Raw genomic sequence first — 54,139 nt, forward strand, 5'->3', positions numbered from 1 at the left:
CCAGCGCGGTCATCGACCTCCTCGCCGACCGTGCACCGGGCCTGCTGAAGGTCCTACGCGAGCAGAATCCGGACTTCGTCCTCCTGGACGGCACGCTCGCCTGGCTTCGACACTTTTCGATGGCCCCGGACGACAGCTTGGGTTCTAGAGGTGGTCGCAGCACCAGACCCTGAGGGGTGTTGCATTGACCAAGCCGCGGCGGACCAGCGGATTCTGGCGATCATCGCAACACGCGATCACTCAAGTGTTGCGACGAGCCTAGCGAAGGGCTCGGCGGGTGTCCGCCAGCCGAGGGTCTCCGCCGCGAGGACGCAGACGGCTCGCGGTGGGGTGCGGTAGCGGGCAAGGATGGGCGGTCCGAGCCCGCCGTAAGCCGGCTGGTGCGGCTCGACGTCCTCCGGGTGGGCGACCCCTTTCCCGGTCAGGGCCAGGACATAGGACAGTCCTCGCCCGTCAGACCGAGCCGGAACGGGGTGCTGACGCCGTAGCCGGCGTCGGCGACCACGACCGGCGCCTTCAACTGCCACTCGGCGAGTGTGTCCAGGAGACCGAGTGCAAGACGCCACTTCTCCTGGTGCACCACGTCGCCGGGGACTCCTGCCCTGCGGCATCGGTCCGGTTCGTCCGTCCACTCACGCGGCAGATACCACTGCCAGTCCAACGTGCACGAGGCAGTGTCGGTGGCAGCATGGACACTGACCGCGACCTGGCAGTTCGCCCGTTGGCCGACCGCTCCCAGTACTGGCGGGCCACCCCCACCGACGCCTTGCCGCACTTGGGGAACGACACATCGTCGATGACCCACACCTCGGGCCTGACGACTTCGGACAGCCGCTCGGCGATCCGCTGCCTGACCGGCAGCGGATCCCACGGCGACTGGTTCACGAACTGCTGCAGGGCTTGCATGTTCCCGTCCGGCAGCCGCCCGGCCATCGGCTGGATCGACTTGCGCCGGCCATCCAGCATCAGGCCCCGCAGGTAACACTCGCCCCACCGCCGCTGATCCCGACGCGGAAACGACCCGAACACATCGGCAACGAACTCCGCCAACTCGCCCCGGAGCCGTTCCACTTCCCCCAACCTCACTCCGGGAATCTGCCCACGATCAGCCGAGATCACTCAACGTAACGAAGCGCTACTAGAGACATACAAGTCGATCGTCCAGGCGCGCCCACCCTCACCTGTTTACGCCGCAGAGTGAAGTGCAGAGAAACTACGTCCTGTTCGACCGCACCGCGACCTGGGAACACCCCGGCATGCCCGAGGTGCTCGCCGTGCATCTGCAACGGGACTACGAGAAGCGGACGTTCAGCTTCGAGAAGGCCCCGCTGCCGCTGCCCGCGATGGCGCAGTCCTGGCTCATCCACCGCGGCTGCCCGCACGATGCCATCGGCCTCGACCCCGAGCTGGGCCCGCCGCCGGCTGACGAGGCCACGCGAGCACTGGAGCGACGCCTCGCCGGCGACGGCGACCACTACGCCATGGGCTACTCCCACACCAGCGACGACCCGGACGACATGGTCGTCGTCGTGGCCCTGCGCGTCCTGGACGAACGCGCCCCGTCGCCGTTCCGCGTTGTGGTCGAAGAGGTCGACACCGACACCTGGACGCACACCCTGCGCGAGGGCGGCTTCGACACGGTCGACGAGGCCCTGCAGTGGTGCGACGACCGGCTCACCAGCGAGGCCGGCCCTCTCCCGCCGGTCCGCCCGGCAGCCGCCGCCAGCCGCCCGGCCGGTGTGGCGAAGGCCCCTGCCCCGCGCCCGCCAGGCCGTTCGCGCTGAGCGCTCAGCCCGACGCGGGCGGCGCAACATAGCCGACGATCGCCGGTTAGCCAAACCGGCGATTCTCCGGACTCTTATACAGGCGCCGGGACACCCCCCCGCGGCGCCCTTCCACACATTCCCCACGCCTTCACGGAGGCTTCTTCCGCATGCGCTCCACCCGAATTGCCATATCCGCGGCGATGCTCGGCGCACTCGCGCTGCCGGTGCTGTCCGCCACCACCGCCAGCGCCGCGACCGTACCCACCGCAGCAACCGCCGCCAGCTGCCACAACCTGCCGCCGCTCCCGTACACGGTGCACGCCAAGGCCGCGACCATCCGGTCCAAGGCCAGCTCGAAGTCCACGGCGCTCGGCGTGCTCCACAAGAGCCACAAGTTCACCGCTCACAAGAAGAGCGGCAACTGGGTCTACATCACGGACAAGACGACCGGCGTCAAGGGCTGGGTCTCTGGTACGTACGTCTACCGCGACGTCCGCATGTGCCTGGACTAAACGCACTTCAGCACGTCCCGGCAAGCGGCTCATCGCCGAGCACAGGACCCCTCATATTCCCTACGCATCGGCCTATCCAGAACAGGAGGTCCCCATTGTCCGACGGCATGTCCGAGGATTCTGCGGATGCCGTGGGCGTGCTCACCGAACGGATCGAAGCGCGCTTCGGCATGGGCATGGACCAGTTGAAGGCCGCGGTCGCCGCCGCGCCGACCGCGAATCCCGACGCCACCGACGTCGTCAAGTGGCACAACCTTCTCGTCGAGGCTCAGTCCGTGCTGGAGCGCGCGGAGGACGACCTCCTCGCCGCACTGCAGACCCAGCCCAGCGAGGTCGACGACCCGACGATGGGCCTCGCCCACAGGGTGAACGCGGCCGTCACTGCCCGCGACGGCCGGGCCATGGTGGTGCGATGGCTCCTCGACCCGAACGCCCCGGGGAAGAAGGACCTCGCCGCAGAGCGCCTCGCCCGCCTTCGGCCCCGCACCGGGCCTGCGGTGCAGACCAGCGCCCCCAACCGGCCCGCGGGTTCAACCGCACCGGCGACGGCGTGGCGGTCGGCAAGGGCCGCCCGATGAGCCGGAACAAGGCCACCACCATGGACGCCGACCTGCAGAAGGTCTTCGGTAAGCCGGTCCTCGAGCTGTACGAGGCGGCTGTCGGCCACGATGCCTCGCCCGCGCTCGCCCGGGCCCTGGAACTGCGGTCCTTCCTGGCGCTCACCGAGGAGCAGGTCGCCCGGGTCCGCGACCGCGTCCACGCCGACATGGATCCGGACCGCAACCTGGGCGAACTGTCGGCGGACCAGCTCCGCTTCGACGCGCAGTGGCTGGACGCGGCACTGGAGGCCCGCGACGCCTACCGCGCCGCCCTCGGCGAGCTGCTGCGCACCATGCCCCCGCCCGCACAGCAGGCCCGGCCCGTACGAACGGCTCAGCTCAGGGCCACCGCAACCCTGCCCCCGTCTGCCACCCCGGCACCCCAGCGTGCCGGGGCGGCCCGGGCCCGCCGACCGTGAAAGCCCCCGATTGCCCCACCCCACGTCCACCGACATAGCTGGACGGGTCGAGGACCTGTACGGCGCACCGTTCGCCGACCTCGAAGCCCACGCCCAGGACCATCCGCGCGGCATGCTCTGCGCCCTGCTCGGCATGCACGACGACCTTGCCCTCGCCGAGCGCAGCATCGACTTCCACCGCGACCACCTCGCCCGGCTCATTCACCCCGAACGGCAGGTCGGCCCGCACGAGGTCTCCCACCTTCTCGACGGCACCCGCCGGCTCGTCGAAGCCGTGGCCGTCCGCGAGGTCCAGGCCAAATCGGTCGCCGCCGTCCTGCAGAGCCTGGCCCGCGTCCCGGCCCCGACGCCTGTCCCGCCAGCTCCCTCGCAGCCTGCTCCGGCTCCGCCTCTTGCGGCGCCGAGTCCGGCGCACAGCCGCTGACCCGCAGGCGATCCCCCCTCATTCACCCAGGAGTTTCTCCCTTGGCCATCACCGCTCTGCCCCCTGACGCCGACGCCGACATCGCCCGGGTCACCGAGTCCCTCGCCATGATCACCCCGCGCTGGAACGTCAGGATCATGCTGGCCCTCTCCGGCCCGCCGCTGCGCTACAGCGAGCTGGCGGCCAAGGTGTCCTGGCTGCAGAACGGCCAGCTCCACCCCAAACTCAAGGCGCTGTGCGACGCCGGACTCGTCGAACGCACCGAACACACCGCACGGCACGTGACCTACGGCCACACCGAACGTGGCGTTGCCCTGCTGCCGGTCCTACCGATGATTGTTACCTGGGCCGAGGAACACCTGGAGAAGACGGACCGCCCGCTGGCCGCGATCGAGCAGATCGAGGACAGCCTCACCCTGCTCACCCGGCGCCATGCCGCCGCCATCCTGTGGGTGCTGAAGTCCCGTGAGGAAGTCAGCGGCCGGGCTCTGGCCCGAATCGTGATGCCCAGCAGCGACTGGACCAATATCTATCCGCCTCTGCGGCAGCTCGTCTTCGACGGCCTGGTTGACACCGACGGCATGGGCCGGCCCTACCGGCTGTCCTCGGCCGGCGATGGCCTGGGCCCCGTGCTCGGCACCCTGTCCGCGTGGGCCGCCGGGGAGCCCCTCGACCAGGCAGCCCGGCACCCGATCTGGGGGCACCCGCAGGCGAAACCCGCGCCGAGGCCGTGGATCAGCAGCCAGTCTCGGCCGGCCCCCACGGCGCTCCCACCCGCTCGGACACCCCATTCCCCTCCGGCCTGGCACAACGGGGATCTCTTCTCGCACGCTGCGACCGCCCGCCCGAAGGCAGCCGTCCCGGCGGGAGGCCCGCGCCGATGAGCACCCCCTTTACCTCTGCCGAAGCGCAGCGCGCTGTCGAACTGCTCGCCTCGCGGCCCTTGGTCCGCCTGGTCACCGAGATCGACGACAACGGCGCCATACCGCCGCGACGGCTGGCCGGCACCCTGCCCGACCTCTCCACGCACCAACTGCGCAGCGCATCCGACACGGCCCGCGCCCACGGTCTCATCCGGATCGCGCCCGGCACCGGTCTGGAACTGACCGAGGCTGGGATGGAGTTGGCCGGCCTGTACGACGCGATGGCCCGCTGGGCCCGGCGTCACGCCGTCCCGGCCCCCGTCTGCGAGTTCAGCATCCGCATCCGGCACGTCCTTGCCCTGTTGGCACCATCGCTCATCACCGAGCGCGCCGACGGAGCGGAGGCGGGCCTGGCCCGTCTCCGCACGCTCCTGATCCAGTGGCTGGCCGACAACCTCCAGGTGGCCAGGGTGTCCGAACCTGAGCCGGTCGCGTGAGCGAAGCGGTCACACCCCGGCACGCACGCCACACCGGCGGGCTGATACGCAGCATCTACCTACCGCGCACGACGGACGCGTTGACGTTCGCGATGTCCACCTACGGCATCCCGCTGCTCGTCCTGGCCACCACGCGCTCCGCCGCGCTGACGGGCGCAGCCTTCGCCCTGGAGTGGATCCCGCGGCTGGCTGCGTTCGGGTGGGCCGGATCGGTTGTCGACCGGCGCGGTGCTGCGGTGGTCTTCCACCTGGCCTCCCTGGGCCGGGCGCTGGCCCTTGCCGCCGGCGCGGTCCTGCTCCACCTCCACCCGTCCAGCACCGTGGCGAGCGCGACCGTGATGGTGCTGGCGGCGACGACCGGCGTGCTCACCGAGTTCAGCTATATCGCGGCCGAGACCGCGGGCGCTGCCGCCGGCCGCCGAGCAGGACGGCGGGCCCACCGTGTCCAGGCCGTCCTGCTCGGCATCGACCAGACGGCGACCCTGGCCGGTCCGGCGCTCGCCGGGGTGCTCCTGCTTGCCGGTCCGCCGTTGATGCTCGCGGTGATCACCGTGCTCTCGTTGCTTGCCGCGCTGCTTGCCCTGCGCACTCCGCACTCGCCCGTGACACCGGCCCGTGCGCCGAAGGGGAGGTCCGGGGCCGGACTGCTCACCGGGTGGCGCACCATCCGCTCGCTTCCCGCGCTCGGCTGGCTCGTGACCGGGCTGACCCTGTCCAACCTGGCCACCGGCCTTCTTCAAGCGGCCGGTCCCGTGATCGTCGTCAAGCACTTCGGGCAGTCCACCACTGCAGTCGGCCTCGTCTGGTCCGCCGCTGCCGCAGCGACGCTCCTCAGCGTCACGCTCTGCCGGTTCGCGCTCGACCGCCTCGGTCTGTGGCCGGTCGGCGCCGCCTGCGCCGCCCTCGCCTCGCTCGGCTGTCTCGCCGCTGCCCAGGCTCCCGACTACCGGTCCTACCTGGTCCTGGTCGCGGTCCTCATGGCGGGCGAAGGCGGCATGACGGTCGTCCTGCGCACGCTGCGCTCCCGCCTGATCCCTCCGGAGAAGTTCGGCAGCACCCTGTCGGCGACCATCCTCATCCTCCTGCTGCCCTTCCCCGTCGCCGGCGTGCTCACCGCGCTCACTCCGCCCGACGCGCTGGGCCACGTCATCACCGTCTGTGCCGTGCTGCAGGCCCTCGGTCTGTTCTGCGCCTTCGCCCGCCTGCGAACCGATCCCGCCCTGCGCACCTGACCCTGCTGCGCCCCCAGCCTGTGGAGAACTTCATGTCCATTGCCGCCCTTGGATCGCACCGCGCGACTGGTCGCTCCACCACCGAGCAGTTCCACGCCTTCGACGCCCACAACCCGCACGTCTACCGGGCCCTGGAACGCATGGTCGCTCGCCGACTGGCCGCCGGCGCAACCCGGATCAGCTTGAAGGACCTGTTCGAGGACCTGCGCCGCCAGCTCCCTCATGGGGTCGCCGGGCTGAACAACAGCTACACCGCCCTCTACGCCCGCCGCCTGATCAGCGAACACCCTCACTGGGCAGCGGCGTTCGAGCTGCGCCGCCGCCGTGCCGCCTGAGACACCCCTCTCTTCCCTCGTCTCGCCGTCCACCGATTCGGAGAACCCCTTCTTGTCCGCTCGTCCTCTCGTGCTCGTCGTTTCTCCCGGCGACGAGACCTACCGCGGTTACTGCCTGGAGCAGGTGGCCGCCGCGTACGACGTCGTCCTGCTCACCGGCACCGAGCCGTCGTGGGAGAAGCCGTTCATCGTCGACCACACCGTGGTCGATCTGAGCGACCCCGCAGCGCTGCTCGCCGGCGGCCGGGCGCTGGCCGAGCAGCATGACCTTGCCGGGGTGGTCACCTGGGACGAGTGGCACCTCGTCCCCACCGCCCGTCTCGCCCGTGCGCTCGGTCTGTCCTCGACGTCCGTCGAGGTGATGCGAGCCTGTCGCAACAAGGCCACCGCCCGGGCTCTGTTCGCCCGCCATGGCGTGCCCTCGGCCGCCTCAATAAGGGCGCGGACTCTGCTGGAGGCCAGCCTGGCGACGATGACCCTCGGCCTGCCGGCGGTCATCAAGCCCGCGGCCTTGGCGGGCAGCATCGGCGTGATCCGCGTCGATCGGCCCGAAGAACTGCCCGCCGCGTTCGCGTTCGCCTCGGCCGGTGCGAGCCGCAGTCGCGAGGACACCGGCGTCCTGGTCGAGGAGTACCTCGACGGGCCGGAATTCTCGGTCGAATGCGTCACTCACCGCGGAGCGACGACGGCGGTCGCCGTGACCCGCAAGCACCTGGGCCCCGCGCCGTACTTCGACGAGGCCGGGCACACCGTCGATGCCGCCGACCCGCTTCTGGCCCGGGTCGCCCCGGCCGCCGCTGCTGCGGTCAAGGCCCTGGGGATCACCGACGGTGTGCAGCACGTCGAGCTGCGTCTGGTGGACGGTCGGCCGCGGTTGATCGAGGTCAATGCCAGGATCGGCGGCGACATGATCGGCCACCTTGTCCGTCTGGCCACCGGCATCGACCTGCCCCGGGCCGCCGCCGACCTCGCTTGCGGCCGAGCGCCGGACCTCACCCCGACCCGCAGCGGGGCCGCGGGCATCCGCATGCTCTACCCGGATACCTCCGGCACCCTGACCGCCCGGCACATCAACCAGCCCTTCGCCGCCCACACCCCCTGGCTGCGCCAAGTGCAGTGGATCCGCGAGATCGGCGACGAGCTCGTCCTGTCGCCCGACGGCGACCTGTTCACCGCTCGGGCCGGGTTCTACATCGTCACCGGCCGCACCACCGCCGAGGTCACCGAGCGCCTCGACACCGCCGCCGACGAGATCACCGTCACCACGAGGGCAGACCGATGAACCCACAGCCCGATTCGCACCACGAGATCGACGGCGACGTCTACGTCTCCCCGCGCCACCTCGCCTCCACCACCGGAACCGGCGACCCCGCCCTCGCCCCGTTGCTCGACCTCGGCTGGGACCTGCGGTACGACGAGGACTCCAACGTGTACGTGAGCGCTCCCGACCGGCGCGTGCGCCTGGGCTACCTGCCCGAAGGCGAGGACGACGGGCTCTGGCGCATCAACGCCTACGAAGACTCCTTCGGACCGCCGGCGTGGGGCGTCTGCTTCAACGACCGCGTCCCCACCGAGTTTGTCCAGGCGTTCACCACCATCCTGGCCACGGCGTACGAGCAGGGGCCGGATGCATACCTTGCCCGGCCGGTCTCCGGCATCGACGAGCACGATCCCTTCCTCGCGGTCGTGCCGCTTCTGAAGCAGGGCTGGGAGATCGACCGTCCGCGCTGGGGCGTCTTCGCGGTCCAGGCCCCGGACGGGCTCGCCGGCATGGAGTTCACCACCGGCGACCTCGATCCGGAAACCGAACTGACCACGCGCGACGCGCGCTGGCAGCTGTGGGCGGGCAAGTCCATCGACCGGCCCGTCTGGTACGCCACGGCCAGCACCGACACCCCGGTCGCCCTGCTCACCGCCGTCACCGAGTGCGTCGCCGATCCGGCTCCCCTGCCCCGGTGGCGCGAGGTGACCTCCAGCTACATCAAGGGGATGGCCCAGCTCACCCCGATCCTCCCGCCGGGCCCGCCGGCTCCTACTCCGCTCGACGTGCAGCGGGCCGTCTCCTCCCGCCGTCCGGCTGCGCTGCCCGTGGCCAGCGTCCCGCGCTGGAGCACCACCAGCCGACCGGCCCTGCCCAGCCGCCGGTAGCACGCTCCTGACCCGACCGGAGATCCTCCTTGTCTCTGCAAGCCCCTGAGTTCTTCGCCGAACTCCGCCTCCCCTTTCACGACAGCACCGTCGTGGGCAACACCTACCTCGCCGTGCCGACTCCAGGCATGCACCTTCGGTTCCGAATCGACTTCACCCGCACCATCTACGCGGACACTTACGGCGGTCTACGCCTTGCGGTCGTCCACCCGGACCGCGGCGAGATCGATGCGGTCAGCCTCAGCTTCCTGGACCACGGCACCTTTCACCGCCGCGACGTGGCAAGCAACAGGCCCCTGAACAACTCCACTCACGGCACCTTCAACAAGTACCACCGCGCCGGTCAACCACCGTGGGAGGGAGCTGAGTTCACCGGGCTTCGCGACGCCATCGAGCAATACACCGCTGTCTGGTTCCCGGGGGCATGGGCGGCGACCGCGCCGAACAACGCCGCCAGCAGGAGCACGCACACGGCTCCCGCCCCGCCGACCGCGCGCGGCGGCGCTCGCACTCGCTGAGCCGCGCCATCCAACCCGGCAGTCCGTACTTTCGGGGCACCGACGGAATGTTCTGGTCAGCGCCGACGCAGAGACCTCAAAGATCGTTTCCCACGCTGAGAATGATCGTTTCCCGTCGCGCAGGCAGTCAGGCACAGGCTTGCGGGTCCCGCGCGTCGGGGGTGTCCGCGGACTGGGACAACCTTGGTCGGCTCGGGCGCCGCAGAGGTATGAAACTCCCCGGACGCCCCATACCTTTTCGAAGGGGGACGTCACCGACTCACTCGCCTGCGCGCGAGCGCGCTGCTCCTCACGGCCGCCGGGCTGATCGCCGTGTACGTCGTACCGCCCTGTGCTTCCTGATGGTGGCGTAAGCGTGCTGCTCGCCGTCGCCACCATGCCTGCCCACCATCGGGCATCGTCCGTCGGAGCGGGTGAAGGCTCCTTCAAGAGCCAGATCATCCCGAAGTCGGTTGCAAGCGGGAGCGGCGCCGGAGTGCCGGACGACGCTCAACGCCGCAGCTTCACCTTGCTGACCGCCGCCACGCCCAGGGCGGCGAGGGCGATCTGGAAGAGCCACTCGACCCAGTCGACACCGTCGGTGTCGGCGACGCCGAAGCCGGAGGCTATGGCCGTGCCGATGAACGCGGCGACGATGCCGATCAGGATCGTCCAGAGGACGCCGATGCGCTGGCGCCCGGGAACGGCGAGCCGGCCGAGGACTCCGATCACGATGCCGATGACGATCGCGCTGATGATGCCTGAGATCTCCATGATCGGTTCGCCACCCCTCAGTCGTTGATGACATGCGAGTGCCCGTTCGAAAAGGAATCAGTCCGTTGTGCACCCGGGCGACGCCCGCCTCGGCGTGCGGCGTGTCCAGGGCCTACGGCTTGCTGTCCTGCGGCGGCGTACCGCCCGTGCGCCCGGTCCGGTCGGGCGCGGGGGCCGACGGCCGTTCCGTGCCGGGTGCGGTCGCGCCGGTGCCCGGTACGGCGGTCTCACCCGGGATGATCCGTGGAGGTGTGTCTGCCGCCGCCTCGTTCTCCTCCTCCTTCTTCATGGCGCGGGCCTCGGCCTTGAGGATGCGGGCCGACTTGCCTGCGGAGCGGGCCAGCTCGGGGCCCTTCTTGGCGAGGATGACGGCTATGACCACGATGAGGATGACGGCGAGTTCGCTCAGTCCGAACATGGTGTCCTGCTCTCTCTTCTCCGGGACCCGGGCCTGGACGGCGCGAGCGTAGCGGCGGTGACGCTCAGAGGTGGGGCGTGATGGCCGGAAGCAGGTCCTGGAAGGTGCGGCCGGTGGCGGGTGCGCCGATGGCCTTCATCTGCCAGCTACCGCCGGAGCGGTGGACCTTCGCCATGATCTGGGCGGTGTGGCCGCCACCCCCGGTGAGCGTGTAGCGGGCCAGCTCGGCGCCGGTCGTCTCGTCGACCAGCCGGCAGAAGGCGTTCTGCACTTCGGCGAAGGTCTGGCCGGTGAAGGAATTGACGGTGAAGACGATCTGGTCGATATGGGCGGGCACGCGGGCCAGGTCGACCAGGACGGCCTCGTCGTCGCCTCCCGTGCCCGCGCCGCCGGTGAGGTTGTCGCCGGTGTGCCGGACCGAGCCGTCGTCGCTGACCAGGTGCTGGAAGAAGACGACGTCCGCGGCCTGCCCGGCGGCGAAGAGGACGGCGGAGGCGTCCAGATCGATGTCCCGCCCCCCGGTGAGCTTGGCGAGGAAGCCCTTGCGGGGTGCGGCCTGCCAGCCGAGGCCCATGCGGACGGACCTCAGGGCGGTGCCGTCGGACTTACTGAGGCTGATCTGCTGGCCCTTGCTCAGGTTGACCGACATGGGAGGGGTGCTCCTTCGGGTTGGTGGCGGTGCGGGAGTCATGGAAGTGGGCGGTGCGGACGCCCAGGGTCGGGGTGGGGCGGAGGGACGGATCCTCGCGGAGGCACCGCCGCAGGTGGGGCAGCATGCCCCGGTCCAGCAGGGCCCGCTGCCAGTTCTGCCGTGCCTGCTGCACGCGTGCCTCATGTGCGGTTCCGTCGCCGCCGCGTATCGCCGTTCTCAGCATCGCGGCGAAGGCGAGGAGGGCACTGGTGCCCGCGATCAGCGTCAGGGCCCATCCGGCGGTGACCAGTGAGCCGGGGAGCGTGCCTTCCGCCTCGGTCAGTTGGAGCAGGTAGCCGAGGACGAGCAGGACCGCGGCCGATGCGGCGGCGATGAGCGGGGTGAGCACCGCCAGGGCGGGCAGCAGGCTGCCGGCGGCAGGGGGCGGCTGCTGGTCGGGCTGTGCCGACGTACGCAGGGTGAGGTACGTGCCGTATTCCGCGCGTGCCGTGGCGGCGATCTCGTCAGCGTCCCCGAGTGCGCTCAGACGCAGGCGCGCCGTGTTCCGGCCGGTGGGATCGGCGTTCACAGCCGCATGGATGTCCGTGGTGGTGAGAGCCAGGTGCAGTACCGCTTCGAAGTCCGGCCTGTCCTCCGGGCGAAGGCGCAGTGGGTCGGCCACATGGTCTCCTGAGGGGTGGAAGGCGTCGGTGTCGCTCTCGGAGCGGTGCGGAGGCGGCGCCGGACCTGCCCCGGGGTGAGTCGGTCGGGCGCCGCCTCCACGGGATCTCAGACGCCCACGCCGAAGTCGGCGGCGATCCCGGCCAGGCCCGAGGCGTAGCCCTGCCCGACGGCACGGAACTTCCACTCGGCGCCGTTGCGGTAGAGCTCGCCGAAGACCATCGCGGTCTCGGTGGAGGCGTCCTCGGACAGGTCGTAGCGGGCGATCTCGGCGCCGCCGGCCTGGTTGACGATGCGGATGAAGGCGTTGCGGACCTGGCCGAAGCTCTGGCCGCGGTTCTCGGCGTCGTGGATGGACACCGGGAACACGATCCTGTCGACCTCGGCGGGTACGCCCGCGAGGTTCACCTTGACGACCTCGTCGTCACCCTCGCCTTCACCGGTGAGGTTGTCGCCGGTGTGCTCCACCGAGCCGTCGGGGCTCTTGAGGTTGTTGTAAAAGACGAAGTGCTGATCCGACAGAACCTTGCCCGACGTGTCGAGGAGCAGTGCGGAGGCGTCGAGGTCGTAGTCGGTGCCGGTGGTCGTACGGACGTCCCAGCCCAGACCGACCAGGACGGCGGTCAGGCCCGGTGCCTCCTTGCTGAGCGAGACGTTGCCGCCCTTGGACAGGGAAACTCCCACTGCGTACTCCTTCTCGGCAGGTGCGGTCGAGGCCCGCGGCACGGACCCGGACTCAAGAATCTACATCACTGTAGAGAAGGTGAAGGGGTGACGCGACCGTGCCTTGGGTCCGGTGCGGTCGTGCGATGTCCCGCCTCAGTCCCGTGAGTTGCCGAACAGCAGGCGATAAGCGATCAGCAGCACGAGTGCGCCCGCGATGGCCGAGCCCCAGGTCGCGGCGTCGAAGAAATCCCGCCGCACCGGCCGGTCGAGGAAATGCGCCGACAGCCAGCCGCCCAGGAAGGCGCCGGCGATGCCGATGACCGTCGTGCCGACGCAGCCGCCCGGATCGCGTCCGGGCAGGATGGCCTTGGCGATCGCTCCGGCGAGGAGTCCCAGCACCAGCCACGCGATGACACCCATGTCCCAACGCTCCTTTCCCGGTCCTTCTTGTCTGAGGGCATGCCGCGAGGCAGCGTAGCTTCTACAATTTTGTAGAGGGTGTGGCGGGTGACTGTCGAGGCTCTTCGGGCCGCGTGGTGGCCCTGGGGGCGTCTATACGATGTCCGCTTGGGAAACGGACGGCGGCGGAAGGGAGACAGGGCGTGACTGAGCAGCGGCAGCGCCCCCGGCGGCGGGGGCAGGGTGAGCTGGAGGCGCTGGTCCTGTCGGCGCTCAGGGAGGCGGACGGACCGGCGACGGCAGGCTGGGTGCAGGAGCGCCTGGGCGGAGACCTCGCCTATACGACCGTCATCACCATCCTGACCCGACTGCTGGCCAAGGGAGCGGTAACGCGGGAGCGCGCGGGCCGGTCCTTCGCCTGGACGTCCGCGTCGGACCAGGCGGGCCTGGCCGCCCACAAGATGCGCAGGGTGTTGGACTCGGAGGGCGACCGCGAGGCGGTGCTGGCCAGCTTCGTGACGGGCCTGGGCCCGGACGACGAGCGGCTGTTGCGTGAGCTGCTGGGTCAGTCGAGGAACGAAGGGGAAGACTGAAGCCTCATGGGGGTGTTCGTCTTTCTGCCGCTGGTGCTGCCTCTGACGGCGTGGCCGATCGCGCGCTTGGCCGAGCAGCATCTGCATCCACGGACCGCGACCCGGCTGCTGACCGGGGTGGCCGCGGTGATGGCGGCTTGCAGCACGCTGTGCCTCGGCCTGGTGATGGTGGTCGGCACCGCCCAGCTCCCCGGAAACCCGCTGCCGGACGGCTGGTCGGACCCCGAGGTGCGGGCGGCCGTCCCGTACGACGAGGTCGTCGGCAAGGCGGCGATCCCCGCGCTGGTCGTGGTGCTGGTGGCGTGCGGTCGGACCATGTGGCGGCACGGGCGGGTGCGCCGTCGGGCCCACCGTGCGCTGGCCGGGCTGCGGGAGACGAAGGTGGCCGTGCTCCCGGACGACGTCCCCTATGCCTACGCGTTGCCGGGAGGCGGTCGGCGGGATCGCGTGGTGGTGACCACGGCCATACTGGACTGCCTCGAACCGGCCGAGCGCCGGGCACTGTTCGCCCACGAGCGGGCCCATCTGGCCGCCCGCCACCACCGCTTCCTTCTCGCGGTCCAGCTGGCCGCGCGGGCCAATCCCTTCCTGCGTCCACTGCGGACGGCGGTGTCGTACACCGCGGAACGGTGGGCGGACGAGGAGGCGGCCCAGACGGTCGGCAGCCGCCGGGCCGTGGCGTGCGCGATCGGCAAGGCGGCCCTGGTGTCCCGGGGCACCCCGGTGGAGACCCTGGCCGGCTTGGCCGCGGCGGGACCGGTGCCGCGCCGGGTGGCGGCTCTGCTCGGACCCGCTCCGGCGGTGCGCAGCTGGCCGTCGCTGTTCACGTCGGTGGGTGTGGCGACGTGGGGCGCGGCGGTGGGGGCTGCCGTGTCGGCGATGTCGTCGGCGAACTCGGCCGTGACGATGGTCTTCATCCTGCACGCGGCCACGCCCCTTTGACCCGGGTCGGCCTCGATCCCGAAGACATCCGGTGAGAGGCGGGTGAGCGACCGTTTCCTGACCTGACGGGGCGTCGTGGGCTGTTCCTCTGGGCGGCGGCACCGAGGCGCCCCAGGCCGATGAAGCCCAATACGTTCAGAGTCTGCGGGTCAAGAAAGCCAGTCTCCGCCGTGTTTCTTGTTCGGGATGCGCATTCCCAGGCTGCTCAGTCCGCCGGCTGCCTATCCTTGTGGTCATGACTGCCCAGCTTCCGGAGCCCTCTCCGCGCCCCGGCTTATCAGGAGAGCTCCGCGCGTCTCACGACGATCGGGAAGCAGTGGTGGAGCAGCTGCGCGATGCGGCAGCCGAGGGGCGAATCGATCTCGATGAGCTGGATTCGCGCCTGGAGCAAGCGCTGACATCCAAGACCTACGCCGAGTTGGCCGTCCTGACCGCCGACTTGCCGAGGCTGAAATCCTCTGAGAGCCGGCCGCCGCTGGTCCTCAAGGGCGGCATGTACGGCGCGTCTCGAGGTCCCGGCCGCTGGGAGGTCCCCCGGCACGTGATCGCTCGGGCAGGCATGGGGGGCGTGAAGATTGACTTCACCCGGGTGGAGTGCCACCTCACGGAGGTCGCGGTGGAGGCGTACGGGGAGACGTCTGGCGTCACGATTGTCATCCCCGACAGCTGGGCCGCAGACACCAGCGGCATGGATCCCGGCGTCGGCGGCCTGAAGGACAAGACCACTCCCGACCGGCTTCCTGGAACTCCGCTGATCCGGCTCACCGGGTCCGGCGGCATGGCGGGAGTAGTCATCCGCCACCCCAACCGCCGGGAACGACGCAAGCTGCACAGCAACCCGGCGCAGGTCTAGAGCGCGTGCCGAGGCGTTGATCCCGTCGCGGCGACCGCCCCCACCCCGGCATCGGCGGCCACACCCCAGCCAGCCGCGTCACCAACCTGTCCGATCGGCACACCGTTGGCGTCCGCCGTGTCCATTCGGTGGCTGGCCGGCCGGACGGTGCCGGAGGCGTCGAGCGCGGCGGCGTAGGTGTCGGCCGCGCTCTCGGGCAGGTAGAGGGACAGGCGCAGCAGAACCCGCCCCTTGAGGTAGGCATGCTCGGCCTGGGCCGGTGAGCGGGAGGCGGGGGATCTGCAGGCGCTCGGCGCGGGTGCGAGGTAGCCGTCATGTGCCCCCAGGAGACCGTCGGGGTCCTCTTCGCGGTGGGCGTAGAGGCCCGCGTTCTCGACGGGGAGCCCTGCCCCCTCCACGAGGCGGAAGACGGTTTCGGCCTCGTCGGTGATGGTCGCGGTGCCCGGCTGCCGGTCCTGGTGGTGTCCGGCGCTGAACGGCAGCGGGATGGGTTCCTGGGGCAGGGCCGAGAGCACGATGCTGACCAGCATTCCGGCGCTGGCCAGGACCGCGGCCGTGCGCAGATGCCCCAGTGAGTTCCGCATCTCGGGTCGGCCGACGTCCGGCATCACTACTCCAGCTCTCACCGTTGGTGTGGCGGGCCGGCACCGAAAGGGCGCGCGGCCCGCCACACGGTCGGGTCGGTCAGAGGTCGAACTCGTGGGGCGGCAGGTCCAGGGCGTAGCACGCTTCGCGGACCACGGCCTGCTCGTCCTTGTCGAAGTCGCCGTCGGCGCCGCCGATGACGATGCCGATCTGGATGACGGCCCGTGCTTCGGCGGGCTTCTTCTTCGCCTTGGCGATCTCCTGCATGACACTCACCTTGCCGAAGTCGAAGTCGGCGGTGAGCTTGTTGAGATTCTCCTCGAAACGGCGGCGCAGGTCGTCGGCGTCGAAGTTCTGCAACACCTCGTTGGTGGCGATGAGCTGGGCCACGCGCTGCCGCTCGGAGGGGTCGACGGTGCCGTCTGCGGCGGCGACGAGGGCGCACATCGCCATGCTGGCGTCGCGGAAGGCGCCGCTCTTGAGGTCGTTCTTCTTCGCCATGAGCTGGGTCTGCATCGTCGATGCGGACTCCTTGAGGCGGTCCCACAGGGCCATGAGAACTCCGTACGTATCGGGAGGATGCCCGGACCGGGGTGCTCCGGACAGCGCTTCTTCTACAACACCGTAGAAGTTATCAGCAGGGGGCGGAGCAGTGCGCCTGCCCACCCCCTGCTTGCGCATCCTCTTACAGTCCGCCGGGGCCTGGTATCAGCCCTCGTCCTCCTCGTCGCCCTCGAAGAAGTCCCCGACCTCGTCCACGACTTCGGCTGCGACCATGCCGCCTACGACGCCGACCGCGAGCCCGGCGGCACCTGCGGCGACGACGGTGCCCATGCCAGGGCCGGAACGGTGGTGGTCGCCGTGGTGATGCTCGCCGTGCCCGTGGTGTCCGCCGTGCCCGTGCCCTCCGTACGGGTCACCGTGACCATAGGCACCGTGGGAGCCGTGCGATACCCGGTGCTCGACCAACTGACGGATCCAGCCGTCGACTTCCGTGTTCCAGTCGCGGGAGTCGTGATGGCCGACGGTGAAGCGGGTCAGCGCGTCGTGGCCGCCGGAGAAGAAGCCGCCGCGCTTGTCGGCCTCCAGGACGACCTCGATGCCACCCGGGTTGGCCAGGAAGGTCACCTCGATCTCGTTGACCTGGTTCGCGTACTGCGGCGCCGGGGTCAGTTCGATCTCCTGGTAGAAGGGCAGCTGCTGGCCGGTGCCGCCGATGCGCCCGTACTCCAGGTCGGCGGACTTGAAGCCGAAGCCGAGCTGGCCGAGGGCTTCCAGGATCGCCTCCTGCGCGGGCAGCGGGGCGATGTTGAGCTGGTCCAGGTCGCCCTTGTCCTTGGCGCTGGCCACCGCCAGCTCGGTGCGCACGCCGAGGACGATGCCGAGGGCTTGCCCGTACAGCTCGGTGATCGGCGTCTCCCACGGCAGTGTCACCGTGAACGGGACGCTGTGTTGCTGACCCGCGCCCAGCCGGAAGCCGCCGCCGACGGTGAACCGCTCGAAGGCGACGACGCCCTCACTCTCGCCCTCGCTGTGCTCGGCCTCGACCCGGGCCACGAGTTCCAGGGTGATGTGCTCGATGTCGAAGTCGGCGTCTCCGCCCTTGAGATGGACCTGGCCGGTCAGCGCGCCGCCGGGGCGGGCGGCTCCCGGGTCGAGAACCGTGTCGACGGTGGGTCCGCCCACGCCGAGTGATCCGAGCAGTCGTTTGAACACCATGGTGGCGTCCACTCCTTATACGTGCGTGTGTCTCGTTCAGGTGCGGTGCCGCGCGCCGGGGCGGGCGCACGGCACCACGGCTGTGCGCGGGGCGGGCTACTTGGCCGCGTCCAGCGCGGCGAGGGCCTGCGCCCAGCGGACGTACTTCAACTCGGCCAGGTCGGCTACGGTCTTGACCCCGAACGCCTCCTGCAGCAGTTCGCCGTCGCGGTCGGAGACCCCCTTGAGAGCGCCCACGGGGGCGGCCAGGATCTCGGGCAGGGGCTTGTCCGCCCACGCCCTGTCCAGCACCTTGTCCAGGTCGATCGAAGCCATGCGTGTCCTCTTCCGCGTGCATGAGGCCCCGCCCTGCCGCGGGCCTTCTACAGACGAGTAGAAGCATAGGACTGTTGCAGGCCGGGCGGGGCGGGGATCGCGCGGGCACGCCGGGAAAGGCCGAAAACGGGCCCTCGCACTACTCCGGGGGCGTGTCCGAAGCGTGCTGGTGCGCCCCTGCCGAGGTGTTCGCGAGGCGCTGCCACCCGCGGCCCGTGCTGCTCAGCCGCCGACGGCTGTTTCCGGTGGTTGCGCGCCGTGGGGAGGTGGCACGCGATGCCCTGCGACGCGGATGCCCCAGTGATCGTTCGATCAGGGCACGAGGGGCCGGATAACTCAGCCGCAGGACGCCCGGTTCTCTGGCGGTGATCCGAGATCGGCGTGAAGCTGAAGGTGGGGGTCTGGCGTCCGAGGTCTGGGAGGCACGGTGGCCGGTCGGGTGGTTGTGGGTGTGGACGGGTCGGCCTCGGGTCTGGCGGCTGTCGAGGTGGCTGCGCGCGAGGCGCGGCTGCGAGACGCGGAACTGCGGGTGGTGCATGCCTTCCTGTGGCCCGCGATGCATCCACCACCGGGCCCGTTCCCGCTGGGCCCGCCTGCGGGCGGTGTCCGGAACACGGTCGAGCGTCTGGTGGCCGAGGCGGTGAAGCGTGCCAAGACCACGGAGGCGGAGATTCAGGTCTCGCATGCCGTGGTGACGGGTGAGCCGCTGAAAGTGCTGGAGGCGCAGTCGCGTGCCGCCGAGCTGGTGGTGGTCGGGTCCCGGGGGGTGGGCGGGTTCGCCGGGCTCCTGGCGGGCTCGACGGCGGTGCATCTGGCGGTGCACGGCCGGTGTCCGGTGCTCGTGGTGCGAGAGGAACTGCGTGCCGACGGCCCGGTCGTGGTGGGCGTCGACGGCTCCGCGGCGGGAGAGAAAGCGGTGGACTTCGCCTTCACCGAGGCCGCGCTGCACGGGACCGGTCTGATGGCCGTGCACGCCTGGACCATGGGCAGCGCGCCGAGGCCCGCCGCGCGGGACGCGTCGGTGCGGTACACGAACCGGTCGGCCGATCTCGCGCAGGGCGAGGAACGTCTGCTGGCCGAGGCGCTGGCCGGCCATCGGGAGCGGTACCCAGATGTGACCGTGCGGCAGGAGGTGGTGCACGGCGGGACGCGCGAGGCGTTGATCGAGGCGAGCCGTTCCGCCCGGCTGATGGTGGTCGGCGCCCGGGGACGTGGCGGCTTCGCCGGACTGCTGCTGGGATCGGTCAGCCAGGCCCTGCTCCATCACGCGCACTGTCCGGTCGCGGTGGTGCGGGGCGCGGAGGGGCATCACTGACGCACGGCGGGCTCCGGCCCATGAGACGCGGGAGGTCCTTGCGCGGGCCGGGCGGCTACGGGGCGGGTGGGCGCGAATCGGGTGAGGACGGGACCGCAGACGGCGAGGAGCATGACGTAGCTGGTGACAAGGGCCCCGAGGCGCTGATCCGCCGTACCGGCGAGGCCGATGATGACGACGGAGAACTCGCCGCGGGCGATGAGGGCAGTCCCGGCCCGCAGCCGCCCCCGCCGGCCGGCGCCCTCGCGGGCCGCGGCATACCAGCCGGCGGCCACCTTGGTCGCGGCGCCGACCACGGCCAGCGCCGCGGCGGCAGGCAGCATCGGCAGCAGGTCGCCGGGGTCGACGGACATCCCCAGGGCCAGGAAGAAGACGGCTGCGAACAGATCGCGCAATGGAGCCAGGACACCTCGCGCCCGGTCGGCGGCCTCGCCCGTCAGGGACAGTCCGATGAGGAAGGCTCCGACAGCGGCGGAGACATGGATGAGCTCGGCCAGGGCCGCCACGATCAAGGTGATGCCGAGGATCCGCAGCAGCAGCTGCTCGGGGTCGGGATGGGACATGACCCGGCCGACGTGGTGGCCCCAGCGGTAGGAGCCGGTGATCGCCCCGGCGACGGCCGCGGAGGCCACCAGGACGGCGAGCAGCGCCTGCCACCAGGTGCCTCCGGCGGCCATGACGGCGAGCAGGGGGAGGAATCCGGCCATGGCGAAGTCCTCCACCACCAGCACGGACAGCACCGCCGGGGTCTCCCGGTTGCCGAGTCGGCGCAGGTCGCCGAGCAGGCGGGCGACGATCCCCGAGGAAGAGACGTAGGTGGCGCCGGCCAGCGCCATGGTCCCCACGGCGTCCAGACCGAGCAGCCATCCCGCCACCGCGCCGGGCGCCGCGTTGAGTACCAAGTCCACGGCGGCAGAGGGGCGGTGGCGACGAAGGCTCGCGGTGAACTCCCGGACGGTGAATCCAGGCCGAGGATCAGCAACAGCAGGATCACACCGATCGACGCACCGGTGTCGACGAACTCCCGGGCGGCCGGAACGGGCGCGAGCCCGCCCTCGCCCAGGGCCAGCCCGGCCACCAGGTACAACGGCACGGGCGAGAGGGCGAAGCGCCGGGCAAGAGCGCCGAGCACGCTGAGCGCGGCAAGGATGATCCCCAGCTCCAGCAGCAGGGCCGTCGGCGTGTGCAACGGTCAGCCTTCGACGATGCGCTGGACGCCCGCGATGCCCTCGCGGGTGCCGACGACCACCAGGACGTCCCCGGCCCGCAAGGGCTGGGCTGGCCCGGGCGAGGCGATGACCTCCTCGCCGCGCACGACGGCCACGATCGAGGCACCCGTGCGGGTCCGGGCCCGGGTGTCGCCCAAAGCACGGCTGGCGTACGGGCTGCCGGGGCCGATCTGGATCTGCCCCGCGCTCAGGCCCGGCACCTCCCGGGTCAGGTCGGCGAACCGCTCGGCGATGCGCGGGGCGCCCAGGATCTCCGCGACAGTGTCGGCTTCCTCACTGGTGAACCGGAGCACCGGCCGGGCTTCGTCGGGATCCTCCCCCTCGTACACCATCAGCTCGAAGTCCCCGGACCGTCGGGCGACGATCGCGACGCGGTCGCCGTCGCGGTTGACGAACTCATAGCGCAGGCCCACTCCGGGCAGCAGGACTTCGTTGACGTCCACCCGCATCATCCCCATCAGCTGTGCATCAGGCCTCGGCCCGGAGCAGCGGTCCGGGCCGCTGCCATGGATCTTCGGCACACACCGCTCGCCACTCGAGCCGCAGCACCTTCGGTGGCGTGGCCACGCCCTGGTTCGGTACAGGAGACGGCCAGTGTGATGACCCGGAAGCGGACGTCGGCAGGGCCGATCAGTCCTCGAAGGGCAGCCAGGTGGACCTCTTGCTCGCCCAGACCCGCTGCTTTGCGAGTCCTTTACAGTTGGTGTAGAGGCAGGCGATCCTGTTTCCACCCACTGTCCACGTGTGATACGAGAAGGAGCGACGTTCCCCCGATGGGTGAGCCTCCCAGTACCAGCCGTGCCTTGGCCCGCCGGACTCTCGCGATCGAGGGAGCGGGGGTGGCACGGTGACCGAGGTCCTGCTGCTCCTGCTGGCCCTCCTGCTCACGCTGGCCTGCGCGGTGTTCGTCGCCGCAGAGTTCTCCCTGACCACCGTCGAGCGCGCCGACCTGGAGCGTGCCGCCGAGGCCGGCGAGCGCGGCGCGGACGGTGCGCTGAAGGCCGTACGACGTCTCACGCTGCAGCTGTCCGGCGCCCAGCTGGGTATCACCGTCACCTCGCTGGTGATCGGCATGCTCGCCGAGCCGTCCCTCGCGGCGCTGCTGCGCGGTCCACTGCGGGCGATCGGCCTGGGCGCTGCCGCCTCGTCGGTGGCGACCGTGCTGGGCGTGGTCATCTCCACCGTCGTGCTGATGGTGGTCGGCGAACTGGTGCCGAAGAACTGGGCGATCTCGCGTCCGCTGGCGGTCGCGAAGGTGGTCGCCGGTCCGCAGCGCGCTTTCACGGCCGCCTTCGGCCCGTTCATCGGGCACCTCAACGGCACCGCGAACCGCTTCGTACGCCGCTTCGGTCTTGAGCCTGCAGAAGAGCTGGCCTCGGCCCGTACCGCCGAGGAGCTGGGCGCGCTGGCCCGGCACTCGGCCGCCGAGGGGGCCCTGGAAGCGGACTCCGCGGAACTGTTCGTACGGACCCTGCACCTGAGCGAGCTGACGGCGGAGAACGTGATGACGCCGAGGGTCGACGTCAAGGCCCTGGAGGTCCACGCGACGGCCGCAGACGCGGCCAACCTCTCCCACGCGACCGGGCTGTCCCGCTTTCCCGTCTACCGCGACAGCCTGGACGAGGTGGTCGGCACCGTCCACATCCGGGACGTGCTCGCCCTAGAGCCGGAGAAGCGGGCCGCCACCCTGGTCACGGAGCTGACCGCGGAGCCCTTGCTGGTGCCCGACAGCCTCACCGCGGACCGGCTCCTGGAGCGGATGCGCGCGCACCGCACCATGGCCGTGGTCATCGACGAGTACGGCGGCACAGCGGGCGTGGCGACCGTGGAGGACATCGTCGAGGAGGTCGTCGGCGAGGTCCGTGACGAGCACGATCCCTTCGAGGCACCCGATCTGATCCCCGCCCCGGCGACCCGGGACGGACGCGCGGTGTGGGAGGCGGACGGAAGCGTCCGCATCGACCAGCTCACGGACCTGGGACTCACCGCGCCGGAAGGACCGTACGAGACGGTCGCCGGCCTCGTCGCCACCCGTCTGGCCCGCATCCCGGGCAAGGGTGACGTCGTGCACCTCGACGGCTGGCAGCTCGAGGTGCTGGAGGTCGAGCACCACCGCGCCGACCGGATACGCATCACCGAGTCGGCCGCCGCATTGCCCGCCCAGCTCATGGAGGAGGCCCGATGACGGCGCTGCAACTGGCCATCGGCGCCCTGACCCTGCTGACCAACGCGTTCTTCGTCGGAGCCGAGTTCGCCCTGATCTCCGTGCGCCGCAGCCAGATCGAACCGCGCGCCCAGGCGGGCAACAAGCGGGCCCGGATGACGCTGTGGGCGCTGGAGCACCTCTCCGCGATGATGGCCACGGCCCAGCTCGGCATCACTGTCTCCTCGCTGGTGCTGGGCGCGGTCGCCGAGCCCGCCATCGCGCACCTGATGGAGCCCGGCTTCGAGGCGGTGCACCTCCCGCACGCCCTGGTGCACCCGGTCGCCTTCGTCATCGCGCTCACCCTCGCCACCTATCTGCACATGCTGATCGGCGAGATGGTGCCGAAGAACATCGCGCTGGCCGCCCCCGTGCCCAGCGCGCTACTGCTGGGCCCGCCCCTGGTGGCGCTCACCCGGGCACTGCGGCCGTTCGTGTTCGGGATCAACGCCTTCGCCAACGTCCTGCTCAAGCTGCTGCGCGTGGAGCCGAAGGACGAGGTCGAGTCGGTCTTCACCGACGACCAGCTCGCCCGTATGGTCGTCGACTCCAGTGAGGCCGGGCTGCTCAGCCCGGCCGATGGTGAGCGGCTGCGGGACGCGTTGGAGCTGGGCACCCGGCCGGTGGGCGAGATCGCGGTCCCGGCGCAGCGGATGCGCACCGTCGACGACACGGTCACCCCTGCCCGGCTGGAACGGCTGGCGGCCGAGGCGGGCTTCTCCCGCTTCCCGGTCACCGGCCCGGACGGCACGGTCCTGGGCTACCTGCACATCAAGGACACCCTCGGCCTGACCGACCGCGACCGGCCCTTCCCGCGCACCGCGCTGCACAAGGTCACCCGCGTGCGCATCGACACCCCGCTGGACGACACCCTCACCGCCCTGCGCGCCGAGGGCAGCCATCTGGCCGCCGTCGTTGGGGAGGGCGGCAAGGTCATCGGCTTCGTGACCATGGAGGACGTGCTGTCCGAGCTGGTCGGACCGGCGGCGTCGGCCACCGCGTGACCGCCGGGCCGCCTCGTGAGCGCCCCCCGCATGCGGCGGCTCGGTTCATGTGTGCCCAACTGGCGTGGTCGGAGCGGTCGCACAGAGATGTTGGTTAGGGTGCTCACGATGTTCTGTGCTCACACCACAGCCGTATCCGCTGTAAGACGAGGAGCCGAGGGCCCGGGTTGCTTCGGGAGGGCCGATGAGTGACACCCTGCGCTCGGTTCCCCTGGCCGCTGAGGAACAGCGGGAGCAGTCACAGTTCGGCCACGTGAGACAGGGCGAGACTGTTGCTCCGACAGCGGCGCCGAATTCGGTCCAGCAGCGGGACGCGTTCTTCGACAACGCGAAGTACCTGGCGATCGTGCTGGTGGCGGCAGGGCACGCGTGGGAGCCGCTGCGGGAAGGCAGTCGGGCCGTCACCGCGCTGTACACGCTCGTCTACGCCTTCCACATGCCGGCGTTCATCGTCATTGCCGGCTACTTCTCGCGCACTTTTGACGCGGGCCCCGGGCGGATCAAACGGCTGGTGACCGGGGTCGCCGTTCCGTATGTCGTCTTCGAGGTGGCCTACACCTTCTACACCCGGTGGACGGACCAGGAGCCCGACCGTCCGATCAGCCTGCTGGACCCCCTGTACCTGACATGGTTCCTGGCGGCGCTGTTCATCTGGCGGCTGACCACCTCGGTCTGGAAGAGCGTGCGCCGGCCGCTGCCGCTCGCGCTCGCCCTCGCGATGCTGGCGACCCTCTCGCCGTCCATCGGCAATGACCTCGATCTGCAGCGCACACTGCAGTTTCTGCCGTACTTCGTGCTGGGTCTGTTGCTGAGGCCGGAGCACTTCCGGCTGGTGCGCCGCCGTGAGGTGCGCCTCCTGGCTCTGCCGGTCTTCGCCTGCGCGCTCGCGATGGCCTACTGGGCCGTGCCACGGATGAACTACGCGTGGTTCTTCCACAGCAACAGCGCCGAGGAACTCGCCGCACCCGACTGGCACGGGCCGGTCATGACGCTGACCACCTTCGGCTGCTCGCTGGTTCTGGTCGCCTGTTTCCTTGCATGGGTGCCCGGGCGCCGGACGTGGTTCACGGTGCTGGGGGCGGGCACGCTGTACGGCTACCTGCTGCACGGCTTCTTCGCGCAAGGGGCGAAGTTCTGGGGCTGGTACGACCCCGCCTGGGTTCACCAGCCCATCGGCGTTCTGACCGCGACCCTCGTTGCCGCTGCGATCGTGACCGTGCTGTGCACTCTTCCCGTCCGGCGGGTCTTCCGCTGTGTGACGGAGCCGAGGATGGAGTGGGCCTTCCGGCGGTTCAGGTGACGGGCAGTCCTGTCGGCGCCGTGCTTGGGCAGGCGCCGGGAACATGATTCCGGCCAGGATCGTTGTCCGGATGCACCCCCAGACAAAAGGAGCAACCCCTTGTCCGCCAGATCGACGGACCCCTCGGGGCACAGTCCCCGACCATCCCGCCAGGCATTCCCTGAGCACGGCACGCGGCGGGATGGTGTTCGATGAGTGCCGCGAACGCCCTTCTGGGGCTGCTGGCCGTCTTCGTTCTGACCGCCGGTACCGGATACTTCGTCGCCCAGGAGTTCGCCTACGTCTCCGCCGACCGCCTCGCCCTTACCCGCGAGGCCGAGGCCGGTAACCGGAAGGCCGCCCGTGCCCTGAAGGTGCTGGAGCGGCTGTCGTTCATGCTGTCGGGCGCACAGCTCGGCATCACCGTCACCGGGCTGGTCGTCGGGTTCATCGCCGAGCCGTCGGTGTCCGCGCTGCTCAGGCCGGTGCTGTCGGGTGTGGGCATCCCTGACGCGGCCGTCAGCGGAATCTCGGTCGTGCTGGCCTTCGTGCTGGCCACGGTCGTGCAGATGGTGCTGGGTGAGCTGGCCCCGAAGAACCTCGCCATCGCCGTGCCGGAGCGGCTGGCGAAGGCACTGGCGGCCTCCACGCTGGCGTACCTGAAGGTCGTCGGCCCCTTGGTGCACGTCTTCGACAGCGCGGCGAACAAGCTGCTGCGCAAGGTCGGCATCGAGCCGGTGGAGGAGCTGCACCACGGCGCCACGCTGGAGGAGCTGGGCCATCTGATCGGCGAGTCCCACGAACAGGGCGCGCTGCCGAAGGACACCGCCGCCCTGCTCGACCACGCCCTGGAGTTCTCCGAGCGGACGCTGGACGAGGTGATGGTGCCGCGCGTGGACGCTGTCTTCGTCCGCAAGGACGCCACCGCCGCCGAAGCGGTCGACCTGATTGCCAAGCACGGCCATTCCAACTACCCGGTGCTGGGCGACCACCCCGACGACATCAATGGCGTCCTCGGCGTAGCCGAGCTGATGCACCTGCCGGCCGACCGCCTCGCGGGCACCACGGCAGGCACGCTCGCCCGGCGGTCACTACTTCTTCCGAGCACCCTGCCGCTGCCCGATGCCGTGACGCAGATGCGGGAGCGAGACGACGAGTTCGCGGTCGTCCTGGACGAGCACGGCGGCGTGGCGGGCATCGTCACGTACGAGGACATCGCCGAGGAGCTGGTCGGCGACATCGCGGACGAGTCCGACACCGTCACTGAGATCGCCGTCGCGGACGGCGACGGCTGGCTGGTGGACGCCGGACGCCGGCTTGACGAGGTGGCCGAGGCCATCGGCATCGAGCTGCCCGAGGAGGAGGACTACGACACGGTGGCCGGCCTGATCGTCGACCGGCTGGGCCGCTTCCCGACCATCGGGGACCGGCTCACCCTGGAGCTGCCTGAGGGCGGCATCGCGGTGATCGACGTACGGACCCTCGACCGGCACGTGCCTGAGCGCGTGCGGATCGAGCGACCGGCGCCGGAGACGGAGGAGCTGGCATGAGTTTCCCGATGGCGCTCTTCGTCACCGTGCTGCTGCTGATCGGCAGCGGGTTCTTCGTGGCGGCCGAGTTCGCGCTGGTCGCCGCCAAACGGCACCGCATGGAGAAGGCGGCGGCCAAGGGGCGGCGCGGCGCCGGGGCGGCCCTGGCAGGTATGCGCGAGCTGTCGCTGATGCTGGCCGGTGCCCAGCTGGGCATCACCGTGTGCACGCTGGGCCTGGGCTCGGTGTCCAAGCCGGCGATCTCCCACGAGCTCGACCCGCTGCTGCACAAGCTGGGGCTGCCCAGCGCGCTCAGCTACGGGATCGCGTTCGCCGTCGCCATGATCGTGGTGGTGTTCCTCCACATGGTCGTGGGTGAGATGGCCCCCAAGTCGTGGGCCATCGCCCACCCAGAACGCAGCGCGATGCTGCTCTCCCCGCCCTTCCGGGCCGTGGTGAAGGCAGTACGCCCACTGATCCGGGTGCTCAACGCGATCAGCAACGCACTGGTACGGCTCTGCAGGGTCAGCCCGCGCGACCAATTGGCCTCCGTCCACAACCGGGAGCAGCTCACCCACCTGGTGGCCGAGTCCGAGCGGCTCGGCCTGATCAGCGAGACGGACTCGGAGCTGCTGACTCGTTCGCTGACCGAGCCGGAGACCCCGGTGCGGGAACTGCAGGTGCCCGCCGCCGAGATCACCTCGGTCGACGGCGCCGCCGGTCTCGACGAGATCCTGCGTCTCACCGCGGCCCGTGACCGCACCCGGCTCCTGGTCCGCGAGCACGACACCGTCCTCGGCTCCGTGCACGCCCGTGACGCCGTGGTGGCCCGCGCCCAAGGGCGGACGACCAGCGCCCGTGCTCTGGCCCGTCCGGTGCCCGAGCTGACCGAGGACGCCACCGTCGCCGACGCGATCGACCTGCTGCGCCGGCGGCGCGCCTCGATCGCCGTGGTCCGCGACGCCTCCGGCAGGCTCACCGGCATGGTGAGCCTGGACGACCTGCTGGCGCGTTTCCTGCAGCCTCAGGCGGCGTGACCGTAAATCCCGAGCGCGAGTTCCCCGGTTTCCCCGGGGCGCTCGCGCATTGGTAACTACAGTGCTGTAGAAGTCTCTTCTGGAGCTTGATCGCCCGCCGGGCAGCCGCGCCCGGTGGGACCGGCCGGGACGGCCGTCGCAGGTACGGAAGAGAAAAGGCAGCAGGATGCCGCAGCACCCAGACCAAGTGGCCGAGATCATGGCTCCGCCCGGGCGTCAGCGACTTGCGCTGTATTGCCGCGGTGTCACCGAGACCCGCTGGTTCGCCCTCACCGTCTTCGCCGTGATCCTCGCCAACGCCGCGCTGCTGGGCCTGGAGACCTACTCCGGTCTCGTCGCGGAGTGGCACGGCTGGTTACGGCTCGCCGAGCACGCTTGTCTGGCCGCCTTCACCGTCGAGATCCTGCTGCGCATGGCCGCGCACGCCGACCGTCCCCGGGACTTCTGGAAGGACCCGTGGAACGTCTTCGACCTCGCGGTGATTCTCTGCACCTTCCTGCCTGTCGTCCGCGAGAACACCACCGTGCTCCGGCTGCTCAGGCTGGCCAGGGTCCTGCGGACCGCCCGCTTCCTGCCCCAGTTGCGCATCGTGCTCGTCGCAGTCGCCCGAAGCCTGCCCGGCACCCTGAGCTTCCTGCTCGTCGGCGCCCTGCTGCTGTACCTGTACGCCATGGTCGGCTGGGTCTTCTTCGGGCGCCACGACCCCGAGCACTACGGCTCCATCGGCCGGGCCGTTCTTACCCTCTTCCTGCTGATGACCCTGGACGGCATCGGCGACGCCGTCCGGGCCGGCCTGGAGATCTCCCGCTGGAGCCTCCTCTACTACGCCTCGTACGTCCTGCTCGCCGCCTTCGTCCTCGTCAACGTCCTCATCGGCGTCGTCATCACCTCCCTCGACGAGGCCCGTGACATGGACGAGGAGCGGGAACCGCCGCGAGCACGACGCCCGACACCGGAACCACAGGACCAACAACTCCTGCTCCGACGCATTGATGCGGCCCGCCGCGCCTTGGACGATCTGGAGCGGGAGCTCGCCCGGCCAGCCGAGGCCGTGCCCCTTCGAGTGAGGGAATCCGAGGAAACGGAACAGCCCAGGCCGAGGGCGGAGGGGCGGACGTGATGCCCAATACTCCAGCCGTAGATCGTGATCTCGATGGTGAGGGGCGTCGAGGTGGCAGGTGTCCAGCGTGGATCATCTCGCCCGAGATCGACCGTGCCGTCGAGGGCGTCGGCTCCTTCTCCGTCTACCCGAGTTCACCGCGACGGAGGGCGTCCCCTATCTCGCTGAGCTTCGCGGTCGTTGCCGGGGTCCGCTCCTGTGCTTGTTCAGCGAGTCGGAGGGCATCGTCGATCTCGCTGAGCTTCCCGGAGGACAGGACGGCCGCCCGCTCTATCAGGTCGTCCCGGGACACGGTGGTCAGCCACGTGCACGGGGTGAAGCCTGGACACGGGAACGCGAGCCGCAGCACGCCATCGAGCGGCAGCCCTTCACCGGCGCCGACCGTCACTTCGATGCCCAGACCGCTGATGTCGAGGCCCGCCGGAGCGACGACCTGCATCACCTGGAACCCGGACGCGTCGTCTCCTGACAGCAGTACGACCAACCTCCGCTCATGCCCCCTGGAGCGCAATGCCGGACACTCCTGTATAGGGCTGGCGTATTCCGCGCGGGCCATGATGAGGGTGTTCGGCGTGCTTGAGGTCCCGCTCTGGCTGTGGGGGGCGTTCGCCGCGACGGTGGTCGTGTCGCTGGCGGTGGACCTGCTGTCCCACCGCACCGCGCACATCATCGGCTTCAAGGAGGCCGCCGCCTGGAGCGGCCTGTGGGTGAGCCTCGCCCTGATCTTCGGCGCGGTCGTCTTCCTCGTCCTCGGCACCACGGCGGGCACCGAGTACACGACCGCGTGGCTGCTGGAGAAGAGCCTGTCGGTCGACAACCTCTTCGTCTTCGCCGTGATCTTCGCCTACTTCAAGGTGCCCCGCGCCTACCAGCACCGCGTGCTGTTCTTCGGCGTCATCGGCGCGCTCGTCTTCCGCGGGATCTTCCTCTCCCTCGGCGTGGCCGTGGTCAGCCGCTTCACCGCGGTGCTGTTCGCCTTCGCGGCGGTCCTCTTCTACAGCACCTACAAGCTCCTCAAGGACGAGCAGGAGAGCTTCGACCCGGGTAAGAGCTTCGCCGTACGGATGCTCCGCAAGCTCATCCCGGTCGCGACGACTACGCAGGGGCGAAATTCTTCGTCAAGGAAGCCGGCATACGGATGGCGACCCCGCTGCTCGCGGTGGTCGCCGCGATAGAGGCCGCCGACCTGATCTTCGCGGTTGACAGTGTCCCGGCCGTCCTCGCGGTCAGCACGACGCGAACGCGCAGCGGGGAGCACGCTGTCGAGCCGACCCGGCAGCATCTTCTGCGGCGCATGCAGTCGACGACCCGCTCGTTCACGGTCGGCGAGGGCAAGGGGTACCTGACCGTCGCATGCACCGAGGACGGGGCCCCCGCCGAAGTGCTGATCCGAATGGCCAAGCAGGGCTCCACGCTCGCGGGCATGATGGACGCCTTCTCCTCGACCATCACCCAGGGCCTCCGGCATGGGGTTCCGCTCAGGGCGTTCGTCACCGACTACGTCGGAATGCGCTTCGAGCCCGCCGGCCTCACCAACGACCCAGAGGTCAAGCAGGCCAGTTCCGTCATGGACTACGTCGGCCGCCGCCTGGCCCTCGACTACCTGCCCTATGACCTCCGGGTGGAACTCAACGTCCTGACCACCGAAGAGCGGGCCACCAAGGAAGCCATCGACGGAGTCGGCGACGCCGTGTGGACCGACCTGGTGGGCCTGTCCATGTCCGCTCCTCTGGTGGCACGACCACGCCGTAGCTGACCCCTCAGCCTGGCCCGAATGCGGTCGTGGAACGGACGGACAGCGGACCAGGTCACCTGAGACCACAATCGAATCGGGCCAGACCACTTGAGGCGGAAGTCAGATCATTCGAGACGGGACAGCACTCGTCCCGAGGCGGTAATCCAGCAGTTCGCGTCCGTTGTCAGCGAAGCCAGCCGCTTTGCCATCCAACCCAGTCGTCGCGGTATGCGCCAATGAAGACCCGTAACACGGTTGATCCCTCGGTGTCCCTGCAAGGACACCGAGGCCATGCCGACGCGCGTGAGCTGCGCACTCTCAGATGGGAGAGTTGTTCATATGAAAGAGGTGCGCTGCGAGCGATGCGACAACATCATCGGCCTGGGGTGCCCCTGCCCTCCTGATGGCAGCGTGCCCAAGGCGTACCCGGAGACAGGACGTGTTCGGCAGGAGTGGCGGCGGTTCCCCGGCAACGCCATCTTGATCAAACAGAGTGGTAAGGCGCACGTTCCGGGCGCCTGCGATCACATGACAGAAGACGAGGTGCGGCCCCCGAAGTGGGGTTGGATTCTCGATCCGTCCCCCGGGGATTGGGACCGTATCAGCGAAGGCAGTCCAGCCGTTGCCACTGGCGGGAACGCGCAGCTGCGGGCGACGAGCCGGTGCATGACGTGCATGGGCACTCTCGGCAGCTGATGATCTGCGGGGCTTGCTGTGCTGTGGGGTAGCTGACCAGAGGGCCGATGGCTTGCCGTCGGCCCTCCTTCGTTTCGTGGTTCTGGGCACGCCGGATGCGGCGCGACTCAGTTCGACAGCAAAACGACTGGGTTCGTGCAGGATCTCGCAGCTCGTGTGATGCAGCGCATCGTGCCCTGCGGTTTCGCCCGAGTCTCGCGCCGTGTCCCGGCCCGCCAGTCTCAGGGTCGTTTCGGAATCCTCGGACCGGCGCTCGCCTGAGCGACGATCTACCCGCGCCCTGACCGGCGGCCAGGCTCAAGTGCTGCCATCGAGATGCGAGCGAGCCGCTTGAACGAAGTCTGTTCGCACTTCGTGGAAACGCTGCCACCGCCCGTGGGGGTAGCGCTCCACAGCCTCGCTTAGCGACAGCTGGTGTGCGTACGTGAAAACGAGGGCCGTGGTGTCAGAGGCAGATAGCAAGTCCAAGGCGAGGATCTGGAGGCCGAGGCGCTGTCCGTACTCCGTGCTGCCCGGGTTGTCGGATTCCATTCCCCGCAGCTCGCGTAGAGAACTGAGAGCCGCCGCGATCGGCCGATGCTGATCGGAGGAAACTTCGCGCTGCTCACGCTGCCCGGCTTCTTCGAGTACTCCCATCGCTCGTGCGGCGGTAAGTGCCTGCTCCAGCTCGAAGATCGTCTGGACCATGGCGCCCTGCAAGGCGTAGCCCTTAGAGACGATCTGCTCAGGTCCTTCGAGCTCGATCTTGCGATATGCGTCGGTTGCGCCCACAGACCGAGAATGAGCCACTTCGAGTCCCAGCTCGGCCTCCGGCAAATCTTCGTCAGCGAGATGTCCTGCTACCTCTCCCGCAGCCAGCCTGAACTCATCCACGGCGCCGAGATATTCGACCCAGACGTCGCGCCTTACGGTCCGACGCCACTGTGCATTTTGGTCTCGTCCCTGAGTCTTGACCGTTTTGATGGCTGCGTTCGCCTGCTCCTGCATGCCGCGTGCCTGCCAGCGGGCCCCAAACAGGCCAAGCGCCACGCCTGCCACCGCGATCAGCGCCGCGAGTACGGCAGCTGTCCCCTCATCCATCCCGGCATTGTTTCACGCCGAAGATCACGCTAAAGGGGAACCCGGCCGCGCCGACTGGCGGCTGCGAATGCGACGGGGTAGCCGGCCAGTCGCAGCCAACTGGCCACTGAGCGGCCACGGTTCGTGAAATTCGGCCACGGGGCCTGAGATCCCACAGTTCGATGTCAACGGACAGTTCTGTCCGTTGACAGCGAAGCTAGTCGGCTGGATGCCGCTGACCAGCGACGACTAACTTCGTTGTCAAAGCGGTCTTGCCGCCCTGGCCGTGTACGCGGCCTCTGACCTGCATCGACTGGGTTCGATGACAAGGAACCGCCACGGACTCGGTTCGGTGTCAGCGGACTCGTGGGACATCAGTTGCGTGCGGCCACTGGACAGCGTCGGCGCCCCACACGGAAGGGGTGGAAGGTTGAACTGGTCATCCCCCCGTGCCACCCGCCACTCACTCCCGGTTCTCTACCTCCCGCCGCTCACGACGCTTGCGATCTTGCTCTCGCGCGCGCTGCCGTTGCATCAGCAGCTCCTTGCGGTCACTCGACTGCTGCGGCCAGACCGCGCGCAGGACGACCCCCACACCGGTCACGACGATGAACAAGAATGCGATGCCCAAGACAGCCCACCACGGGGCAGAGTCCGGCAGAAAGAACACGACTTGAACCTTCCGACCTAACAAGGGTCGGCGGGTCGCTTAAGCAGCTAGTACGGCGCTCCCCAGCGCGCTGCGCCCGCCCCGAAGACTGATCACGGGGAAGGCGGGGTTCGGGCCGCGAGGAGCGACCTGGGGTGATGTATCAAGGGGTCGCGGTGCCCAGATCACACAGTCCGCCGGCCTCGGCGTCAACGATGCGAGTAGAGCCATCAAGCTGCGGCGCTGAAAGCTCACGTAATAGGCGAGCAGTTCTGCTAGGGCAGCAAGATACTCAGTGACGAGACTTGGGTCGTGAACACCTTGCGCGTCGCGAAGGGCGTCCGCCGCCTTCGCGAGCCGGGTTTTCGCGCTTTCGACGGAAATGTACGTGTGGGCAGGGCCAGCGTGAGTCTTGCTGCCCAGCAGCCGCTCTTCGAAGATCTTCCGGAAGTCGTCAGACTCCCAGCCCAGGGCCGCCGCTTCACGAACTCGTGGGTCACGGATTGCTACCCGAAGCTCATCTTCGAGGATCAACAATTCAACGCCGGTGATGTCGATCCCGACTTCCAGCGTGTTAGTGGCGATCACCATGTCAAGGTCACACGCTCCTGGTGTTGGCCGCTCGGACCCGCTCATCGTCACCTTCCTCCTCTCAGTGTCTCGTTCGTCAAGATCGACAGAAGTGTATCTGGCGGGACCGACATCACTGCCAGAAAGGCCGAAGCGACAGGGTTCGTTGTCAAACGACTGGATTGGATGTCAAAGGACAAGTTCGCCGGGGGCAGACAGGAAAGATCGCGGAAAGACTGGCCAACGGGCGCGAGGGCATGTCAACGTAGACGACCTTGCAAGAAACCCCAGGTCAGAGAGGTGATTGCCCGTGACCGTAGCCCCTGCGGGCCCCGGTTTCTCCACCACCGTCGAAGCCCTGCGACCGCGGGAGTGGCAGCTCGGCCCCGGTCAGCCGACCCTGGTCATGGACCAGTTTTCCGCCGAGGACTTCCACCTGATCGTCGATGATCGCGCGGACGTGCACGTCAGCTCCAAGGACGGCCGGTTCTACCTCGGCTGGTTTCCGCTCGGCCGCCCCGGCACGGATAGCGAGGGATGGAAGATCGCTGTCACCGGAACCGCCAAAGTCCGCGGCTACCAACTGTCGTTCGATACCGAGACGCCGGCCGACATCGTCGCCGCCACCGTAGCGAGTGTGCTGGAGACCTCACGCCGCCTCTGACAGCGCGGACACCGACACGTAGTGACCGCCCTGTGAGCGCTGGCCGTACCGAAGGCCGGCCCGTTCCACTGCCCCCGTTTCCCCCGAACCCCAGGAGGCTGTCTGTGACGTCCCCGGAGATGACCGTCGGCGATCTCATCGACCTGTTGTCCGGCTGCGACCGGAGTGCTCCGGTCCGCCAGGCCATGAACCCCTTCGCCCCGATGGCGCACCGCTTGGCGCAGGTCCTGCAGTCGGTCGACGAGACCGGCCAGACCGTCGTCTACCTCGCCGAAGGACCCGACCCGGACGCACAGCTCGGCCACCTTCCGCCGGAGGTCGCCATCGCCCTGACGTGGCAGGGCCCCGTCCAGGCACCCCCGCGCCGCCCTCGCCGCCGCGCCGGCGGCAACTAGACCCGCACCGAGCCCTTGGAGGCGCCCCTGTACCCCCACTTCCCGCCCGACTCGTCCGCCCCGCGTGGCGGACAGCCCGCGTTTTGGGTCGGCCCCCGGCACTTGGCCGGTGACGATGGGCGCCTCTACGACGTCGTCGCCGACGCGCTTGTCGGCCTGGGTTGGACGAGCCTGACGATCGTCCGCGGACGGCACGAGCCGGACGAGGCGCCGGAGGACCGCCAGGTCCTGCGCAGCACCGTCCTGCACATCAGCCCCGATGCCTTGCGCTGGGCCCAGTGGGGCCTGGCGGACGAGCCGTTCCACTTGGGCGAGCTGCCGATCGCCTGGCAGATTTCCGCCCGAGCCGAGGCGAGCAGCCCGCTCGCCCAGTGGTCGGCCTACTTCACCCGTGACGTCCCCGGCGAGGCGGTGGTCGACTTCCTCATCGCGCTCGACGCTAGCGACCAGCCTGCCGTGCCGCTCGCCGGATCCGAGCTGGTCCTTGACGCTGTCGCCGCCCACGGATGGTTCCGCGGCATCGACCAACCCGAGGCGGCGGCGATGGACCCGACGTTCACCTCGCACATCAGCCTCGGCGAGGTCCCGCCCCTCATCCAGGACGCCGACCCGCGGGCCCTGTCCGCCGAGGACGACGAGACGGGACCGGCCGGATGGCAGGCGTGGGCCGAGCCCGCGCTCGGCGCACCGTGTCTGTGGGCGGCATCGTTCGCCGCCAGCGTCCCGCACGATCTCGTCGCCGCCTTCGCCGCCTCCCTCAGCTCGACCGCACCGGTCCTGCGGCGGGTACTGCCCGAGGCCACCCAGGAGCGCCTCCTGCGCGCGCCGGCCATCTAACGTCCCGCGCACAACTCTCGACGATCGCAGTCCGGCACCCTCCCAGTTGGGGGGGGGACTTTCTTGCTTCTCGGGTGAAGTGGCCCGGTCTTCGATGCCCAAGAAGAATTGCCGCCCGTTGATGGAACGATGTAGGAGGCGGCGATGCACCCCAGCCCCGGCGCCTTTACGGTCATCGCTCTCATCGTCGCCGCAGTGGCAGGCATTTCAGCAGCACTGAAGCTCCGGGCAGGGGCAACTCCTCCATGTGACGCGGGTCTACCAGCACGGCCGCCGTGGCTCCAAAGCTGTCGTGACCTGGTGCGACACCGGGCGGCAGCAGGACGCCTGGTTCTGGAACTGGCACGGTTCCCGCAGGCGCGTACCTGCTCGTGAACGCCTGCAGCGGCTACGGGCCGCACAGTCACAACCCGAACGTGCTCTGCTTCCAGCCCGGCCAGGTCCGAGCCTGGGTACCAGGCCAAGCCGCTCGCGCCGCTCAACGCGTCAGCCAGTAACGCACTGCTGCCCCCGACCTGCGGTGGTCGGAGGCAGCAGCGTGACGTGCACGCAGGTCAGCTCGTTGCCGTGGCCTTGTCGAGGGCCTTGTCGAGGTGGCGGTCGACGAGGGCCGGGGAGCCGGAGAAGACCAACAGCAGGTTGCCGTCGCGGATCGCGGTCTGCTTGACCACGGTGCTCCGTCCCCCGGCGATGAACGTCAGGAGCTGGCTCCACTGCTCGTCACCGCTGGCGTGGGGTGCGGGCAGCTTCTGCGAGGTCACGTCGACCGGGGTGCCGCCCGCGACGACCTGATAGGTCGGGCAGCCGGTCATGGCGTCGAAGGTCCGGTGGATGCCGTCGGAGAGCTTCTTCACGCTATCGCTGTACAGCTCCTCGGAGATCTCCGAGGAGCTGCCGCCGTAGGTGAAGTCCGCCTTCGCCTTGTGCGGGAAGGCGAGCGTGCCGCCAGTCGCCGCATCGCCGCCCAGCTCGCTCAGGCGGGGCAGCCGATGACGGTGACGTCGTCGTGCTGGGCCCGACGCTCCGGCTTGGGAAGGTAGCCGCTGCCGAGGTCGCGCGGGTCGAGCAGGCGGGACTCGAGCACGGCCGAGGAGAGCGCGGCCGGCTTCTGGACGGCGTCGGCCGGCTTTCCGGTACGGGAGGAGGGGGGCTGGTGCTTGGATCCGGTGGTGTCGGTGGAGCAGGCGGGCACGGCGAGGAGGGCGGCGGTGATGCCGAGTACGGCGGTGGCAACGCGAACGCGCATGACGGAACTGACCCCTTGGTGCTAGGACTTGTCCGGCCGATCATGTGACTACTTCGGCCACAGGTCGTTGATGTGGACATGGGGCGGGGAGATCTGACGGATGCCGAGTGGGAACGGCTGCGGCCGTTCCTGCCGGTGCGCAACGGTCGTTGCGGCCGGTGGCGGGATCACCGTCAGGTGATCGACGGGATCCTGCACCGGGTGCGGACCGGCGTTCAGTGGCGGGACCTGCCCGAGCGGTTCGGCCCGTGGAAGACCGTCTACGAACGGCACCGGCTGTGGTCGGCCGACGGCACCTGGGAACGTCTGCTTCAGCAGGTCCAGGCCGCAGCCGACGCGGCAGGTGAAATCGACTGGGACATCTCGGTGGACTCCACCATCGTCCGCGCACATCAGCACGCGGCCGGGGCGCGCATCGATCCGCCCCCTGCGCCCGCCTCAAAGGGGGCCGACGAGGTGGAACACCAGGACGAGACGCCGTGGCAGAGCCTCGTCGGCCGCCTGGTGGAGGTGGTGCTGGAGGTGAGGGCATAGGTCGTTCGCGGGGCGGGTTCACCAGCAAGGTCCATCTGAGAGCGGACGGCCGCTGCCGTCCGCTCTCTGATCATCACGCCAGGTCAAAGTGCGGACTGCACCCAGTTCAAGCCGGTCGTGGAGAAGATCCGCGTCCCCAAACTCGCCCCGGGCAGGCCCGCCAGAAGCCGGACAGCCTCGCCGCGGACAAGGCATACAGCAACAGGCCGTGTCGCGAGTACTTGCGGCGGCGGGGCATCCGGCACGCGATCCCGGAAAAGGCCGACAGCAAGGCGGCCCGTCTACGCAAGGGTTCACGCGGCGGGCGGCCACCGGGCTTCGACGAGGAGCGATACAAGAAGCGAAACACCGTCGAACGGGCTATCAACCGTTTGAAGCAGTCCCGAGCTGTCGCCACTCGATACGACAAGCGCGGTTACGTCTACCTTGGCACCGCGACAGCGGCAGCCGTGGCCATCTGGCTCCGGACCTGAAGATCCACAACCCAGCTCAAAGACCGCCCTCGGCCGGCCTCTGGTGCCCACACGGCACTCGGCCTCCGTTCTTGTCGAAGACCTCGGCATCGTTGCCAGAGTTCACCCACACCGTGATGCCCTGACCATGCACAACCACATTGAACGGCGACTCCTCCGCCTCCGTCTCAGTCACCACCGTGAACTCCTCACCCGGACGCATCCAGTGATCGGTTCCCCATGGCTCGACCCACAGGCAGAGCATGCTGGTGGTTTCGTTGCTCACGCTCGTCTTCGACACGCCCGCACCCTAACCAGCAACATGATCGGCCGGACAAGTCCTAGGCGACGGGTGGTCAGTGCGGGCCCGCGGGCCCGGTGGGGTCGTAGGAGTGGTGGTCAGTGCCCGAGGTGGCGCAGGCAGTCCTCGAACGTGGCGTGCGTCGCGTCCGCCGGCCCGGAGTGCCGGTTGTACCAGGCGGTGTCGATGCGGGTCTCCTGCTGCTGGTGTCCGGCCCTGCAGCGCAGCCAGATCTCACCGCGGGTGGAGAGGATGAGCCAGTCCCGGTATGCGCCGCACTCGGTGCAGGCGGCCATCTCGCCGTCGAGGACGAGGGGCTGCTTCCACGGCATCATCTTGCCTTCGACCTGGTCGTGGCTCGGCACCCGCAGTTCCGGCGGGAGGAAGTCGTCCACGATGGCGGCTGGCGCGGCGGACTCCGGCTCAGGCGCCGGCACTCCGAAGCCGGGCGGGACTTGGCCCTGCAGCTGCACGTACAGCTCTGCGAACTGTCTCTGAGCTTCGCTCGGCTCCTTGGCCCTGCGGCGTATCCGGTGAAACACCTTGGCGTCCTCCTCTACCTCAGCACCTCGTCCTGGGCGTTTCATGATCGTGCCCCACGCCCCCGGCGGTTTCAATTCACAAAGTCCACAGTCACCTCCGGCCAGGTCAGCAGAGGTCTTCGGCTTCTCGGCTGCCCAGATGACGAGTTGGCCACGATGCGTGTCTCCATGCGCCGGGGTGGCCATGCCAGGGTGTGCCCGATCACACGCCATCGTCTCCCTCGACCGCTCAACTTCGCGACGCCTACTGGCTCGACTCGCCCTACCTGCGCCACGCCCGTCCGTCCTGCGGGTGCACGGATGCCGACAGCCCCCACATCGGACCTGGTCGCCACCGAGGTTCGATGTGGCGCACGCCCATGCTCTGGATTGCGGGGGAAGCGGCGGCGCGTCCCCTTTTCTCGGTGATGCGCTGAGTCCGAGTGCAGGTACCCGGCGGGCTCACAGGGTCTTACGTGCTGTGTCCTCTCCGCTGCGCTGCCTGCCGGGCGCGGAGGGCCTGGTGGTCGTCCCGCGCGTTGCGGACTGGCGCCCTGCGGTGCTGATCTCGGACAGGTGGGAGGCGTCGGCGGGCAGATCGGCGGTCCGCCGCATCCGCCACACGAGCACGTCGCTGACGGAGTCCGCGGTGCCGAGTTCGCGGCGGCCGGCAACGTCGGACAGAAGGACGGCCGTGTCGTGGCCGGCGGCTTCGGCTTCCGCGATGGTCGCCGCCAGGGCGTACCAGCCGGGTTCGGCGAGGATCTGCTCGGCCAGCTCCGGCAGCGCCTCGCGCAGCAGCACGGTCTGCCGCTGGAGCATCGGTCGGCTCAGGCGTCGGCCGCGCTGGTAGAGCACGCCTAGGGGCTGGGCGGCGGCGGCCTGGTAAGCGGTGCGCAGGTGCGCGGCGGCCCGGGTAGCGGCCTCGGCCTGCTGGGCGTGCCCCTTCCTGGCGTGCCAGTGCGCGGCGGCGGTGATGAGGAAGAACAGCATGTCGATGGCCATGGCCGTGGTGGCTCCGTCCTCGCCGCGGCCGAGGGCCGGGCCGCCTTGGACGAGGTCGCGGGCGGCCTGCCGCAGGGCTCGATCGTGCCCGCGCACGGCGCGGACGTGAGAGCGCGAGGCCCGTTCGAAAGCCGCTGCAGCGTCGCGCAGTTCGCGGCGAGTGTGGGCGGCGGAGGTCTTGGCAAGGGCATCCAGGACCTCGCCAGCCGCTGCGATGTGGGCGGCGGCGACCGCGTCCTCGCCGTGCTCGACGACGAGCACGGCCTGCCACACGGCCGAGGCCGTCCCGCGGCGTGCGGCGGCCGGACTGCCCGGCCCCGTACGGATCGCACCCTCCCGCCGGGCAGCCGGAACGTCCTGCGCGTCACCGGCCCAGCGCTCGCGGATGCGGGGCAGCGACAGGTCGGGGGCCAGGCGCGCGCCGGGGTAGAACACCGGCTCGCCGTCCTTGTTCAGGTCATCGGGCAGGGCGACCTTGTATCCGAGGAGGTCGCCAGAGGGAGCGGCGCGCTTGCGGATCAGGAGGCCGGCGGCGGCGAGCCGGTCGAAGAACTCCTCGTCGCTCCTCGCGCCGGCCACCGCCCGTCGTACGGTTTCGCGCAGTTCCTCGCGGGCGGTGCGCTCGCGACCCTGCCGCTCGGCTTTGTGGCGTTCGGCGCTGGTGGGCCGTTGGGCTGCGGTGCCGTCGCCGGGTGCGACCTGGTGGAGGCCGAGTTCTTTCTCGATGAGCCGGGCTTCTGCCTGGGCGCGGGCGCCGGAGCGGAAGTCGTCGGGGCGGTGGCCGTCCTCGGTGACGAGGGTGGCGACGATGTGGATGTGGTCATCGGCGTGGCGTACGGCTGCCCAGCGGCAGCCGGGCTGTCCGTCGCCGGGGTCGATGCCGGTGGCGGCCACGATGCGGCGGGCGATGTCGGCCCACTCCTCGTCGGACAGGATCCGGTCGCCGGGGTCGGCGCGTACGGAGGTGTGCCACACGTGCTTGGCCGGGCGGGCGTGCTTGGCGAGGGCCATCACGGGCTGGTCCAGGAGCTGCTGGAGGTCTGTGAGGGTGGCGCTCGGGTCGCGGCCGGGGTTGGGTGACATGCCGTCGAAGGAGGCGACGAGATGGGGGTCGGTGTGATCCTCGTACTTGCCGGTCTCGTAGAGGTAGTAGAGGAGACCTCTGGTGTCCGACCCGGACGGGTTGACGCTGGGGATCATGAGCCGTGGTGCTCGATCAGCCGTGTGGCTGCTTCGTGGGCGGTTTCGGCGGCACGCCGTACGGCGGCGACGGCCGCTTCGAGCTGAGGAACGTCTGCACCGGAGTTGAGCGCCTTGACTGCCTGGTTGAGATTGCTGCCGGCCCAGCCGAGCCGACGTCGGCTGTCGAACAGGGCTGTGATGACTTCGCGTTCGTCGGCGATCTCGGCACTGGTGCGGTTGAGGTCGCGGGCGGCGGCGAGCGCGGAGCGGGCGAGGAACCCGGCGACGGACAGATTGCACTGGGCGGCGGCGGACTTGACCACGGCGAACTCATCATCATTGAAACGTGTGTTGGGCTGGTGGAGGCGCTTCTTCTCGGGCGACTGGCGCGGACGCTGGCGGGCGCGAGGAGCGCGCTGTCGGCGTACACGCGGTTCAGTCTGCTTCTCCTCCTGCCCTGGCTTCGATCCGCCCCCGGTCGAAGCCTCAAGGACCTGCGCCCCCCGGTGCAGGTCCTCTCCCGCCCCCGAGGGGGCGGGTTCGGCGGAAGCTACGCTTCCGCCCCAACTTGCTCGCCGGGAGACCGAGTTGGAGTCGGGATCAGGTTCCGGGGTGGCGCCGTTCTTGCGTGCGTTCGTCATCGGGATTCGGGCCTCGTAGAGCGGGTGCGCTGCTGGATGGTTGCGGCCAGCGCGAGGACACCGGCTGGGCTGGCAAGGACGCGGACCGGCCCGTCGGGGCGGTCCTGGACGAGCCACTGCCCGGTCGGCGTGAGGACGACGGCGTGTAGGAGTTGCTGGCGGACCAGGACGTCCGCCCAGGCATCGGCCTCGGCGACGGTGGGCTCGGAAGAACGAGGGGGACGCGGAATCACGGCGTACCTCCTAAGCGGGGCGGTGGCCCGGCACGGAGCCGGGCCACGTTTGCGGGTACGGGCTTTGAACTGGGGTTTTGCCGGTTCAGCCGCACTCGGGGCAGCGCCCGACGTGACTGTTGAGCGCGCGCGCCATCCGCTGTTTCGCCGAGGCAGCTTGCTTCGCGCTGGACTTCGCCGCCGGCCTGCCCGCGTGCCGCTCGGAGTGAGCGAGCATGAACCCGATCTCTCGCTCGTACTCCGCGCGGACGGTGTTGAACTGGTGGCAGGTCTTCATCGGGCGGTGCTCCTCGTCGTCGTGATGTCCTCGTTCCGCAGCTCCTGGAGAACAAGGCCGAGTCGGTCGTTACCGACACCCGTCAGGCCCTGGCGGCGGATGATTTCGCGCAGCTGCACCCGGGTGATCGCTCCGTTGCCGTCCCGTTCGAGCAGGGCGGGAACATGGGGGCGCACTTCGTGGACAAGCTGGCGCTCGGACTCGCCCAGCGCGCGTGCCGGGCGCTCCGTCTGCGGAGAGCGGGACCGGGCACGCTTGTCCTTGTTCTTCGTCCCGGACTTCCTGGCCGGCTTCCGGCGGAGTGGGACCTTGTGTCCTCGGTCCTGGGTGGTCTCGGTCCCGGACTCGGTGGCGGTCGGTCCTCGGTCCTCGGTCCTCTCGGTCCCCGACTTCGCGAGGCTCGGTCCCCGATGAGAATCTGGGTCCTGAGCTGCTACTTCTCGCGTGTTGCGGTCGGTCCTCGTGGCCGCTGTGTCCCGCGCTGCGGCTTCTGGATCGGCGGGTTCGGTCCCCGGGACCGCGCCGTCTTCCGGGGGCTTGGTTCCCGCGGTCGTTTCAGTTTCGTCGCCCTCGGTCCCCGCGCCGACCTTGGCTTCCGGGTCCGCCTCCTCGGGGACAGGTCCCCGAGGAGTCCTCGGTCCTCGGTCCGGGACCGGCTCGTCGGAACCGTCGGGACCGGGGACGGGGACCGGCACATTCGATGTCGGCTGTGCGGGCACCGTGGCCGCCGATGTGCTGCTGTGCGCAGGGGACCAGGGAGAAGGGAGCGGGACCGTGGCGAGCGCGAGCGCGTGTCGCCGGGCGGCGAGCTGGTCGAGCAGCTGTGCCCGCTGGAGGGGGTCGGTGCCGACCGAGGCCCTGCCGACCGCCTTCGACAGGCATCGCGTCAGCCGCCGGCCTCGACGGTTCCGCTGCTGCTCGGGTGTGCGCTCGGCGAGGCGGGCGGCGAGGGTGACCGCACGGGCGGTGGCTCGGTCCCGGGTGATCTGCGCAGCGTCGCGGTCTCGCGCGGCGATGCCCAGGCGGGACAGCAGCCGCTCGCGTGCCTCCCGGCCCAGGACGGCGATCAGTCCGTTCGAGGCGGCGCCGGGTGTGCGCAGGCGCAGTTCGATGCCCATGGCCAGGTGCCACAGCATCGCCGCCATGACCGGTCCGACGAAGGCGCGGACCGTGCCGCCGATGGGGCCGCTCTCTGCGTAGGCGGGGATCACCTGCACAGTCGTGATCACCCAGACCAGCGTGCCCGGCAGGCCGGGGGCGCCCTGGACGGCGAGGTTCTGCCGTGCCATCAGCGCGGTGGCGAACAGTGCGAGTTCGGCGGCGGCGAACATGCCGGCGCGCTCGGCGGTGCCGGCCATGTCGAGGTAGTCGGCCGCGAACCGCCACGAGGTGTCGGCGCTGTAGGCGGTGCAGCCCAGGGCAGCGACGGCGGCGACCTTGACCGCCGGGCCGCCGAGACGTTTCTGCGCGCGGGTTCCCCGGCGCCGGATAGTCCAGGCGGTTAGCACGAGCGCAAGGACGGCGGGCACGACGGCGGCGAGGAGGAGAGGGAGGTCCGAAGTAGCACCGAAGGCGAAGACGGGGTGGGTCATGCTGCCTTTCCGAGAGGGGCGTGCGCCGGGGTCGACGTTGCCGGGCGGCCTGCCGGCTGCTGAGTGCCGGGAGCTGCGGGCCCGGGGGTGCCCTTGGCCTTGGAGGTCTTCTTCCGCTTCTTCTTGGAGCGGGGCACGCCGTAATTGCGGTCGCGGTCGAGGACCTTGTTGGCCGCTTGCCGGAGCAGGTCGCGGGCGTGCTTGTGGCTGATCTGCAGGGCGGCGGCAAGCCGGTCGGGCCGCCAGCCCCGGACGTAGGCGTGGTCGATGACAACCTGCCGCTCGGCCTCGGTCAGGTGCACGTCGCGTCCCTGGAAGAAGGCCGTCACGCGCCGGTAGTCCAGGCGCCGGTGCAGTCCGTCGTGCAGCGGGCGCCGCTCGGCTTCGGTGAGCCCGCCCCAGACGCCCTCCTTGAGGACGTTCTCCAGAGCGAAGTCCAGGCACTCGCGGCGTACGGGGCACCAACCACACAGCTCCTTCGCCTCCGCGATCTCCTCGTGATCCCGGGGCCCGGGGAAGAACACGGCGTCGGCGTCCTCGACGTCCATGCCGTGGCACGCTCCGCGGACGTGCCAGCTGGTGTCTCCGATGCCGCGCAGGCCGGTGGCCGGCGCGTCGTGGGTGGTGATGTGGCGCAAGGCGAGTCTCCGATGTGCTGCCGCGCCGGCCGGCTAGGGCGGTGCTCGGCGGGTGCGGCGTCGGGTGCCAGCTGCGGCGTAGGGCGTGCGACGCAGCCGGTGCGGGACGGTGATGTTGCGGCGGTGCAGCGGACGGAATGCACGCGCCGGAGGCGCCGGATCAGGCCATGGCGGGCTGCTGGACCTGCTCGGTGCGCTGTGCCTGCTCGGCGGCGGCGAGGTCGAGACGGCCGGGGTGCGGAGTGGCGCGCGGGGCGGTTCCGCGGGCTCCGCCATCGGGGCCGATCCTCCGGCGGCGGCACGGCTCGCCGGGCTGGGCCAGGCACCACTCGCACCGCACGCTCAGGGCATCGGGCAGCCCCTGCGCGACAGCGGCCTCACGGACTGCGCGGGCGGGCCGGTAGGGCGCGAGGGCTGCTCGGGCGGCGGGCGGTATGCAGGAGCCGATCTCCCGCAACCGCGCCTCCAGCTTCGGGTCGACTCCGTCGCGACCGCTGGTGATCGCCCGGGCCTGCGCGGGCTGCGCGGTACCGGCGGCGACGGCGCGGCGGGTGCCGACCAGCTCGGCGGTCCAGGCGGCCTGGTCGTCCGGGTCGACGGACGGTGTCGGGTCGGAGTGCCTCGCCAGGCGGTCGCGCCGGTAGCTCTCCCAGGGACGGGCCAGGTCCGCGGGCAGGATCTGGTACGGCGAGGTGCGGATGTGCTGGCGGGCGGCGACGCGGACGTCCCAGCCGTGCGGGGTGGCCATCGGCACGTCGCCGAGCAGCTCGTGCCACTGGGCGAGCTGGTCGCGGGCCTCGCCTTGGTCGGTGCGGATGGTGCGGGGGTCGAGTCGGCCGATGTAGGCCAGCAGGGCTGCGATTTCGCGGCGGTCCACGGTCAGCCCTCCGTTCCGGTCGGCTCGCCGAGGGCGGCAAGCAGGGCGGCGGTGTGCGCCTCAGTCCGCGTCATGCCCCCCGGTACGGCGGTGTTCTTGCCGGGCACGGCGTAGAGGTTCGGTCGGCTGGGAGCGTGCTCCCGGGCGACCCAGGAGCGCCAGTCGGCAGCCCAGGCTTCCGCCGCCCTCGGAGCATGGCCCGCCCGGTGCGCACGCCACTTCGCGTCGGCGGCCCGCAGGCCCTGCTCGCCGAGGCGATCGAGGTGTCCCTGCTGGCGAGCCCAGGTGTGGGTGGCGGAGTCGACCTGCCACTCGGCAGCCGGGAGGACGGCAGCACCACTACTGCTGTACCTCCGGTTCAAATCAGGTTCACTACGGTTCTGTGTGCCGGTAGCCGGTACATCGCTGTGCCGGTGGCCGGTACGTCGCTGTGCCGGTTTCCGCCTCGACCTGGCGGTTTCCGGTACTGCCGGATTCCGGACCCTCGCGGGGGATTCCGGCACCTCACGCGGGCGGATTCCGTACCGCCGCAGAGCCGAGAGCCGAAGCTTCGCGGGGCCCGCGGGCTCGTCTGCTGCTGTGTCGCTGTCTTCCTGCTCCTGCTGCTCGCGCTGGGCCTGGGCGACCACTTCGGCGGCGAGAGGCATGCGGTAGACCGTGCTGCGCTGCGGGCCTACGAGGTCATGGAGCTGTTCCAGCTCGCCGGACAGGAGCAGGCGCTCGACGGCTTCGCGCACCGTGGAGACCGAGGCGCGTGTGCGCTTGGCCAGGCTGGACAGCGAGGCCCAGGAGATGCACTGCTCGTCGGCCACCCGGTCGGCGATCGACAGCAGGACCAGGCGCGCGGCCCCTCGGCTGGAGCTGTGCTCCCACACCCACTCGCGGGCTTCGCTGCTCATCGGCCGCTCCAGACGAGCGGGCGGGTCCGGCTGCTCGCCGGGGCCAGGGTCGTGCGGTCCGGCTCGGGGCGCTGAGGCGCCGAGGCGGTGGTGGCTGCCGCGCAGGCCAGGCGGAAGGGCCTTTTGCGCAGGGCAGGAGGCATGCGATAATCCCCTTTGCAGTGTTGCCACGCTGACGCGCCCCTCGGAAGGACTCAGCGTGGTGATGGTGGGCAATCTCCGCCCTTGCCGGGGCGGGTATGCCGCTTAGCGTTCGGCGTCCGTGAGTTACCGCTCCCGGGCGCCGTCGCTGTTTGCGGACCTTCGCGGTCCGGTCCGTGCTCGCGGTCTCCTCACGTTCGTCGCCGCAGGCGGGCTGCCCGGGGACGACGAACATACGCATGGACCAGTGTCAAGATCCAGACTTGGTTCTTAAACTCTGTACTGGTTGCAGAGAGTTGCCGAACGGTCGTGTGCCACAGCCGTCCGCACAGGGCCTGGCGGGGTCCGTCCTCGCGTCGAAGTGCACCGTTGCCGCGGTTGCCTCGTACGCCAAGGGCCTGCCATTGTGCCCGAGTTGGAGCGGGAGTCTGGTATTCCCGGCAGCGGAAAAGCGATGTGGATGAGGAGTTTCCACGGTCGCCTCCGCGCTTTCCGATCGAAGATCAAATACGGCCTGCCAGACGTGACGTATGTGGCTGGGCGAATGTGGCTTGCGCCACGTCGCCCGGCGTACTCCAGCCGGTAGAAACGGACAGGTTGACCTGAAACAGGCGGTACGCGCCACACGGAAACGTGCTGGTGAAGAAGAACTTTCCACACGTGTGATCGGCGCGTCAAACTGGTGTTTATGGCGGGGTAGGGTGGCTGAAGTTACGACGAACCCGTCCTGGAAAGGATCATGAAAGAGTGGCCGAAGGTCAGGTGAGCCCCAAGGGGCTCATGGATCGTCTAAACCGCCTGTTCGACACTGTGCACCCGCCCGATCGCGGCCCTTACAGCAACGCTGAAGTGGCCGAACTGATGGAGAAGCGAGGGCTGGGCAAGCTGTCGGGGCAGTACCTGTGGCTCTTGCGGACCGGGCAGCGCGATAACCCGACGAAGCGTCATCTCGAAGCGCTCGCAGGGTTCTTCGGCGTGGATCCCGCCTATTGGTTCGACGATGCCGTCGCCGAAAAGACCGTGCAGGAACTTGAGTTGCTCGCGCTGCTTCGCGACGCGAAGATCAAGAACGTTCTTCTTCGCCTATCCGACGTCTCCGCAGACGGAAAGGATGCCGTCCTGGGGATCGTTGAGAGCGTGCGAAAATCCGAGGGGTTGCCGCCCTCAACTGGCGTGTAAACGGCCGCAGTTCAGTAAATGATCAAGGAAATCAATGTGGTCTGCACGTAGGCTGCGCCGGCCTGACCTCTTGGCCGAGCTGAAGCTCCCGCACGTCACCAACATCCGCGACCTCAGCGACGAGGTCTCTCGCCGCACGGGACGGACGGTGGTCCTAGAGCCCCGGGAGCAGGCGCCCTCGGTGTGCGGGGCATGTGCCGTTACAGAGAGTGCCGTCCACGTTTTCTACGACCCGTGGACCAGTGTCCTGCACCAGGATCACATCATCGCCCACGAGTTCAGCCACCTACTGCTCGGCCACCACGAGAACCGACCGGTCTCCGCGCTGGCTCCGGCCTTCATCACCAGCGTTGACCCGGCTACCGTGCAGATGATGTTGGGGCGCACCAAGTACGACGAGGACGAGGAGCGAGACACCGAACTCCTAGCATCGCTGCTCCAGCGCCGGATCATCGACCGGTGGTTGCGCAGCGACGAGTCCTCCGGGGACGAAGTGCAGGATCGGGTGACGCACACGCTGCTGCGCCGACGGGAGGCCCGGCCGTGAAGGACCTGCTCCACCCGATCAGCCTCGTCGTCGCGACGCTCGGCTTCCTCTGCCTCCTGCGGGACGTGCCCACCCGGCGCCGCGACCCCGCCTCCGCCGCGCTGGCCGCTGTCTTCCTGCTGTCAGGGCTCTCGTTCCTGTTCTCCATCACGCCGATGTGGAACTACCTCGACCGGGTGCTCGGCACCGTCAACATCTCCGTGCCCCTCGCGCAGGGCTGCGTGATCGCGCTCCTGGCCTGCCAACAGGTGGTCCTCACCTACTGGGGATCGCCGCCCGAGGTAGCCCCCCGGCTCAGTCGCCGCTGGCTCTGGGCTGGCTTCGCGGTGATCGCCGGGCTGCTGGTGCTGTTCGCCCTGCTGACGCCCAACGCGCCGCACCCGATCGACTTCACGCTCTACTACGCGCACGACGACTGGTACGCCGCGTACCTCACCCTGTACGTCACGGCCTACACCATCGGCGAAGTCTTCCTCGCCCGCGCCTGCTGGCGCCTGGCCCGCCGCAGCACTCGCGGGTCCGTCCGCGTCGGCCTGCGCATCGTCGCCCTCGGCGCGACCGTCACCCTCGGATACAGCGCCGTCCGCATCGGCAACGTGATCGCCGGCGCCTTCGACACCTCCCTCGCGGAATGGGAGGGCTTTGCCTGGACCTGCGGCGATGTCGGCGCCGTGCTCACGCTGATCGGCTGGCTCGTGCCCACCATCAGCGACCAGGCCCAGAGCGTCCGGTACCGGATCAAGCAGTACCGCAGCTACTACGGCCTGCGCCGCCTATGGCTGGCCTTCTACAGCGAGGCACCCGAGATCGAGCTGCCGATCGACAGGGTCGACCCGGCCCAGCGGCGCCACTTCCGCCGCATCTCGATCCGGCTCTACCGCCGAGCCGTCGAGATCCGGGACGGCCGGTTCGTGATCCGCCAGTACCTCGGCGCCGCCGTCCGCGAGGCCAGCGAAGCCCGTCACCGGGCCCGAGGGCTTCACGGAAAGGATCTGTCTGCGGCCGTCACGGCGGACCAGATCCTCGCCGGAATCGCCGCCAGGGCGGTCGGCGCCCGCCCGGAGCCCGACCAGCTCACCGAGTTCGCCGACTTCGAACGCCAGACCACCAGGCCCATGGACGACATCGACGCTCTCCTCGACGTCGCGCGCCACCTGCCCCGCCAGCCCGCACGAGCCCCCCACCTTGAGCGAGTCTCCGCATGACGAACGACCTCACCCACCAGCCCGCCCACGTCCAGCTCCGGGCCCTGGACCGCGGCGAGATCTCCAGCCGCGAACTGCTCGACCTGCACCTCGCCCAGATAGACGCCAGCCAGATCAACGCCGTCGTCACGCGCGACGACGGCGCGGCCCGCGCCGCCGCGCACGCAGCCGACGAGCGCCGCGCCCGCAGCGAGAGCAGCGGCGTCCTCAACGGCCTTCCCCTCACGATCAAGGACAGCTTCGAGACGGCCGGCCTGCGCACCACCAGCGGCGCCGAAGACCTCGCCGACCACGTCCCCACACGCGACGCTGACGCGGTCGCCCGGCTCCGCCACCAAGGTGCCGTCATCATGGGCAAGACCAACACCCCGGCGTACTGCCAGGACCTGCACACCGACAACGCCCTGTTCGGCCCCACGCTCAACCCACACGACCCCAAGCACACCACTGGCGGCTCCTCTGGAGGCCCCGCCGCAGCAGTCGCCGCCCACCTGACCCCCGCCGACCTCGGCAGCGACCTCGCTGGCTCCCTGCGGCTCCCCGCCCACTACTGCGGCGTCTACGGCCTGCGCCCCACCCACGGACTCGTCCCAGCCCGCGGCCACATCCCCCGTCCGCCGGGATGGATCTCCAGCAGCGACATGGTCAGCCCCGGCCCCCTGGCCCGCCACCCCCGCGACCTCGACCTGCTCCTCGCCGCACTGACGACACCGTCACCCGGCGAGAACAACCCCTGGAGCGTCACGCTGCCCACGGCGCAGCGCCCGATCGGCCAGCTCCGCGTGGCGGTGTGGGCCGACGACGCGAGCTGTCCCGTCGACCGCAACATCGCCGATGCTGTCGCCTCCCTCGAAGGGACACTCGCCTCCGCCGGCGCCAGTGTCCACCGCACTGCGGGGTCGGTCGGCTTCGCCGAATCCCTCCGCCTCTTCGAGCAGCTCCTCCACGCCACCACGACGGCCGCCACCGACGATGCCGCCGGCGCGGCCGAACTCGCCGCCGCCCGTGACCTGCACACGGACGACGCGAGCCCACGGGCCGCCATCCTCCGCCACCGCACGCAGACACACCGCGCCTGGCTCCGCGCCAACGAGGAGCGCCTCCGGCTCCAGCAGACGTGGCACTGGTTCTTCGCCGACGGTCAGTACGACGTCCTCATTACGCCCGCCGCTCCCACCGCGGCGATCCCGGCCGGGAGCCGTTCTCTCACGGTCGACGGCGTCGAACGGAGCTTCTTCGACCAGACCGGCTGGGCCAACCTCACCAGTCACGTCGGTCTGCCCAGCCTGGTCATGCCTATTGCGCACGGCGCCGACGGCCTCCCGATCGGTGTGCAGCTCGTAGGACCGGCCTATTCGGACCGGACCTTGCTCGTGATGGCCGAGCACCTGGCGCCCCTGCTCGGAGGGACGGCCGAGGGCGTCATCGCACCATGGAGCGGATGACCTCTGCGTCACCGTTGTAGGTGACTGCGTCTTCATCGTCGGTAGGCGGTTCGAACCGAGCGAAGAAGTCGTCCAAGGCTTCGGGAGTCACGGTCAAGGCATTGGCGTCTCGACGCCGATTGCGTGCGGCGAGGCGCCGCAGGAGGGCCTCCTTGGACGCTGGCAGATAGACGAGCAGTGGGCGTCCTCCCGCGGCCCGGACGGTCTTCTTCCACTCGTCGCGATCGGAACGACGCCAGAGGCCGTGGTCGAGGACGATGGACCGGCCGGCGCGCAACAGCTCCGTAAGCTGCGCTCGTACGGTCTCGACCGCGGGTGCCTCGCGCTCGAAATATTCGTGCTCGGGGTAGTCGACGCCGTACCGGCCGTGGAGGCGGTGAACCTCCTCGTCAAGGCTGAGACGGACAACGCCCCTCGCGGAGAGGGCCTGTGCAAGGTGCGTCTTGCCGGAGCCGGTAATCCCGATGAGTAGGACGGCGGTCGACTCGCTCACGATGTCGGGCTCCCTCGTGATGCTCGTACCGGTGGGGGGCGTTGGGGCGTACCCCTGGCTCTAGTACTCCAATCTGACTGCGCGATCTTGTGGCCGTACGCGACGTCGGGCCTTCTACAAATCGGCGCGTAGCTGTGTGACGACTGCAGCGAGTTCCGGTTCAGCGGCGAGATCAAGCGGGAGCACGTCGCCGGCTTGCCCTCGCCGGTGCAGCATCGCACCGGGTGCGAGGAGCAGCTCGGCGACAGGATCCACCTGGCTCCAGTTGAGGGTGGCCAGTCGCTCTCGAGTGAACCGGCCGGCGTAGATCGCGGCGAGGTAGTCCTCCGGTGTGTGGGTGTCGGGGTCCTGCCGGACGACCAGGATGGTCACTTCCTTGGCGCTGGGCGCTGCTGCGAGAGTTTCTTTAACGGTTGCCAGGACGGTGGAGGCTAGCGCGCGTACGTACAGGTTGTTCCGCTCGGTTTTCGTGCGTTTGTGCAGGGTCGGCTTACCGGATGGGGTGGTGGCCTGCTTGCGCTCCGGCACCATGGTCGGCGGTGGGAAGGTGACAACCACTGTTGCTGCGGTGCCGGTGCTGTCGATGGGTGCCGCTGGGGAGATGTTGTTTTCGAAGGCGGCTTCCAGGGCCGCGATGAGGGTGGCCGGGTCGCCGCTGGTCAGTCGGATCCATTCCGCTTCGGCGGCGGCTTGGGCCGCCGCGTGCTCGTCGGCTTGGCGTGCTGTCTCCTCTTGGAGGGCTGCGGGGAGCCGCTCGTCGGCCTGCTTGCGCGCTGTGGATCGGTCCCGCACCTTCCACCGGGGAACGTGCTCGAGCGCCTGCGTGCGCAGCATGTGGCGCAGGGCTTTCGGATCGACTGGCGTGGGTGCCGGCAGTACTGGGGCAGCGGCGGGGGTGAATTCCTCCAGGTGTGCGGAAAGCAGTGCCTGCTCCACCCGACCGACTGCTTCGTATTCGGCTGCCTTCTCCGCGGCCCGTGCCTGGCGCTCCAGTGCGGTCAGTGATGTGCGGGGTGCGCGGCTGCGTGCCCGGCCGCCGAGGCTGGTGCCGTAGGTAATGGGCCCGGCTCCGGTGGAGAAGCCTGCTCTGCCTGCGCCGACGTGCAGCCGGGCGGCGCGCGGACCCATGCTGGTGCGGATTCCGCGGGAGGAGGCACTCACACGGAGTCCAGGTGCGATCTTGATGGAAAGGCCCATGGCTTGCTCTTCTGGGGTCTAGTTGCTCTCGCAGCCGATGCCGTCACCGTCGCGGTCGAGACGGTGGGGGTCGCCGGGGCCGACCGGGACAGGTCCATCGAGGTCGGAGCAGTCCAGGTCGGGCGGTGGCGGTGGGAGGTAGGGGTCCTCCGGAGCGGTCGGCTCCGCAGTAGTGGGGGGCGCCGGGGCCTCTGTCTCCGTGCCGCAGGCGGACCACAGTCCTGCTCCGGTGTCCTTGGCGTCGCTGCCGGCCTGGGAGATCGTCTGCCAGTACTTGTCGTTTGGCCGGAAGAGAACAGCCTCGGCGTGCCCGGTGCTCACCAGGGAGTGGTTCACAAACTGGCCCTCGTCGTTCCAGACGTACAGCAGGTAGCGGTCGTATGGGTCTTTGAGGTCCTTGTCGCGTTCGACGCGCACGCTGGAGCCCACGGGCAGCAGTTCCGCGATTCGAGCGGTCGCTTCATCGCTGTAGCACGTCCCCGCCTCAGGAGCGTCCATCTCCAGTAGGCGGACTGTGGCGGTCTGGCCCTCGGGGAGGACTCCGCCGTCGCCGCGGACTTCGATGGTGTCACCGTCGATGATGCGCTCGACCATATGACCCGAGACGCTCGGGCTTTCGGCGGCTGGAGGAGTGCCGCTAGGGGAGTCTGTCTTGGCCTCTTCACGCTCCGTCCCTTCTTCTTGAGGGGCTGGTTCGTTCGGCGGGGAGGTCTCCGTGGGAGCCTCGCTGGCCGGGGGAGGCTTGGCGTCTCCGCCGCCTCCGCCGGACGACCCGAGCGCTGCGGCGATGATGATGAGAATGAGCGTCGCGCCTATCCCCAGAAGGATCTTGGCAAGGCGATGCGCTTTCGGGGCAGATGGGGTGTCCTCGCCCCACTGAGGCGCCTGCGGGTCCTGCGGCATGGCAGTGTCCTAATGGGAACGCATAAGTATCACTAACCGTAGAATCGGAGCAATCCATACACAAGGGGTGTAGGTAGCAGGTACTCCTTGGAATAGGAGGCCCTGACACCTCGACGTGAAGAGGTTCGGCTCCGCCTGGCGCGCTGAATCCGACCACGGCCTGCTGACCCTCGTGCACCGCCGCATCACGGCGCTCGACCGAGCCAGGCAGGACGGCGAGCCGACCGGACCGGCGGCAGGCCATGGACTCGACATCCCCTGGCCACGCTTGATCAGGCCGTTCTCGGCTCAGCCTGGCACGGTCGCTGCGCACGCGGCCCGGCGCCCAGGGCAAGGATGCTGCACCGGTCAAACCGGCGCAGACGCCACCAGGCCACAGACCGGCGCAGCCACTACGAACGACGATCCGCCAACAGCATGCAGGGCGTGCACAGGAAGCCGAACCTAAAACATGGCCTAGCGGCAGTGTGCAACAGACGGGCCGGACTGCCACCACGAGCGCATAGGGGCGGCTCCGCTGCCCTTGGCGAGGGATCCGTCCGGGTGGCGGTCGGGCAGGCCCAAGAGCTGCTGTTCTATGGAGGTGAGAGCGGGGTCCGCTCGAAGTTCCGTGGCCGGGTCGTCGACGGGGTGGAGCCAGCGGTACCCGTACTGGAGCATCAGGGCGATGCGGGGCCGGCCGGAGAGGTTGATGCCTCCGGTGTGCCAGGTCCGGTTCTCGAACAGAACTGCGTCGGTTCCTGTGATGTCGGGGGTGACGGCGCCGAGTGGGTCGATGGCGCCGGCGGGGACGACGGGCTCGTCGGTAAGGCGGTGGCTGCCGGGGAGGAACATGGTCAGCCCGCAGTCGGGGGTGACGGGGGTGAGGTAGTGGGCGGCTTTGATCGCCATGCGGGGGGTGTGGGGGAAGCCGAGGTCGGCGGTGACGCCGTACATGTCGCGGTGCCAGCCGTGGCGTCCGGGGATGCGGATGGTGCGGGGCGGGCCGCTGGGCAGGGCGATGAGGTGGGCCGACAGCAGGTGGATGTTCGGGCTGAGGAGCTGGACGACGGTGGGCAGGACGGCCGGGTTGGCGAGGAGCGGGAGGAACGCAGGGTCGAGGTTGAGGCATCCGCGGAAGCCGTCCTTGCCGTCGCCTCCTCGGTCGCGGCCTTGGGTGATGTCGCTGGCCAGCAGCTTCTCGGCGGCGGTCAGGAGCCGGTCGCGCAGGTCCGGGGTGATCGCGTCGCGGACGACCGCGTACCCGTCGCGTTCGAAGGCGTCGATGGTGCCGGCGTCGGGGGCGACGGGTGGGAGCGGGGTGCTCATGCCGATATTTCCTTCGGGGTGTTGGTGAGGGTGATGGCGAGCTGCCACAGGCCGGGGTCGTCGAGGCCGCAGAGCTGGCGGAGGTGGGCCTGGGAGACGGGGCGGCCGGGGTCGTGGTAGCCGAGGACGGTGAG

General features: G+C 69.7%; 61 protein-coding genes and 6 pseudogenes (1 of these 67 cut by a window edge). 33 read left to right on the plus strand and 34 right to left on the minus strand.

Features of this window, described 5'->3' with window-relative positions:
* Positions 1–101: pseudogene (locus ACZ7EG_RS37615) on the plus strand (IS5/IS1182 family transposase); the annotation flags it as partial.
* A gap of 320 nt (positions 102–421) precedes the next feature.
* Here ACZ7EG_RS37615 and ACZ7EG_RS37620 read toward each other — a convergent pair.
* Positions 422–1,119, minus strand: a pseudogene (locus tag ACZ7EG_RS37620) (IS701 family transposase).
* Positions 1,120–1,256: 137 nt separating this feature from the next.
* Here ACZ7EG_RS37620 and ACZ7EG_RS37625 point away from each other — a divergent pair.
* The 12 genes from ACZ7EG_RS37625 (at position 1,257) to ACZ7EG_RS37680 (ending at position 9,313) form a co-directional block, all read left to right on the plus strand.
* Entirely contained in the window at positions 1,257–1,784 is a 528-nt protein-coding gene (locus tag ACZ7EG_RS37625) for a hypothetical protein (RefSeq protein ID WP_471089116.1), read from the plus strand.
* Between the two features lie 149 nt (positions 1,785–1,933).
* The gene (locus ACZ7EG_RS37630) at positions 1,934–2,278 is read left to right on the plus strand and encodes an SH3 domain-containing protein (RefSeq protein WP_471088975.1); all 345 of its coding nucleotides are present in this window, start codon (positions 1,934–1,936) and stop codon (positions 2,276–2,278) included.
* Between the two features lie 95 nt (positions 2,279–2,373).
* Positions 2,374–2,856 (plus strand): hypothetical protein, encoded by a 483-nt coding sequence (locus ACZ7EG_RS37635; protein ID WP_358651925.1) that lies wholly within the window; start codon positions 2,374–2,376, stop codon positions 2,854–2,856.
* A complete protein-coding gene (locus ACZ7EG_RS37640; RefSeq protein WP_471088977.1) occupies positions 2,853–3,296 on the plus strand; it encodes a hypothetical protein in 444 nt (147 codons plus the stop codon). The genes ACZ7EG_RS37635 and ACZ7EG_RS37640 overlap by 4 nt, the downstream gene beginning before the upstream one ends.
* A gap of 10 nt (positions 3,297–3,306) precedes the next feature.
* On the plus strand, positions 3,307–3,720 hold the full coding sequence (locus tag ACZ7EG_RS37645; RefSeq protein WP_471088979.1) for a hypothetical protein: 414 nt from the start codon (positions 3,307–3,309) through the stop codon (positions 3,718–3,720).
* Between the two features lie 41 nt (positions 3,721–3,761).
* Positions 3,762–4,604 (plus strand): winged helix-turn-helix transcriptional regulator, encoded by an 843-nt coding sequence (locus ACZ7EG_RS37650; RefSeq protein ID WP_471088981.1) that lies wholly within the window; start codon positions 3,762–3,764, stop codon positions 4,602–4,604.
* Positions 4,601–5,080, plus strand: coding sequence for a regulator (locus ACZ7EG_RS37655; protein ID WP_471088983.1), 480 nt, complete (start codon positions 4,601–4,603; stop codon positions 5,078–5,080). Before ACZ7EG_RS37650 ends, ACZ7EG_RS37655 begins: the two co-directional genes overlap by 4 nt.
* Positions 5,077–6,312 carry an MFS transporter gene (locus ACZ7EG_RS37660; RefSeq protein WP_471088985.1) on the plus strand — a complete coding sequence of 412 codons (1,236 nt, stop codon included), beginning with the start codon at positions 5,077–5,079 and terminating at the stop codon, positions 6,310–6,312. The genes ACZ7EG_RS37655 and ACZ7EG_RS37660 overlap by 4 nt, the downstream gene beginning before the upstream one ends.
* A 32-nt stretch (positions 6,313–6,344) precedes the next feature.
* On the plus strand, positions 6,345–6,647 hold the full coding sequence (locus ACZ7EG_RS37665; RefSeq protein ID WP_471088987.1) for a hypothetical protein: 303 nt from the start codon (positions 6,345–6,347) through the stop codon (positions 6,645–6,647).
* A gap of 52 nt (positions 6,648–6,699) precedes the next feature.
* A complete protein-coding gene (locus ACZ7EG_RS37670; protein WP_392359070.1) occupies positions 6,700–7,929 on the plus strand; it encodes an ATP-grasp domain-containing protein in 1,230 nt (409 codons plus the stop codon).
* On the plus strand, positions 7,926–8,795 hold the full coding sequence (locus tag ACZ7EG_RS37675) for an SPDY domain-containing protein (RefSeq protein WP_392359071.1): 870 nt from the start codon (positions 7,926–7,928) through the stop codon (positions 8,793–8,795). The genes ACZ7EG_RS37670 and ACZ7EG_RS37675 overlap by 4 nt, the downstream gene beginning before the upstream one ends.
* A 29-nt stretch (positions 8,796–8,824) precedes the next feature.
* Positions 8,825–9,313 carry a hypothetical protein gene (locus ACZ7EG_RS37680; RefSeq protein ID WP_471088989.1) on the plus strand — a complete coding sequence of 163 codons (489 nt, stop codon included), beginning with the start codon at positions 8,825–8,827 and terminating at the stop codon, positions 9,311–9,313.
* A 489-nt stretch (positions 9,314–9,802) separates the two neighbouring features.
* On the opposite strand, the gene ACZ7EG_RS37685 is transcribed toward ACZ7EG_RS37680, so the two are convergent.
* The 6 genes from ACZ7EG_RS37685 to ACZ7EG_RS37710 form a co-directional block, all read right to left on the minus strand.
* On the minus strand, positions 9,803–10,066 hold the full coding sequence (locus ACZ7EG_RS37685; RefSeq protein ID WP_392359073.1) for a GlsB/YeaQ/YmgE family stress response membrane protein: 264 nt from the start codon (positions 10,064–10,066) through the stop codon (positions 9,803–9,805).
* Positions 10,067–10,178: 112 nt separating this feature from the next.
* Positions 10,179–10,484 (minus strand): twin-arginine translocase TatA/TatE family subunit, encoded by a 306-nt coding sequence (locus tag ACZ7EG_RS37690; protein WP_471088991.1) that lies wholly within the window; start codon positions 10,482–10,484, stop codon positions 10,179–10,181.
* Positions 10,485–10,548: 64 nt separating this feature from the next.
* Positions 10,549–11,133 (minus strand): TerD family protein, encoded by a 585-nt coding sequence (locus ACZ7EG_RS37695; RefSeq protein ID WP_471088993.1) that lies wholly within the window; start codon positions 11,131–11,133, stop codon positions 10,549–10,551.
* Positions 11,090–11,797 (minus strand): hypothetical protein, encoded by a 708-nt coding sequence (locus tag ACZ7EG_RS37700; protein ID WP_471088994.1) that lies wholly within the window; start codon positions 11,795–11,797, stop codon positions 11,090–11,092. Before ACZ7EG_RS37700 ends, ACZ7EG_RS37695 begins: the two co-directional genes overlap by 44 nt.
* Positions 11,798–11,904: 107 nt before the next feature.
* Complete coding sequence (locus ACZ7EG_RS37705; protein WP_392359080.1) at positions 11,905–12,480, minus strand: TerD family protein; 576 nt, start codon at positions 12,478–12,480, stop codon at positions 11,905–11,907.
* A 135-nt stretch (positions 12,481–12,615) separates the two neighbouring features.
* Positions 12,616–12,882 carry a GlsB/YeaQ/YmgE family stress response membrane protein gene (locus tag ACZ7EG_RS37710; RefSeq protein WP_471088996.1) on the minus strand — a complete coding sequence of 89 codons (267 nt, stop codon included), beginning with the start codon at positions 12,880–12,882 and terminating at the stop codon, positions 12,616–12,618.
* A gap of 182 nt (positions 12,883–13,064) precedes the next feature.
* Between ACZ7EG_RS37710 and ACZ7EG_RS37715 the strand changes: the two genes are divergently transcribed.
* The 3 genes from ACZ7EG_RS37715 (at position 13,065) to ACZ7EG_RS37725 (ending at position 15,249) form a co-directional block, all read left to right on the plus strand.
* On the plus strand, positions 13,065–13,454 hold the full coding sequence (locus ACZ7EG_RS37715; RefSeq protein WP_019753563.1) for a BlaI/MecI/CopY family transcriptional regulator: 390 nt from the start codon (positions 13,065–13,067) through the stop codon (positions 13,452–13,454).
* Between the two features lie 6 nt (positions 13,455–13,460).
* On the plus strand, positions 13,461–14,396 hold the full coding sequence (locus tag ACZ7EG_RS37720) for a M56 family metallopeptidase (RefSeq protein WP_471088999.1): 936 nt from the start codon (positions 13,461–13,463) through the stop codon (positions 14,394–14,396).
* A gap of 235 nt (positions 14,397–14,631) precedes the next feature.
* Positions 14,632–15,249, plus strand: a complete 618-nt coding sequence (locus tag ACZ7EG_RS37725) for a DUF1707 SHOCT-like domain-containing protein (protein ID WP_471089001.1) — start codon at positions 14,632–14,634, stop codon at positions 15,247–15,249.
* On the opposite strand, the gene ACZ7EG_RS37730 is transcribed toward ACZ7EG_RS37725, so the two are convergent.
* The 4 genes from ACZ7EG_RS37730 to ACZ7EG_RS37745 all read right to left on the minus strand — a co-directional run bounded on the left by ACZ7EG_RS37730 (position 15,246) and on the right by ACZ7EG_RS37745 (position 17,868).
* On the minus strand, positions 15,246–15,857 hold the full coding sequence (locus tag ACZ7EG_RS37730) for a hypothetical protein (RefSeq protein WP_471089003.1): 612 nt from the start codon (positions 15,855–15,857) through the stop codon (positions 15,246–15,248). The two genes, ACZ7EG_RS37725 and ACZ7EG_RS37730, sit on opposite strands and share 4 nt — an antisense overlap.
* A gap of 76 nt (positions 15,858–15,933) precedes the next feature.
* The gene (locus ACZ7EG_RS37735) at positions 15,934–16,389 is read right to left on the minus strand and encodes a tellurite resistance TerB family protein (RefSeq protein WP_392359090.1); all 456 of its coding nucleotides are present in this window, start codon (positions 16,387–16,389) and stop codon (positions 15,934–15,936) included.
* A 153-nt stretch (positions 16,390–16,542) separates the two neighbouring features.
* A complete protein-coding gene (locus ACZ7EG_RS37740; RefSeq protein ID WP_471089005.1) occupies positions 16,543–17,553 on the minus strand; it encodes a sporulation protein in 1,011 nt (336 codons plus the stop codon).
* Between the two features lie 96 nt (positions 17,554–17,649).
* On the minus strand, positions 17,650–17,868 hold the full coding sequence (locus ACZ7EG_RS37745; protein WP_471089007.1) for a hypothetical protein: 219 nt from the start codon (positions 17,866–17,868) through the stop codon (positions 17,650–17,652).
* A 427-nt stretch (positions 17,869–18,295) separates the two neighbouring features.
* Here ACZ7EG_RS37745 and ACZ7EG_RS37750 point away from each other — a divergent pair, with 427 nt between their 5' ends.
* Positions 18,296–19,183 (plus strand): universal stress protein, encoded by an 888-nt coding sequence (locus tag ACZ7EG_RS37750; protein ID WP_471089009.1) that lies wholly within the window; start codon positions 18,296–18,298, stop codon positions 19,181–19,183.
* Here ACZ7EG_RS37750 and ACZ7EG_RS37755 read toward each other — a convergent pair.
* A pseudogene (locus tag ACZ7EG_RS37755) lies at positions 19,113–20,372 on the minus strand (cation:proton antiporter). The gene ACZ7EG_RS37750 and the pseudogene ACZ7EG_RS37755 sit on opposite strands and share 71 nt — an antisense overlap.
* A gap of 3 nt (positions 20,373–20,375) precedes the next feature.
* Complete coding sequence (locus ACZ7EG_RS37760) at positions 20,376–20,855, minus strand: cation:proton antiporter regulatory subunit (RefSeq protein WP_471089011.1); 480 nt, start codon at positions 20,853–20,855, stop codon at positions 20,376–20,378.
* 404 nt (positions 20,856–21,259) lie between these two features.
* On the opposite strand from ACZ7EG_RS37760, the gene ACZ7EG_RS37765 reads away from it, so the two are divergent.
* The 6 genes from ACZ7EG_RS37765 (at position 21,260) to ACZ7EG_RS37790 (ending at position 28,584) form a co-directional block, all read left to right on the plus strand.
* The gene (locus ACZ7EG_RS37765) at positions 21,260–22,597 is read left to right on the plus strand and encodes a hemolysin family protein (protein WP_471089013.1); all 1,338 of its coding nucleotides are present in this window, start codon (positions 21,260–21,262) and stop codon (positions 22,595–22,597) included.
* Complete coding sequence (locus ACZ7EG_RS37770; RefSeq protein WP_471089015.1) at positions 22,594–23,619, plus strand: hemolysin family protein; 1,026 nt, start codon at positions 22,594–22,596, stop codon at positions 23,617–23,619. Before ACZ7EG_RS37765 ends, ACZ7EG_RS37770 begins: the two co-directional genes overlap by 4 nt.
* A gap of 184 nt (positions 23,620–23,803) precedes the next feature.
* Positions 23,804–24,919, plus strand: coding sequence for an acyltransferase family protein (locus ACZ7EG_RS37775; RefSeq protein ID WP_471089017.1), 1,116 nt, complete (start codon positions 23,804–23,806; stop codon positions 24,917–24,919).
* 191 nt (positions 24,920–25,110) lie between these two features.
* Positions 25,111–26,448, plus strand: a complete 1,338-nt coding sequence (locus ACZ7EG_RS37780) for a hemolysin family protein (RefSeq protein WP_471089019.1) — start codon at positions 25,111–25,113, stop codon at positions 26,446–26,448.
* Positions 26,445–27,464 (plus strand): hemolysin family protein, encoded by a 1,020-nt coding sequence (locus tag ACZ7EG_RS37785; protein ID WP_471089021.1) that lies wholly within the window; start codon positions 26,445–26,447, stop codon positions 27,462–27,464. Before ACZ7EG_RS37780 ends, ACZ7EG_RS37785 begins: the two co-directional genes overlap by 4 nt.
* 166 nt (positions 27,465–27,630) lie before the next feature.
* On the plus strand, positions 27,631–28,584 hold the full coding sequence (locus tag ACZ7EG_RS37790) for an ion transporter (RefSeq protein ID WP_471089023.1): 954 nt from the start codon (positions 27,631–27,633) through the stop codon (positions 28,582–28,584).
* Between the two features lie 124 nt (positions 28,585–28,708).
* Here the strand turns inward: ACZ7EG_RS37790 and ACZ7EG_RS37795 are convergent, their stop codons facing one another.
* Complete coding sequence (locus ACZ7EG_RS37795) at positions 28,709–29,140, minus strand: type II toxin-antitoxin system PemK/MazF family toxin (protein ID WP_471089025.1); 432 nt, start codon at positions 29,138–29,140, stop codon at positions 28,709–28,711.
* A gap of 16 nt (positions 29,141–29,156) precedes the next feature.
* Here ACZ7EG_RS37795 and ACZ7EG_RS37800 point away from each other — a divergent pair.
* Positions 29,157–29,815 (plus strand): annotated as a pseudogene (locus ACZ7EG_RS37800) (TerC/Alx family metal homeostasis membrane protein); the annotation flags it as partial.
* Positions 29,816–29,878: 63 nt separating this feature from the next.
* On the plus strand, positions 29,879–30,340 hold the full coding sequence (locus tag ACZ7EG_RS37805; protein WP_471089118.1) for a TSCPD domain-containing protein: 462 nt from the start codon (positions 29,879–29,881) through the stop codon (positions 30,338–30,340).
* A gap of 972 nt (positions 30,341–31,312) precedes the next feature.
* Here ACZ7EG_RS37805 and ACZ7EG_RS37810 read toward each other — a convergent pair.
* The 3 genes from ACZ7EG_RS37810 to ACZ7EG_RS37820 all read right to left on the minus strand — a co-directional run bounded on the left by ACZ7EG_RS37810 (position 31,313) and on the right by ACZ7EG_RS37820 (position 33,314).
* A complete protein-coding gene (locus ACZ7EG_RS37810; protein ID WP_471089027.1) occupies positions 31,313–32,095 on the minus strand; it encodes a hypothetical protein in 783 nt (260 codons plus the stop codon).
* 442 nt (positions 32,096–32,537) lie between these two features.
* Positions 32,538–32,705 carry a hypothetical protein gene (locus ACZ7EG_RS37815; RefSeq protein ID WP_471089029.1) on the minus strand — a complete coding sequence of 56 codons (168 nt, stop codon included), beginning with the start codon at positions 32,703–32,705 and terminating at the stop codon, positions 32,538–32,540.
* Between the two features lie 78 nt (positions 32,706–32,783).
* Entirely contained in the window at positions 32,784–33,314 is a 531-nt protein-coding gene (locus tag ACZ7EG_RS37820; RefSeq protein ID WP_471089031.1) for a hypothetical protein, read from the minus strand.
* A gap of 289 nt (positions 33,315–33,603) precedes the next feature.
* Here ACZ7EG_RS37820 and ACZ7EG_RS37825 point away from each other — a divergent pair, with 289 nt between their 5' ends.
* From ACZ7EG_RS37825 to ACZ7EG_RS37835, 3 genes are all read left to right on the plus strand, one after another.
* Positions 33,604–33,957 carry an SPDY domain-containing protein gene (locus ACZ7EG_RS37825; protein WP_356918463.1) on the plus strand — a complete coding sequence of 118 codons (354 nt, stop codon included), beginning with the start codon at positions 33,604–33,606 and terminating at the stop codon, positions 33,955–33,957.
* 104 nt (positions 33,958–34,061) lie between these two features.
* Positions 34,062–34,352 (plus strand): hypothetical protein, encoded by a 291-nt coding sequence (locus tag ACZ7EG_RS37830; protein ID WP_185015125.1) that lies wholly within the window; start codon positions 34,062–34,064, stop codon positions 34,350–34,352.
* Positions 34,353–34,367: 15 nt separating this feature from the next.
* Positions 34,368–35,189, plus strand: a complete 822-nt coding sequence (locus ACZ7EG_RS37835; protein ID WP_471089033.1) for an SPDY domain-containing protein — start codon at positions 34,368–34,370, stop codon at positions 35,187–35,189.
* Positions 35,190–35,743: 554 nt separating this feature from the next.
* Here ACZ7EG_RS37835 and ACZ7EG_RS37840 read toward each other — a convergent pair.
* A pseudogene (locus ACZ7EG_RS37840) lies at positions 35,744–36,435 on the minus strand (hypothetical protein).
* 78 nt (positions 36,436–36,513) lie between these two features.
* Here ACZ7EG_RS37840 and ACZ7EG_RS37845 point away from each other — a divergent pair.
* Positions 36,514–37,442, plus strand: a pseudogene (locus ACZ7EG_RS37845) (IS5 family transposase).
* A gap of 16 nt (positions 37,443–37,458) precedes the next feature.
* On the opposite strand, the gene ACZ7EG_RS37850 reads toward ACZ7EG_RS37845, so the two are convergent.
* The 11 genes from ACZ7EG_RS37850 to ACZ7EG_RS37900 form a co-directional block, all read right to left on the minus strand.
* Entirely contained in the window at positions 37,459–37,722 is a 264-nt protein-coding gene (locus tag ACZ7EG_RS37850) for a hypothetical protein (protein ID WP_471089035.1), read from the minus strand.
* 98 nt (positions 37,723–37,820) lie between these two features.
* A complete protein-coding gene (locus ACZ7EG_RS37855; RefSeq protein WP_471089037.1) occupies positions 37,821–38,264 on the minus strand; it encodes a hypothetical protein in 444 nt (147 codons plus the stop codon).
* Between the two features lie 441 nt (positions 38,265–38,705).
* Positions 38,706–40,448 carry a relaxase/mobilization nuclease domain-containing protein gene (locus ACZ7EG_RS37860; protein WP_471089039.1) on the minus strand — a complete coding sequence of 581 codons (1,743 nt, stop codon included), beginning with the start codon at positions 40,446–40,448 and terminating at the stop codon, positions 38,706–38,708.
* Positions 40,445–40,753: a mobilization protein gene (locus ACZ7EG_RS37865; protein WP_471089041.1), complete on the minus strand. Its 309-nt coding sequence runs from the start codon at positions 40,751–40,753 to the stop codon at positions 40,445–40,447. Before ACZ7EG_RS37865 ends, ACZ7EG_RS37860 begins: the two co-directional genes overlap by 4 nt.
* Positions 40,754–41,067: 314 nt before the next feature.
* Positions 41,068–41,304, minus strand: coding sequence for a hypothetical protein (locus ACZ7EG_RS37870; protein WP_471089043.1), 237 nt, complete (start codon positions 41,302–41,304; stop codon positions 41,068–41,070).
* An 85-nt stretch (positions 41,305–41,389) separates the two neighbouring features.
* A complete protein-coding gene (locus tag ACZ7EG_RS37875; RefSeq protein ID WP_030422103.1) occupies positions 41,390–41,581 on the minus strand; it encodes a hypothetical protein in 192 nt (63 codons plus the stop codon).
* Complete coding sequence (locus tag ACZ7EG_RS37880) at positions 41,578–43,173, minus strand: hypothetical protein (RefSeq protein WP_471089045.1); 1,596 nt, start codon at positions 43,171–43,173, stop codon at positions 41,578–41,580. Before ACZ7EG_RS37880 ends, ACZ7EG_RS37875 begins: the two co-directional genes overlap by 4 nt.
* Positions 43,170–43,811, minus strand: a complete 642-nt coding sequence (locus ACZ7EG_RS37885; RefSeq protein WP_388244552.1) for a WhiB family transcriptional regulator — start codon at positions 43,809–43,811, stop codon at positions 43,170–43,172. Before ACZ7EG_RS37885 ends, ACZ7EG_RS37880 begins: the two co-directional genes overlap by 4 nt.
* A 160-nt stretch (positions 43,812–43,971) precedes the next feature.
* Positions 43,972–44,688: a zinc finger domain-containing protein gene (locus ACZ7EG_RS37890; RefSeq protein ID WP_471089048.1), complete on the minus strand. Its 717-nt coding sequence runs from the start codon at positions 44,686–44,688 to the stop codon at positions 43,972–43,974.
* 2 nt (positions 44,689–44,690) lie between these two features.
* Complete coding sequence (locus ACZ7EG_RS37895) at positions 44,691–45,587, minus strand: helix-turn-helix domain-containing protein (RefSeq protein WP_471089050.1); 897 nt, start codon at positions 45,585–45,587, stop codon at positions 44,691–44,693.
* On the minus strand, positions 45,584–45,730 hold the full coding sequence (locus ACZ7EG_RS37900) for a hypothetical protein (RefSeq protein WP_210964443.1): 147 nt from the start codon (positions 45,728–45,730) through the stop codon (positions 45,584–45,586). Before ACZ7EG_RS37900 ends, ACZ7EG_RS37895 begins: the two co-directional genes overlap by 4 nt.
* A 745-nt stretch (positions 45,731–46,475) precedes the next feature.
* Between ACZ7EG_RS37900 and ACZ7EG_RS37905 the strand changes: the two genes are divergently transcribed.
* The 4 genes from ACZ7EG_RS37905 to ACZ7EG_RS37920 all read left to right on the plus strand — a co-directional run bounded on the left by ACZ7EG_RS37905 (position 46,476) and on the right by ACZ7EG_RS37920 (position 50,104).
* Entirely contained in the window at positions 46,476–46,907 is a 432-nt protein-coding gene (locus tag ACZ7EG_RS37905; RefSeq protein ID WP_381020494.1) for an XRE family transcriptional regulator, read from the plus strand.
* Positions 46,908–46,977: 70 nt separating this feature from the next.
* Positions 46,978–47,454 carry a hypothetical protein gene (locus tag ACZ7EG_RS37910; protein WP_242435748.1) on the plus strand — a complete coding sequence of 159 codons (477 nt, stop codon included), beginning with the start codon at positions 46,978–46,980 and terminating at the stop codon, positions 47,452–47,454.
* Positions 47,451–48,659, plus strand: coding sequence for an MAB_1171c family putative transporter (locus ACZ7EG_RS37915; RefSeq protein WP_471089053.1), 1,209 nt, complete (start codon positions 47,451–47,453; stop codon positions 48,657–48,659). Before ACZ7EG_RS37910 ends, ACZ7EG_RS37915 begins: the two co-directional genes overlap by 4 nt.
* On the plus strand, positions 48,656–50,104 hold the full coding sequence (locus tag ACZ7EG_RS37920; RefSeq protein ID WP_471089055.1) for an amidase family protein: 1,449 nt from the start codon (positions 48,656–48,658) through the stop codon (positions 50,102–50,104). Before ACZ7EG_RS37915 ends, ACZ7EG_RS37920 begins: the two co-directional genes overlap by 4 nt.
* Here the strand turns inward: ACZ7EG_RS37920 and ACZ7EG_RS37925 are convergent.
* The 5 genes from ACZ7EG_RS37925 to ACZ7EG_RS37945 all read right to left on the minus strand — a co-directional run.
* Entirely contained in the window at positions 50,082–50,597 is a 516-nt protein-coding gene (locus ACZ7EG_RS37925; protein ID WP_471089057.1) for a P-loop nucleotide/nucleoside kinase family protein, read from the minus strand. The genes ACZ7EG_RS37920 and ACZ7EG_RS37925 overlap by 23 nt on opposite strands.
* Positions 50,598–50,711: 114 nt before the next feature.
* A complete protein-coding gene (locus ACZ7EG_RS37930) occupies positions 50,712–51,794 on the minus strand; it encodes a DUF4236 domain-containing protein (protein WP_471089059.1) in 1,083 nt (360 codons plus the stop codon).
* A gap of 18 nt (positions 51,795–51,812) precedes the next feature.
* Positions 51,813–52,697, minus strand: a complete 885-nt coding sequence (locus ACZ7EG_RS37935; RefSeq protein WP_471089061.1) for a thermonuclease family protein — start codon at positions 52,695–52,697, stop codon at positions 51,813–51,815.
* 456 nt (positions 52,698–53,153) lie between these two features.
* Positions 53,154–54,005, minus strand: coding sequence for a phytanoyl-CoA dioxygenase family protein (locus ACZ7EG_RS37940; RefSeq protein ID WP_391200001.1), 852 nt, complete (start codon positions 54,003–54,005; stop codon positions 53,154–53,156).
* Positions 54,002–54,139, minus strand: partial view of a phosphoketolase family protein gene (locus ACZ7EG_RS37945; RefSeq protein WP_471089063.1) — the 3' end only. Its footprint extends 1,980 nt past the window's final position; 138 of the gene's 2,118 nt are visible here — the last part of the coding sequence; its start codon lies beyond the right edge, outside the window; its stop codon occupies positions 54,002–54,004. Before ACZ7EG_RS37945 ends, ACZ7EG_RS37940 begins: the two co-directional genes overlap by 4 nt.

It is taken from the genome of Streptomyces sp. NPDC037100 (assembly GCF_055606225.1).

What these genes read in the sequence shown, in the direction of transcription:
- ACZ7EG_RS37625 (WP_471089116.1), top strand. Translation starts at nt 1,257, where the DNA reads ATGCCCGAGGTGCTCGCCGTGCATCTGCAACGGGACTACGAGAAGCGG.
- ACZ7EG_RS37630 (WP_471088975.1), top strand. Translation starts at nt 1,934, where the DNA reads ATGCGCTCCACCCGAATTGCCATATCCGCGGCGATGCTCGGCGCACTC.
- ACZ7EG_RS37640 (WP_471088977.1), top strand. Translation starts at nt 2,853, where the DNA reads ATGAGCCGGAACAAGGCCACCACCATGGACGCCGACCTGCAGAAGGTC.
- ACZ7EG_RS37655 (WP_471088983.1), top strand. Translation starts at nt 4,601, where the DNA reads ATGAGCACCCCCTTTACCTCTGCCGAAGCGCAGCGCGCTGTCGAACTG.
- ACZ7EG_RS37665 (WP_471088987.1), top strand. Translation starts at nt 6,345, where the DNA reads ATGTCCATTGCCGCCCTTGGATCGCACCGCGCGACTGGTCGCTCCACC.
- ACZ7EG_RS37675 (WP_392359071.1), top strand. Translation starts at nt 7,926, where the DNA reads ATGAACCCACAGCCCGATTCGCACCACGAGATCGACGGCGACGTCTAC.
- ACZ7EG_RS37685 (WP_392359073.1), bottom strand. Translation starts at nt 10,066, where the DNA reads ATGGAGATCTCAGGCATCATCAGCGCGATCGTCATCGGCATCGTGATC.
- ACZ7EG_RS37690 (WP_471088991.1), bottom strand. Translation starts at nt 10,484, where the DNA reads ATGTTCGGACTGAGCGAACTCGCCGTCATCCTCATCGTGGTCATAGCC.
- ACZ7EG_RS37695 (WP_471088993.1), bottom strand. Translation starts at nt 11,133, where the DNA reads ATGTCGGTCAACCTGAGCAAGGGCCAGCAGATCAGCCTCAGTAAGTCC.
- ACZ7EG_RS37710 (WP_471088996.1), bottom strand. Translation starts at nt 12,882, where the DNA reads ATGGGTGTCATCGCGTGGCTGGTGCTGGGACTCCTCGCCGGAGCGATC.
- ACZ7EG_RS37720 (WP_471088999.1), top strand. Translation starts at nt 13,461, where the DNA reads ATGGGGGTGTTCGTCTTTCTGCCGCTGGTGCTGCCTCTGACGGCGTGG.
- ACZ7EG_RS37725 (WP_471089001.1), top strand. Translation starts at nt 14,632, where the DNA reads ATGACTGCCCAGCTTCCGGAGCCCTCTCCGCGCCCCGGCTTATCAGGA.
- ACZ7EG_RS37730 (WP_471089003.1), bottom strand. Translation starts at nt 15,857, where the DNA reads ATGCCGGACGTCGGCCGACCCGAGATGCGGAACTCACTGGGGCATCTG.
- ACZ7EG_RS37735 (WP_392359090.1), bottom strand. Translation starts at nt 16,389, where the DNA reads ATGGCCCTGTGGGACCGCCTCAAGGAGTCCGCATCGACGATGCAGACC.
- ACZ7EG_RS37740 (WP_471089005.1), bottom strand. Translation starts at nt 17,553, where the DNA reads ATGGTGTTCAAACGACTGCTCGGATCACTCGGCGTGGGCGGACCCACC.
- ACZ7EG_RS37745 (WP_471089007.1), bottom strand. Translation starts at nt 17,868, where the DNA reads ATGGCTTCGATCGACCTGGACAAGGTGCTGGACAGGGCGTGGGCGGAC.
- ACZ7EG_RS37770 (WP_471089015.1), top strand. Translation starts at nt 22,594, where the DNA reads ATGACGGCGCTGCAACTGGCCATCGGCGCCCTGACCCTGCTGACCAAC.
- ACZ7EG_RS37775 (WP_471089017.1), top strand. Translation starts at nt 23,804, where the DNA reads ATGAGTGACACCCTGCGCTCGGTTCCCCTGGCCGCTGAGGAACAGCGG.
- ACZ7EG_RS37780 (WP_471089019.1), top strand. Translation starts at nt 25,111, where the DNA reads ATGAGTGCCGCGAACGCCCTTCTGGGGCTGCTGGCCGTCTTCGTTCTG.
- ACZ7EG_RS37785 (WP_471089021.1), top strand. Translation starts at nt 26,445, where the DNA reads ATGAGTTTCCCGATGGCGCTCTTCGTCACCGTGCTGCTGCTGATCGGC.
- ACZ7EG_RS37790 (WP_471089023.1), top strand. Translation starts at nt 27,631, where the DNA reads ATGCCGCAGCACCCAGACCAAGTGGCCGAGATCATGGCTCCGCCCGGG.
- ACZ7EG_RS37795 (WP_471089025.1), bottom strand. Translation starts at nt 29,140, where the DNA reads ATGGCCCGCGCGGAATACGCCAGCCCTATACAGGAGTGTCCGGCATTG.
- ACZ7EG_RS37805 (WP_471089118.1), top strand. Translation starts at nt 29,879, where the DNA reads ATGCAGTCGACGACCCGCTCGTTCACGGTCGGCGAGGGCAAGGGGTAC.
- ACZ7EG_RS37810 (WP_471089027.1), bottom strand. Translation starts at nt 32,095, where the DNA reads ATGGATGAGGGGACAGCTGCCGTACTCGCGGCGCTGATCGCGGTGGCA.
- ACZ7EG_RS37820 (WP_471089031.1), bottom strand. Translation starts at nt 33,314, where the DNA reads ATGGTGATCGCCACTAACACGCTGGAAGTCGGGATCGACATCACCGGC.
- ACZ7EG_RS37860 (WP_471089039.1), bottom strand. Translation starts at nt 40,448, where the DNA reads ATGATCCCCAGCGTCAACCCGTCCGGGTCGGACACCAGAGGTCTCCTC.
- ACZ7EG_RS37875 (WP_030422103.1), bottom strand. Translation starts at nt 41,581, where the DNA reads ATGAAGACCTGCCACCAGTTCAACACCGTCCGCGCGGAGTACGAGCGA.
- ACZ7EG_RS37880 (WP_471089045.1), bottom strand. Translation starts at nt 43,173, where the DNA reads ATGACCCACCCCGTCTTCGCCTTCGGTGCTACTTCGGACCTCCCTCTC.
- ACZ7EG_RS37895 (WP_471089050.1), bottom strand. Translation starts at nt 45,587, where the DNA reads ATGAGCAGCGAAGCCCGCGAGTGGGTGTGGGAGCACAGCTCCAGCCGA.
- ACZ7EG_RS37900 (WP_210964443.1), bottom strand. Translation starts at nt 45,730, where the DNA reads ATGCCTCCTGCCCTGCGCAAAAGGCCCTTCCGCCTGGCCTGCGCGGCA.
- ACZ7EG_RS37920 (WP_471089055.1), top strand. Translation starts at nt 48,656, where the DNA reads ATGACGAACGACCTCACCCACCAGCCCGCCCACGTCCAGCTCCGGGCC.
- ACZ7EG_RS37930 (WP_471089059.1), bottom strand. Translation starts at nt 51,794, where the DNA reads ATGGGCCTTTCCATCAAGATCGCACCTGGACTCCGTGTGAGTGCCTCC.
- ACZ7EG_RS37935 (WP_471089061.1), bottom strand. Translation starts at nt 52,697, where the DNA reads ATGCCGCAGGACCCGCAGGCGCCTCAGTGGGGCGAGGACACCCCATCT.
- ACZ7EG_RS37940 (WP_391200001.1), bottom strand. Translation starts at nt 54,005, where the DNA reads ATGAGCACCCCGCTCCCACCCGTCGCCCCCGACGCCGGCACCATCGAC.